Consider the following 57137-nt stretch of genomic DNA (forward strand, 5'->3'; position numbering starts at 1 on the left):
TTCCTGATCGACGAGCTCTCGGGCGGCGAAGTGCGCACCGCCTTCGTCACGAGGGACGTCGCCACCGCCCGCACCCGCCTGGCCGACCAAGGCCCCCTGACCCCGATAGGAGCCGAGGCCGCCCACTGGCTGCTGGCCAAGTCCTACCACCGCCTGGACCGCAACGCGGACGCGGTCCTCGACCCGGACGTCCAGCGGACCCGGCTGCTCGCCGCCCGGCGGATCTCGATCGCCTTCGGGTAGTCGAACGGCTCACGCTCGGTCCACAGCACCACGGTCGTAGGTGTGTTCCCGTCGTGGACCGGCTGCTCGACAAGGGTCGTGCGGGGCGAGTTGGGACCCGCCCGCGCCCGGCACCCCGTGAGCACCACCACCTGGTTCTGCTCCGCGCTGCCAGTCCTGGACTGCTTGCGGAGGATCTTTATGGGCGCCGGCACGGCCGGTGCTCGGGTGGACGGGATGTCGCGCCACAACGCCCGGCCGATGAGTTCGTTCGAGGCGGGCTTTTCGGCGGTCGATCGGTGATCGGGTTCTTCCGAGGACGGTGAACTCCGCCGCCGCCGACGGCACTGCAAGCGGACTGCAAGTCGACCGGCAAACCGGACCGCCACGCTCGGTGCAGGGAGAGAGCGCGAGGGGGAACCGGATGACGAACACCGAATGGCTGCGGGTGCCGGTCGGGATCGACGCGCCCAGGTGGGTGACCAGGAGCAGGTGCCGACAGGTGCTCGCCGTGGTGCACACGGTGACCAGCGGACAACGCCTGCTGGAGGCCGTGGAGCTCGTGGAGTCCGATCCGCGGGTGCAGGTGACGTTCAGCCAGGCGCCGGACACGTTCAGCGCCGGCGTGGACGACTTCCTGAGGTCGACCCGCGGTGTCGTGCTGCCGTGGGAGCAGGCCACCAGGGAGCGGTTCGACCTGGCGTTGGCGGCTTCGTACGGCAGCCTGCACCTGCTGCACGCGCCGTTGCTGCTCATGCCGCACGGCGCCGGGTACGGCAAGTCCGTGTCGGTCGGCGACGAGCCGATGGTCTACGGGCTCGACGCGCAACGGCTGATGCACAACGGCGTGGTGCTGCCCGCGGCCGTCGTGCTGTCGCATGAGGACCAGCGGGAGGTGCTGCGCCGCCAGTGCCCGCAGGCGCTGGACGTCGCGGTGGTGGCGGGCGACCCCTGCTACGACCGCATGGTCGCCAGCCTGCCCCGGCGTGACGCCTACCGCGAGGCGTTGGGCGTCACGCCGGGGCAACGCCTGCTCGTGGTCACGTCCACGTGGGGCCTGGACTCGCTGTTCGCGCGGTTCGAGGACTTCCTGCCGCGCCTGCTCGAAGAGCTGGCCGCGCACGGCTACCGGGTGGCGGCGATGCTGCACCCGGCCGGCTGGTTCGCGCACGGCGTCCGCCAGGTCGAGGCGTGGCTGACGGAGTGCCGCGACGCCGGGCTCGTCGTCGTGCCGCCGGAAGTGGACTGGCGGGCCGCGGTGGTGGCCGCCGACCAGGTGGTGGCCGACCACGGCTCGATCGGCGTCTACGCCGCGTCCATCGGCACGCCGGTGGTGCTCGCCGAACCGCCGGTCAGCGCGGTGCTGAGCGACGGTTCGGCGCAGGAGCTGCTCCAACGGGTCGCGCCGCGCCTCACCTTCGACCGGCCGCTGCTCGCGCAGTTCGACGACGCCGCCCGCGGCGCCCCGCGGCTCGGCGAGCTGATGCGCGAGCGGGTCACGTCGAGGCCGGGCGGTTCGGCGGCGGAGTTGCGGGGCGCCATGTACCGGTTGCTGGACTTGGCGGAGCCGGGACGGCACCGTGCGCCGACGCCGGTTCCCGCGCCCGGGGGAGGAGGTCCGGGTGGTCGCTGAACCGGGTGGTCTGCGCGCGGTCGTCTCGTCCGGCGGCGAGATCATCGCGTTGATGGGTGACGACGTGCTCGGGTTCGTGCCCGTGGCTCGCGAGGCTTGCTTGTCGGACACGGACCTGTGGTGTTCGGCCGTCGAGTCGCTGCGGGCCTGGGGCGCCGTCGGGCTCGACTTGCGGATCCTGCGCCGGCAGGGGCTGCCGGTCTGGTGCGCGCGGCACCGCGCCCAGCGCTCAGTCGAGCCGTGCGGACGGCTCGACGTCCGCCAACCTGGCTGACAGCAGCGCGACCCGGTTCGAGCCGAGTTTCGCCAGCAGCCGCAGCGCGTGACGCCAGTGCTCGGCGGCACGCGCCGCGTCGGCCCGTTCGGCGGCCGATTCGGCGAGGAGCTCGTGGGCTTCGGCCGCGCCGCGGTCGGAGCCCAGCTCGCGCATCGCCGCCAACGCCGCCTCGCCGAGGCGGTCGGCGTCGGCTCCGTTGCCGTCGTGGTGGTGGACCTTCGCCATCGCCAGGGTGACGCGTGCCCGGTTGTACGGGTCGGGTTCCGCCAGGCCGTCGAACAGGCGCAGGGCCTCGTGCAGCGCCTCCAACCCGGCTACCGGCTGCCCGGTGCGGCCCAACGTGGCGCCGAGGTGGATCAGGACCAGTCCGAGGCTGCGGTCGGCCGCCAGTTCGCGGTTGACGCGCACGAGGTCGTGCAGCTCGGCCAACGCCTTGGCGGGTTCGTCCCGGTCGAGGTGCAGCAGCGCCAGCACCTCCCGCGCGTCGGCCGCGCCACGCCGGTCGCCCGCGGTGGTGGCGCGATCCGCCGACGCGGTCAGGTGCGCCTCGGCCTCGGCGAACCGGCCGAGGGTCGTCAACGCGAGCCCTTGCCGCTTGAGCATGTCCGCTTCGGCCACGAGATCGCCGAGGCGGCGTGCCGCGGTGATCCCGCACTCGTTGATCCCCAACCGGTCGCGGTAGTGCTTGTGGTGCAGCAGCAGTGGCCACATCACGTCCGACAGCTGCCAGGCGAGGTCGGGCCACCCGTGGTCCAACGCCGCGCGCCCGGCGGCGATCAGGTTCGCCCGCTCGGCCTCCAACCAGGACAGCGCGGCCCCGCGGTCGGTGAGCTGCGGCGGGCCCGGTGGCGTGGCGCGGAACTCGTACGGCAACCGCCTGCGGTGCGGGGTGATCACCAGGTCCGCGACCCGCGCGGCGGCGAGGTACCACTCCAGCACCCGGTGCAGCGCGTCCGCTTTCTCCTCCGGGCCGGCCTGGTCCCGGGCGTGCAGCAGGAGCAGGTCGTGGAAGCGGTAGCGGTCCTGGACGGTCTCCTCGACCAGGCTGTCCTGCACCAGTTCGTCCAGCAGGTCGAGGGCCCGCTCCGGCGGCTCGTCCAGCACCGAACCCGCCACCTCCGGCCCGAAGTCCGGTCCGGGGTGCTGCGCGAGCCGGCGGTACAGCGCGGCGGCGGCCGGTCCGAGGGCCCGGTAGGAGAGGTCGAACGTGGTGCGCACCGACAGCTCCGGCGTCGGTGACAGGGCCGTGAGGCGGTTCCGCTCGTCGGTCAGCTCCGCCACCACGCGCTGCACCGACCACCTGGGTCTGGCGGCGAGCCGGGCCGCCGCCACGCGCAGCGCGATCGGCAGGCCGCCGCACATCCCGACCAGCTCACGCGCTGGCGCCTGCTCGCGGGTGACCCGGGTGCCGCCGACCGCGTGGCTCAGCAGCCGCACCGCCGACGACTCGCCGAGCGGTCCGACCTCGACCAGCCGGGCGCCCTCGGCGACGAGCCCGGCGAGCCTGCTGCGGCTGGTGACGATGACGGCACCGGCCGACGACGAGGGCAGCAGCGGGAGCACCTGGCCGACCGCGACGGCGTTGTCCAGCAGCACCAGCAGCCTGCGGTCGGCGGTGAGCGAGCGGTAGAGCGAGGCCTGCTCGTCCAGGTCGGCGGGGACCTGGCCGGGTGGCGTGCCCAGGCCGCGCAGGAACAGGCCGAGCGCGTCGGCCGGCCGAACCGGGGCGCCGCCGCTGAACCCGGCCAGGTCGACGTAGAGCTGACCGTCGCCGAACCGGTCGCGCGTCCGGTGCGCCCAGTGCAGCGCGAGCGCCGTTTTCCCGACGCCTCCCGGCCCGTGCAGCAGCGCCAGCGTGCGACCGCTCTGGGCGGCAATGGAGTCGAGTTCGGCCAATTCCGCGGCCCGGTCCGTGAAATGCGCGGGCGCGCCGAGCAACTGGCGCGGCACGGCGCGTGGTGCGGGAATGCCGTGGAAGTGGACACCGCCGTGCACCGCGCCGGCTTGGACCACCGCGCCGACCACCGAACCGGACAACTCGTTGTTCCGCTCGTCCGTCACGCGCGTCACCTCCCCACGGCAACAGGACGACCGTACGGGAGCCCTGTCGGCGCGGACGGGTCCTCGGGCCGGAACCACCCGGGTTGGGCAAGGGGGACCCTGGGGACGGGCCGCAGGCTCCGGCACTCGGCGCAATCGCGGTGGCGGATCGGCGCAAATGGGAAAACAACAATGGGGCCACCGAAAGGGTGGCCCCATTGTCTGGAGTGCGCCGCCAGGGACTCGAACCCCGAACCCGCTGATTAAGAGTCAGCTGCTCTGCCAGTTGAGCTAGCGGCGCTCGGACCTTCTTGCTCTGTCCGACGCGAAGAACATTAGCACAGCGTCCGACGGGGCTCCCAATCGCCTGGTCAGGGCAGGTGTGCCGCCCTGGTGCAGGGGGAACTTCGCCTTGGTAACGATCCAGCATCTCGGGCAACATCGTCAACCCTTCAGGCGTCCCCTTGTCAGGGGACGCCGACAGACTCCTGTTGCGGACTGTCAGGGCGTTCTGGGGATGAAGCGGAGGACGGGGATGGACCGCAAGCGGGGGGCGCGCCGAGCGCTGGGGGTCGTCGCGATCGGGTTGGTCGCGACGTTGATCACAAGTTGTTCGTCGGGCTCGGCTCCAGCCGGGGGCGCCGCCGCCGACGAGACGACGACCACGTCGTCGACACCGCCGCCCAAGCCCGTGTCGTTGACCACCGGGCCCGCGGACGCGGCGGTGGACGTGGCGCCCGGCGTGCCGGTCGTGGCCACGGCCACCGACGGCAAGATCACCTCGGTCGCGCTGACGAACCCGGAGGGCGTGGCCGTCGCCGGCCAGTTGAGCCCGGACGGTCTGCAGTGGACCAACACCGAACCGCTGGGCTACCAGAAGACCTACACGCTGGCCGTGACGGGCGAAGGCGCGGACGGCAAGCCGGTCACCAAGAGCTCCACCTTCACCACCGTCAAGCCGCGCACGCTGACCTACCTCTCGGTCAACCCGCAGGACGGCACGACGGTCGGCGTCGGCCAGCCGCTCGCGTTCTACTTCGACGAGCCGATCGCGGACAAGGCCGCCGCCGAGGCCATGATCTCGATCACCACGGAACCGCGCGTCGAGGGCGCCTTCTACTGGTTCGACGAGAAGACCGTGCACTGGCGGCCGCAGGCGTACTGGGCGCCCGGCACCAAGGTCACGATCAACGCCAAGATCTACGGCAAGCACGTGGGCAACGGCGTGTACGGCGAAGAGGACCGCCTGATCACCACCACGATCGGCGACTCCGTCATCCACGAGGCGGACGGCCAGACGCACCAGGTCGTGACGAAGGTCAACGGCCAGGTGGTGCGCACCATGCCGACCTCCATGGGCAACGCGGAGAACCCCACCCCCACGGGCGTCTACGTGCTCACGGAGAAGCACGCGCACATGGTGATGGACTCCCGCACCTACGGCCTCTCGCTGGAGGCGGGCGGCTACGTCACGCCGGTCGACTGGGCCACCCGGATGTCCAACTCCGGCATCTTCTTCCACAGCGCGCCGTGGTCGGTCGGCGACCAGGGCAACCGCAACGTCAGCCACGGCTGCCTGAACCTCTCGCCCGAGAACGCCAAGTGGGTGTTCGACAACGCGAAGCAGGGCGACGTCGTGATCGTCACCAACTCCGGCGGCCCGGAGTTGCAGCCGTGGGACGGTTTCGGCGACTGGCAGGTCCCGTGGGACCAGTGGCTCAAGGGCAACCGGTAGGGCTCAGAGGTCGGTGACGCGACCCGCCGCCACCACCATGCGGCGGGTCGTGCGCACCGCGTCCAGCATCCGGCGGTCGTGGGTGACCAGCAGCAGGGTGCCCTGGTAGGAGTCGAGGGCGGATTCCAGCTGCTCGATCGCGGGCAGGTCGAGGTGGTTGGTCGGCTCGTCCAGCACGAGCAGGTTCACCCCGCGTGCCTGGAGCAGGGCCAGCGCGGCCCGGGTGCGTTCACCGGGTGAGAGCGACGCCGCGGTCCGCAGCACGTGCGCCGCCTTCAGCCCGAACTTCGCCAGCAGCGTGCGCACGTCGGCGGGCGCCACGTCCGGCACGGCGGAGCCGAAGGCGTCCAGCAGCGGCTCGTCGCCCAGGAACAGGCCGCGTGCCTGGTCGATCTCGCCCACCACGACGCCCGAGCCGAGGGACGACGATCCCGAGGTCAGCGGGACGCGGCCGAGCAGCGCCGCCAGCAACGTCGACTTGCCGGAGCCGTTGGCCCCGGTGATGGCGATCCGGTCCGCCCAGTCCACCTGCAGGTCCACCGGCCCCAGGGTGAACGACCCCCGCGTCACCACCGCCGCCCGCAGCACCGACACCACCGAGCCGGACCGGGGCGCGGCGGCGATCTCCATCCGCAGCTCCCACTCCTTGCGCGGCTCCTCGACCACGTCCAGCCGTTCGATCAGGCGCTCGGTCTGCCGCGCCTTCGAGGCCTGCTTCTCGGTCGCCTCGGTGCGGAACTTGCGCCCCACCTTGTCGTTGTCGGGCGCCTTGCGGCGGGCGTTCTTGACGCCCTTCTCCATCCACGCCCGTTGCGCCCGAGCGCGCTCCTCCAGCGAGGTCCGCGTGGACGCGTACTCCTCGTACTCCTCGCGCGCGTGCCTGCGGGCGATCTCCCGTTCCTCCAGGTACGCCTCGTAGCCGCCGCCGTAGGTCCGCACCTGCTGCTGCGCCAGGTCCAGCTCCACGACCCGCGTCACCGTGCGGGCCAGGAACTCGCGGTCGTGCGACACCACCACGACGCCCGCGCGCAGCCCCGTCACGAACCGCTCCAGCCGGGCCAGGCCGTCCAGGTCGAGGTCGTTGGTCGGCTCGTCGAGCAGGAACACGTCGTACCTGCTCAGCAGCAACGACGCCATGCTCGCGCGGGCCGCCTGGCCACCGGACAGGGCGGTCATCGGCAGGTCGAGCGAGACGTCCAGGCCCAGGTCGGCCGCCACTTCCAGCGACCGCTCCTCCAGGTCCGCGCCGCCGAGCGCGAGCCACCGCTCCAGCGCGTCGGAGTAGCCGTCGTCACCCGAGCCCGACGACAACGCCTCGGTCGCCCGGTCCAGCTCGGCCTGCGCCGCCGCCACGCCCGTGCGGCGGGCCAGGAACTCGCGCACGGTCTCGCCCGGACGCCGGTCCGGCTCCTGCGGCAGGTGGCCGACGGTCGCGGTGGTCGGTGAGAGGCGGATCACACCCTGCTCGGCGGGCAGCAGGCCCGCGAGGGTCCGCAGCAACGTCGACTTGCCCGCGCCGTTGGCGCCGACCAGGCCGATCACGTCACCGGGTGCGACGACCAGGTCCAGGCCTTCGAACAGCACGCGGTCGCCGTGCCCGGCGGCCAGGTCCTTCGCGACGAGGGTGGCGCTCATGAGGACTCCACGACAAAAGAAGACGCCCCCCGACAGGGCGTCGAGGGGCGTTCCGCTTGGGGTGAGTGACGGGACTTGAACCCGCGACACCTGGGATCACAACCCAGTGCTCTGCCAGCTGAGCTACACCCACCAAGACCGGCTGACCCGGCGCGTGAAGCATACAGTGCCCTACCGCCGGGTCTGAAATCGACCCTATTCCGGGCCGTCGGCGGCCAGCAGTTCGGTGGCGACGGCCTGCGCCTGCTCCGACGACGGCCCTGGTTGCGGCACGAACGCCGTGCGCCGGTAGTACGCCAGCTCGCGGATCGACTCCTTGATGTCGGCGAGCGCGCGGTGGGCCAGGCCCTTGCCCGGCTGCGCGTAGTAGATGCGCGGGTACCAGCGCCGGCACAGCTCCTTGATCGACGACACGTCGACCATCCGGTAGTGCAGGTGGGCGTCGAGCTCGGGCATGTCGCGGGCGATGAACCCGCGGTCGGTGGCGATCGAGTTGCCCGCCAGGGGAGCGGTGCGGGGGTCCGGCACCCACTCCTTGATGTAGGCCAGCACCTGGGCCTCGGCGTCGGCGAGCGACACGGTCGAGCGCCGCACCTCCTCGGTGAGCCCCGACTTGGCGTGCATCTGCATGACGACGTCCGGCATCGAGTCGAGCGCCGTGTCGTCGGCGTGGATCACCACGTCGACCCCGTCGCCGAGCACGTTCAGCTCCGCGTCGGTCACCAGCGCCGCGATCTCGATCAAGGCGTCCTTGCCCAGGTCGAGGCCTGTCATCTCGCAGTCGATCCACACCAAGCGATCCATCACCCGCGCGAGCCTAGTCGCCCCGTCACGCCGGCCCCGCGTCGCTTCGGGTGGCGGTCCCTACCAATCTCATTACGCTCAGGGCAATGACGGCCCAGAGCGACATCGCCGCCGGTTACGCCACGGACGGCGCGGCCGTCGAGCTCGGCGCGGTGCTCGTCGGCGGCGTGGTGGAGCCGACCGCGCGCGTGCGGCTCCCGCTGGCCACGCTGAACCGGCACGGGCTGGTCGCGGGCGCGACCGGCACCGGCAAGACGAAGACGTTGCAGCTGATCGCGGAGCAGTTGTCGGCGGCGGGCGTGCCGGTGGTGATGGCGGACGTGAAGGGCGACCTGTCCGGGCTGTCCCGTCCGGGTGAGGGCGGCGAGCGGGTCACCGCGCGGGCCGCCGAGACGGGTGACGACTGGCGGCCGCAGGCGTGCCCGGTGCAGTTCCTGTCGCTGGGCACGGGCGGCGCGGCGGTGCCGGTGCGGGCGACCGTCACCAGCTTCGGGCCGATCCTGCTGTCGAAGGTCCTCGGGCTCAACGACACCCAGGAGTCCACGCTCGGGCTGATCTTCCACTGGGCCGACACGCGCGGGTTGCCGCTGCTGGACGTCAAGGACCTGCGGTCGGTGATCGGGCACCTCACGTCCGACGAGGGCAAGGCGGACCTGAAGGGCCTGGGCGGGGTGTCGCCGGCGACGGCGGGGGTGATCCTGCGGTCGCTGGTGAACCTGGAGGCGCAGGGCGGCGACACGTTCTTCGGCGAGCCCGAGCTGGACCCGCGCGACCTGATGCGGGTGGTCGACGGTCGCGGCGTGGTGTCGCTGCTGGAGCCGGCGGAGCTGCAGGCCAGGCCGGCGTTGTTCTCGACGTTCCTGATGTGGCTGCTGGCGGAGCTGTTCGAGGTGCTGCCCGAGGAGGGCGACCTGGACCAGCCGAAGCTGGTGTTCTTCTTCGACGAGGCGCACCTGCTGTTCGCCGACGCGTCCAAGGCGTTCCTCGAGCGGATCACCCAGACGGTGAAGCTGATCCGGTCCAAGGGTGTGGGCGTGTTCTTCTGCACCCAGCTGCCGACCGACGTGCCGAACGCGGTGCTGTCGCAGTTGGGCGCACGGGTGCAGCACGCGCTGCGGGCGTTCACGCCGGAGGATCAGGCGGCGTTGGCGAAGACGGTGAAGACGTACCCGACGACGCCGCACTACGAGCTGGACGAGGCGTTGAGGTCGTTGGGGATCGGCGAGGCCGTGGTGACGGTGCTGAGCGAGAAGGGCGCGCCGACCCCGGTCGCGTGGACGCGGCTGCGCGCGCCGCGGTCGTTGATGGACACGATCGGGTCGGACGCGATCGGGCAGGCGGCCGAGGCTTCCGAGCTGCACGGCAAGTACGCCGGGACGGTGGACCGGGAGTCGGCCTACGAGAAGCTGGCGGCGAAGGTGGCGCCCCCACCGGAGACGCCACCTCCACCGCCGGAGGACCCTGCCGAGCCCGAGGACCGCGCCGAGCCCGAGGACCGCGCCGAGCCCGGACGTCGTGCCGAGCGCGAGGAGCCGGGCGTGGTGGCGCAGGTGCTCGGCAACCCGGCGGTGAAGTCGTTCTTCCGGTCAGCCGCGAGCGCCCTCGGCCGCGAGATCACCCGTGGGCTCTTCGGGACCTCCCGCAAGCGCCGGTGAGCGCTTGACCTTCATGGACAGGAACGCGGCGCCGATGCTGAGCACGCCGGCGACGTACCAGGCCGGGGCGTAGTCGCCGAAGTGGTCGCGGGTCAGGCCGGCGGCGGTGGCGGCGATCGCCGCGCCGATCTGGTGCGAGGCGAAGACCCAGCCGAAGACCACCGGGGCGGACAGGCCGAACACCTGGCGGCACAGCGCCACGGTCGGCGGGACGGTGGCGACCCAGTCCAGGCCGTAGAAGATGATGAACACGAGCATCGACGGGTGCACCGCGTCGTGGAACAGCTGCGGCAGGACGAGGAGTGACGCGCCGCGCAGCACGTAGTACACGGCGAGCAGGATCCGCGAGTCGACTCGGTCGGTGAGCCAGCCCGACAGGACCGTGCCCGCGATGTCGAAGATCCCCACCAGGGCGAGCAGGCCCGCGGCGGTGGTGGTGGGCATGCCGTGGTCGTGCGCGGCGGGGATGAAGTGGGTGCCGACCAGGCCGTTCGTGGTCGCGCCGCAGATCGCGAAGCCCGCCGCCAGGAACCAGAACGGTCCGGTGCGCGCGGCGCTCGTCAGCGCTCCGATGGCACGCCGGGCCGCGCCGCCCGACGACGGCGTCATGGGCACGACCTCGTCGCCGCCGTAGGGCGGGACGCCGACGTCGGCGGGGTGGTCGCGCAGGAACAGCAGCACCAGCGGCACGACCGCGAGGGCCGCGACCGACACCACGATCGAGGCGCTGCGCCACCCGGACGACTCCGACAGCGCCGCCACGACCGGCAGGAACACCAGCTGACCCGTCGCGCCGCCGGCGGTCAGGATGCCGGTGACCAGGCCGCGGTGCTTGACGAACCACCGGCCGGTGATGGTCGCCACGAACGCCAGCGCCATCGACCCGGTGCCCAGGCCGACCAGCACGCCCCAGAACAGCACCAGCTGCCAGGCCGTGGTCATGAACACGGTCAGCCCGCTGCCCACCGCGACCAGCGTCAACGCCGAGGCCACGACCTTGCGCACACCGAGGCGTTCCATCAGGGCGGCGGCGAAGGGCGCGGTCAGCCCGAACAACATGAGGTTCACCGACACGGCGAAGCCGATCGTGGCGGTGGACCAGCCGAACTCGCGTTGCAGCGGTTCGATCAACGCGCCCGGGGTGGCCCGGAACGCCGCGGCGCCGACGAGCGCGACGAAGGCGACGCCGGCGACCACCCATGCCCAGTTCTGCTTGCTGCGAATCACGTCCACCAGCCTCGACGATTCGACCCGGTGGCGAAAAGTGGCTGGAAGGCCATCATGTGCAAGAATCCGGCCATGGACAGCCGCCACCTGGTCGCCGTGCTCGCGCTGGACGAGGTGGTGACCTTCGACCTGGGCACACCGACGCAGGTCCTCAACGCCGCCCGCGACGAGGACGAGCGGCGGCTCTACCGGGTGCGGGTCTGCACGCCGGGCGGGCGTCCGGTGCGCAGCGCGGCCGGGTTCACCATCACCCCCGACCACGGCCTGGAGCTGCTGGCGGAGGCGGGCACGGTGATCGTGGCCGGCGTGCACTACGGCGCGCGGGTGCTGGCGGACGGCGTCGTGGACGAGCCGGTGCGCGACGCCCTGCTCGCGGCGGCGGCCCGGGGCGCGCGGGTGATGTCGATCTGCACGGGCGCGTTCGTGCTGGCCGCGACGGGTCTGCTGGACGGGCGCAGGGCCACCACGCACTGGGCGCACGCGGACAACTTCCGCCGCCTGTTCCCGCTGGTCGACCTCGACCCGGACGTGCTGTTCGTGGACGAGGGCGACGTGCTGACCTCGGCGGGCGTCGCGGCGGGCGTCGACCTGTGCCTGCACGTCGTGCGGCACGACCACGGCAGCGAGGTGGCGAACATGGCCGCCCGCCGGTGCGTGGTGCCGTCGTGGCGGCCGGGCGGGCAGTCGCAGTTCATCGTCCGCCCGGTCCCCGACCGGGCCGACACGTCCACCGCGCCGGCCCGCGCGTGGGCCGTGGAGCACCTGAACGAGCAGCTGGACCTGCGTGCGCTGGCCGCGCACGCCCGGATGAGCGTGCGGACGTTCACCCGCCGGTTCCGCGAGGAGACCGGCGTGAGCCCCGGCAAGTGGATCACGCAGCAGCGCGTGGAGCGGGCGCGTCACCTGCTGGAGACCACGGACCTGGCCATCGACCAGGTGGCGCGGCACGCGGGCTTCGGCACGGGCGCGGCGCTGCGGCAGCAGCTGGGCGCGACGCTCGGCGTGGCGCCCAGCGTGTACCGGACCACGTTCCGCTCAGTCGGCTAGCTCCAGGAACGGCCGCAGCAGGTCCGGCACCGCCGCGTCGGCCAGCGCCAGGCCGTCGGCCTCGGCCACGTCGACCACGTGGTACGCGCCGTCGCCCGCCGCCGTGGTGGCGGTGATCGTGACCAGGCCCGCGCGGCGCTGGAAGAACGAGCGGGAGACGCGCCAGCCGATGATGCCGGTGCGTTGCAGCGCAACGGTTTCGCGGACCGCCGAGCCCGCGCGGGCCAGCAGGTGGCGGTCGGTCAGCGCGTGGCCGAGCGAGCGGTAGCGGTCGTAGCCCAGGGCCGCGGAGAACGGCACCAGCGCCAGCACGACCTGCCACGTCCAGCTCGGCGCGAACCACGCCAGGACCGCCGCCGCCACGAGCAGCGGCACGACGGCGCGCACCATCCGGCGGCGCAGCGCGGCCATCGGGTGCCTGCGCAGCGGGGTCCGCGTCGGCGACTCGGCCGCCCGGTCGCCACCGGTCGCCTGGTCCCCACCGGTCGTCCGGTCGCCTGTGGTCGGTTGCTCGTCACCGGCTGCCCGGTCGCCTGTGCTCGGCTGGTCCGTGACTCCGCCGGAGGTCTGCCGCAGCACCTCCGCGGACACGCGGTGCGCCTCGGCGACCGGCGCGGGCGGCAGCAGCAGGTTGCTCTCGCCCTTGCGGCCCAGGCCGGTCGTCACGGTCTTGGCGTGCGCGCCCCGCCCGGCGCGCAGCAGCAGCGGCTCGACCAGCTCGACGCCGCGGAGTCGTTGCTCGGCAACGGAAACCGAGCGCGTGGTGAGCAGGCCGCGGCGCACGCGGACCGTGTCGTCCGGCTCGCGGGTCAGCCGGTAGCCCCAGAACTGCACCACGTACACCAGCGCCGAGCCGAGCGTGGCCACCAGCAGCACGACCGCGCCGATCACCGCGATGGTCAGCCCGAGCGGCTGCTCCGCGACCCAGTGCGCGGCCTCGCTCATCGGCTCGAGCACCTCGATGTCCAGCTCTCGCGCGAAGTTCATCACGAACCCGAACAGCGCGCCGGCGGCCACCAGGCCGGACAACGTCAACGGCGCGTACCGCAGCCACCCGTTGTCCCATTCGGACAGCACGACGCTCGGCCGTGCCTCCTCGACGGCGGCTTCGGCGGCGGCGGTGGGCGCTTCCGCCTTGGCGGTGGTGAGCAGCAGCACGCGCAGCCGTTCCGCCTCGGCCGACGACACCGCGTCCAACGTCAGGCCGTCCTCACCGGGCTGGTCGCGCTGCCCGGTGCCGACCCGGATCGCGGACAGCCCGAACAGCCGGTGCCCGAGCTTCGCGGTCAGGTCCACCGTGCGGATCCGGTCGCGCGGCACCGCCAAGCGCTTGCGCACCAGCAGACCGGTGTGCATCTCGACCTGCTCGGTGGTGATCCGGTAGCGGGTGGTGACCCACCGCAGCAGGCCGAACAGAACGATCGCCACGATCACGGCGACGCTAGCCAGGATGCGCCACGTCTCGCCCTTGCCGAGCACCAGCAGGCCGATGAACACCGGGACCAGGCCGAGCAGCTCGTTGAGCGGTCGGACGACGAGCATCCGCACGTCCAGCCGGTGCCAGTCCACCACCGGTTCGGCGTACTCGGGCGCGGCGGGCAGTTGCGCGGTCACGTGGCATCACCCGGCGTGGCCTGGGTGGTGGTGGTCAGCTCGTCGGCCAACCGCACCGCGTCGTCGTGGTCGAGGCCCTCGATGAGCACGGGGCCGGCGGCCGAGGCGGTGGTCACGGTCACCGTGGACAGCCCGAGGAGCTGTTGCAGGGGACCTCGCTTGGTGTCCACGGTCTGGATGCGCGAGACGGGCGCGATGCGCCACTCCTGGTTCAGCCAGCCGGCCAGCGTGTAGACCGCGTCCGGGGTGGCCTCCCAGCGGTGCACCCGGTACCGCCAGCGCGGCATCACCAGCGTGTGGGCCGTGCCGAGCACGAGGGTCGCGATCGCGGCGGTCACCTGCCACGGCGAGGCGGTGAAGATCAGCACCACGAGTTGCGGCGCCAGCAGCACCGCCCAGCCGATCAGCGCGTGCAGCGTCCAGAGGGTGATCGACTTGCGGCTCACCTGGTGCCGCGGCGCGCGCAGGCGCAACACTTCGTTGCTCACGCCGTCCACTGTGCCTCAAGGCCGAGTCCGCGTGCGCGCGAACCCGGCCTCGGGACCGGTCGGTTACGGCTGCGGTGCGTAGGGCGCCTGGAACACCTTGGCCGTGGCGCTCGCGCCCTGGACGGCCGCAGCGGCGGGCACACCGACGACGACCGCGAGACCGGCGCAGATGGCGAGCGCAGCCATGATTCTGTGCAGGGAGTGCACAACCATCGTCGAACTCCGTTCGATCGTAGCGGCTTTGTCGGCAGGGGGGAGCCGGACCAGATCCGCGGGTAACGCCCGGAAGCGTCCAAGCGGAGCATGGCACAGAGGGGTCGTCACGGTCATCACCCACTTCTGCCCCTGCCCGCTAGGCAATACCCCCGGAGCGGTAGCCCCGATCGTCGGGGACATCCCACCATTACGGGTAACGAGCGGGAAACCCGGAAGTGACTCAGTCCAGCAGAGGTCGTGCCCGCGGGTCCTCGTCGAGGTCCACCCACCAGACCGCCGCGCCCGCCCGGTCGCGCACGCCGATCGTCCGGTAGATGCGCTGGAGGTGGTTCTGCACGGTCTTCGGCGACAGCGACAGCTCGGCCGCGATGTCCGTGGTGCTCTCGCCGGCGGCGACGCGCCGCAGCACCTCGATGCCGCGCTTGGTCAGCCCGGACCGCAACGCCCGCGCGATCCGCCGGTTGTCCTGCTCGGCGGTGGCCGAGCTGCGCAGCGGGTCCGGCGACGCCCGGTGCTCCCGGCGCAACCCGAACGTGCGCTCGGCCAGCTGGTCCACCAGCCGCGCGGACAGGTCGTGCTCCCGCATCCGCAGCAGGTCACGGCCTTCCTGGAGCTCCCACAGCCGGTACTGCTCCAGTTGGGACCGGGCGTGTCGCAGCGCCGAGTCGAGCTTCCCGGCCCGCTCGTGGGCCACGCTCAGCGCGCCGTGCGCCCGCACCGCGACCTCCCGCGCCAGCACGCCCATCGCCAGTTCCGCCGCACGGGTGAGCAGCCGCACCTGGTCGTCGTGCCGCTCGCGCACACCGCTGATGCGGGCCCGCGCCATCAGCAGCTCGGCCCGCAGCACGGGCCGGTCGTGCGCGGCGAGCAGCCGGTCGGCCCGCTGGCACGAGCGCAGCGCCCGCTCCACCTCGCCGAGGTCCAGTCGCACGTGGGTGAGCAGCAGGTTCAGCCTGGCCATCCGCAACGGCTGGTCGAGGTGCTTCCACCGGTCCCGGGCCTGCGCGCACAACGCCTCCGCGCGCCGCAGCTTGCGCGTGCACGGCTCGCCGTCCGGGCTGCACCGGCTCGCCGCCGAACGCACCATGCAGTGCTCGTGGTACTGCGTGCGCAGGACGTTGGCCTGCTCGAACAGGATCGAGCCGATCAGCTCGACGTCCTTGGTCAGCTCGGCGAGGCCGAGGGCACGGGCCAGGGAGTGCAGCGACCGCTCCCGCGAGTCCAGCCGCAGCTCGACCACGGCCTGCGAGAAGCTGCACCACGCCTGGAGCCCGACGTGCCGGTTGGCCACCGCGATGGCCTGCACCCGGTCGATGGTGTCCAGCGCGCCGGGCAGCAGCCCGCGCTTGCCCAGCGCCACGGACTGGGCCAGCACGCTGTGCGCCACGCCCTCGGCGTCGTCCAGCCACGAGAACGCGGCCACCGCCTTCTCGGCGGACTCCAGCGCGTCACCGGGGCGGCCCTCGTCCAACGCCATCCGCGCCTCGCGCAGGTTGGCCACCGCGGCCTCGCGCGGACCGGCCGCTCGCTGGACGGGAATCGTCATCGTCTGCCCCCGCCGCAGAGGGTACTCACCCCAGCTCCCGCTTGAGCACCTTCCCGGTCTCGTTGCGCGGCAGGGCGTCGAGGAAGACCACGTCCCTGGGCACGGAGAACCTGGCCAGGTTGCCGCGCACGTGGTCGAGCACGGCGTCCTCGTCCAGCGCGCCCGGTTCCTCGCGCACGACGTACGCGGCGAGCCGTTGGCCGAACTTCTCGTCCGGCACGCCGACCACGGCCACCTCGCGCACCCCGGCCAGGCCCGCGAGCAGGTCCTCGACCTCGCGCGGGTACACGTTCTCGCCGCCGGAGACGATCATCTCGTCGTCGCGGCCGGCGACGAACAGCAGGCCGTCGTGGTCGCGGTGGCCCACGTCCCCGGTCGACATGAGCCCGTTCCGGACCTCCTTGCCCGCGCCGTTGGTGTAGCCGTCGAACAGCATCTCGTTGGCCACGAAGATGCGGCCGGTCACGCCGACGGGCACCGGGTCGCCCGCGTCGTCCAGGATCTCCAGCCGGGTGCCGTGCGGCGGCAGGCCCGCCGTGTCCGGGTGGCGGGCCAGCTCGTCGGGCCGGGCGATGGTCACCCACGAGACCTCGGTGGAGCCGTAGAGGTTGTAGAGGACCGGGCCGAACTCCTCCAGGCACCGCCGCGCCACCGGTGGCGGCAACGCCGAGCCGCTGGACGCGATGACCCGCAGCTCCGGCAGGTGCGGGCGACCGGTCAGCTCCAGCACGCGTTGCAGCATCACGGGCACGGCGAACAACGCGTCGCTGCCGTGCCTGCGGGCGTCGGCGAGGACGAGCGCCGGGTCGAACCTGCGCCGCAGCACGAACGTCGCGCCGAGCACGAGCCCGATCTGGAACGCGGCCAGGCCCCAGGTGTGGAACAGCGGCGCCGGCACGGAGAACCGGTCACCCGCCTTGAGCGGGATGCGGGACAGCAGCGCGGCGGCGGGCGCGAGGCTGGCGGGCTCCGGCCGCTTGGCGCCCTTCGGCGCGCCCGTGGTGCCCGACGTCAGCACGATCATCCGGCCGCGCGGCGGGCGCCTGGGCAGCGGTGTGGCGGGGGAGGCCGCGATCAGCTGCTCCACGGTCTTGCTCTTGGTGGCGCCCTCCACCCACGCCATCACCCGGCGGACCTTGCGCGGCGCGTTGGCCAGCAGGTCGCGGAACTCGGTGTCGGCGACGACCACCGACACGTCCTGCTCGCGCAGCACCACGGCGATCTGGGCCGCGCTCAACCCGGTGTTCAGCAGCACGGTGTGCGCGCCGAGCTTCACGCACGCGGCCACGGTCTCCACGAAACCGCGGTGGTTGCGGCACAGCACCGCGACCTTCGTCCCCGACCGCACGCCCAGGTCGTGCAGGCCGTGCGCGAGCCGGGTGGTGCGCTCGTCGACCTCGGCGTAGGTGAGCGTGCCCGCGTCGTCGATGATCGCCGGCCGGTCGGGGTGGCGCGCGGCGCCGGTGGCGAAGCCGAACGCGACCGTGATGTCCCACTGGAGGAAGGCGTCCACGACGCCGAGCAGCCTGCCGGGGCCCATCGGCCGCACGACACCGGCGCGCACCAGCGTCACCAACGCGCGCAGCGCTCCCACGACCCGGTTCACCGCGCCGCCCGCAGGACGAGGCGGGTGACGCCCGCGGCGACGGAGGCCAGCGGCGACGTGCGCGGCGTGCCCGTCTCCGGCATGGCCCGGTACGCGAGGTGCAGCAGCGACCGCACGGTCTTCGGCGCGGTCTTGCGCGCGAGCTCGGCCAGCAGCCCGGACGGGCGGTTGACCTCCTCGGGCCGGCGGCGCAGCGCGCGCACGACCCACTGCGCCGCGCGTTCGGGCGTCGCCGCCGGGAACGCGTCGTAGGCCTCCGTCGGCCCGATCACGGGTGTTCGCACCAGTGGCATCCGCACGGAGGTGAAGGTGACACCGTCGGCGACGGTCTCGCCGGCCGCCACCCGGCTGAACGCGTCCAGCGCGCTCTTCGAGGCCAGGTAGGCGGAGAAGCGCGGCGTGCTGAGCTGCACGCCCATGCTGGAGATGTTCACGATGTGCCCGGATCGCCGTTCCCGCATGTGCGGCAGCAGGCCGAGGACCAGCCGCAGCGGTGCGAAGTAGTTCAACGCCATGGTGCGCTCGTAGTCGTGCAACCGGTCCACGGACAGGTGCACGCTGCGCCGGATCGACCGGCCCGCGTTGTTGACCAGCACGTCGACGCCGTCGTGCGCGGCGAAGACCTGCTTGAGCAGCGCGTCGACCGCTTCCCCGTCCGTCAGGTCGCACGGGTAGGTGTGCGCGGTGCCGCCTGCCGCGCGGATCCGCTCGGCGACGACCTCCAGCTCGCCGGCCCGGCGGGCAACCAGCAGCGGCACCGCTCCCTCCCGGGCCACGGCGAGCGCGGTGGCCGCGCCGATGCCCGACGACGCGCCGGTGATCAGCACCGTCCGCCCGGCCAGGCCGTGCTTCCGGGCGGCGCGCAGCGGGTCGAGGTGCTCCGCCCAGTACCGCCACAGCGTGGGCGCGTAGGTGGTGAAGTCGGACGGTTCCAGGCCGGTGACCGCGCGCGTGGCGGTCGAGTCGAACTCGGCGTGCGCCGCGAGGTGCGGCAGGACCCGGGGCGGGATGCCCAGCTCGGTGAGCACGCCGGTGGCGATCGCACTCGTCGGCGCGGCGGGCAGCGGCATCGGCAGGGTGAACCGGACCTTGGGCGCGCCGGCGGCGTCGGCCAGCGCGTTGTACACCTCGTCGAGCGACCGGGAGCGGCGGGCGGTGAGGTGGAAGGTGCTGCCGGACGGCACGTCGGCGTGGATCAACCGGTCCAGGGCCCGCACCACGTAGTCGACCGGGACCAGGTTCGCGGCGCCGAAGTGCGGCGCGAGCAGGGGCAGCCGGCGCGGCAGGCGGGCGAGCGCGGCCAGCGCGGGGAAGAAGTGGTACGGGCCGTCGGCCTTGTCGGTCTCGCCGGTGCGCGAGTCGCCGACCACGACGCCCGGCCGGTACACGCGCCACGGCGTGCCCTGCTCGCGGACGATCTTCTCGGCGGCGTGCTTGGTCGCGTGGTAGGGCGAGGGCAGGTGCTGGCCGAGGTCGAAGTCGTCCTCGGTGAACGCGCCCCGGTGATCGCCCGCGACCGCGGTGGACGACACGTGGTGCAGCAGCCCGCACCCGGTGCGCTCGGCGTACTCCACGACCCGCCGGGTGCCCTCGACGTTGACGGCGTGGTGCTCGTCGGCGGACGCGGTGAAGTCGTAGACGGCGGCCAGGTGCACGACGTGGTCGACCCGCTCGGCGTCGAGGGGCGAGGTGAGGTCGCCCAGCACCGGCGTCAGCTTGTCGTGCCGCTCCAGCCGGTCCACCGACTGGGGCCTGACCAGCGCGAACACCCGCTCGCAGGCCGGCTGCCGGAGGAGCTCGGCGACCAGGCGCCTGCCGATGAAACCCGTCGCGCCGGTGACGAAGTAGGTACTCACGGACCCGATACTGACATTACCTACCCGTGAGTAGGAAGAGCGCGGCGGGAAATCGGGGTGGTGGTGCTCAGTTTTCCGGCGTGCCGGACGCGTTCACCACCGCGTCGCGCAACGCCGCGCGCAGGCGGCCCACCTCCAGCGGCGTCAGCACGGCCGCCTCGCCCGGCGGCACGGTCACCACGACGTGGCCCTGGCTGATGAACACGGTCATGTCACGGCGGCGTGACGCGATGTCGCGGCAGGAGATCTGCCACTCCTTGCCTGTACTCACGGCCCCCAACCTCCAGGTGTGTCGGCACGGCGTGCTCGGACCAATCCGGGCGCTCGTGGGGAGGAGACGCACGCGGGTTGGCGCCATGACGGGACATTCCGCCGGGCGACCCTGCCGAGCGTCGCTAGCCTCGCACGAGGCGGTCACGGCGGTCACCTGAAGGGGTGAGAAAACGGCTGAACCGCAACGGATCGTGATAATCGGGTCGGGCCTGGTCGGCGCCGCGACGCGGTGGTGGCGCGGCGGCGACCGGTGACGGTCACATGCAGGAGCCGCTGTCGGGTCCGTGGTCGACCGCGATCAGGCGCTCCAGCAGCTCGCGCAGGGCGTGGGCCTCCGCCGGTTCGAGCCCGGCGGTGAACTCCCGCTCCACCTGGACGTGCAGCTTCTCGACCTCGCGCTGGACGACCCGGCCCTGCTCGGTGATCACCGGCACGCGCACGCGCCGGTCGTTCGGGTCCGGCTTGCGCATGATCAGCCCGGCGCGTTCCAGCCGGTCCAGTTCCGCGGTCAGCGTGGTCTTGTCCACGCCGAGCGCGTGGCCGAGCGCGAGCTGGGTGCGCTGGAACTCCTCGCTGGCCAACGCGCTCAGCACGATCTGGCCCCGGGTGGTGATGCCGTGCCGCGCCGCCGCTTCCTGCGCGACCGCGCCCAGCTTCTGCGCCGCCCGGTGCAGCAGCCAGTTCAGGCCCGCACGGCTGGTGCAGCCGAGGTCGGGGGCGAGATCCATGCCCCGATCATACGCCGGCTGTGAGATATTCCCGGGTGAGAACGTCTTGACTCGGAACTACTCTGGCAATATGTTCCGACACGAGAACTTCTGAGGGAGAACAATGGCGCACTTGTTGCACATCGACACCAGCCTGCGGTTCGAGGGATCGGTGTCACGCGAGGTCAGCGGCGCTTTCGCGGAGGCGTGGCGCTCCGCGCGCCCGGACGGCGGGTACACCTACCGCGACCTGGCCGCCGACCCGCTGCCGCACGTCGACCCGGCCGCCCTGGCCACCCGGGAGGCCGACGGCGACCGGCCGCTGGAGCGGCGGCTGGTCGCGGAGGTGAAGGCGGCGGACACGCTGCTGCTCGGCGTGCCGATGTACAACTACGGCGTGCCGTCGAGCCTGAAGGCCTGGCTGGACTGGATCATGGTGCCGGAGCTGTTCGCCGACCAGCAGACCGGCGAGGGCGTGCTCACCGGCAAGCGGGTCGTGGTCGTCACCGCACGGGGCGGTTCCTACGCGCCCGGCACGCCGCGGCACCCGTTCGACTTCCAGGAGCCGTACCTGCGCGCGGTGTTCGGCATGGTGGGCCTGGACCGGGACCTGGAGTTCGTGCACGCCGAGCTGACGTTGGCCGGCGTCGTGCCGCACATGGCCCAGTTCCGCGAACTCGCGGTGGCCTCCTTGGAGGACGCGCACCGGGTGGTGCGCGAGTTGGCCGTCGCCTGAGGGGAGAGCGGGTGACGGGCCGTGGTCGAGGGGGCGGCCCGTCACCCGATAGTGCAAGCGTCGTCGGCCTGCCACCATGTGGGCCATGTCGGAGTCGATCGCCGCGGTCGTGGTGCGTGCCGCCGAGCTGACCGCCCGCGGGATGCCGCGCCAGGCGATCGAACTGCTCCAGCCGGCCCTCGTGGTCAACCCCCTGCACGGCGAGGCGTGGTGCCGACTGGCCGCCGCCCACCTCGACGCGGGCGAGCCCGACCCGGCCCTCACCGCCGCCAAGCGCGCCCTCGTGCTCGACGGCGACCCGGCGTGGGCGCAGCGGCTGACCGCGTTGGCGTTGAGCGAACTGGGCAGGCACCCGGAGGCGGTGGTCGCGGCCCGGGAGTGCGTGCGCCGCAAACCCGGCGACTGGCGGTGCCAGGTGGTGCTGGCCGAAGTCCTGGCCGACAGCCCCGGAGGGCAGCGCGAGGCCGTGGAGGTGGCCCGGGAGGCCGCGCACCTCGCGCCCACGGAAGCCCGCCCGTTCCAGGTGCTCGGCGACTCCGCGCTGCGGGTGCGCGACTGGGGCACCGCCGAACGCGCCTACCGCACCGCCTTGCGCCTGGACCCCGCCGACGACGACGTGCGCGCGAACCTCGCCACCGTCCGGCGCAAGCGCGGCGGCGCGCCCGTGCCGCCACCGTCCGGCGAAGCCCTGCACGCCGCGCACGCCCTGGCCTGGCCCGTGCTGTCGCGGCTCGCCGCGCTGCTCGTCGCCGGCGGCCTGATCCTGCTGCTCGGTGGCATGCCGAAACCGACGCCGCTGCTCGGCTGGTTCGCCGGCCTGCTGGTCGTCGCCTGCCTGGTGGTCGGCGGGCTGCCGCCGGCGAAGGCCCGCGGCGGTGTGCGACGTGCCTTGCTGCGGCTGCCGCTGCACCGGCCCAAGGTGGCCGTCGTCACGACGATGTTCGCGCTGTCGACGGTGATCCTCGCCGGCTGGGCGGTGGCGCTCCTGCTCGGCGCCACCACGATGCAGCCGCTCGTCATCGCCTGGCTGTGCTCCCTGGTCGGCGGAGCGGTCGTGGTCCTGGCCGGCGGTCGCTAACCTGGACGTCGGGGAGGAAGCCGATGACCCGACGCGCGGTGCTCGCGATCCTGGCGTTGATCGCGGGTTTCGTCGTGTCCGGACCAGGCCCGAACCCGACCGTCGACGTGGCCGCCGTCTCGGCCACCGTGGACGCCGCCCACCTGCCCGGCACGGCCACCCGCGGCCAGAACGCGGCGCACCCCGTGCAGGTGCACCTCGGCCAGCCGCTGGACGGCGTCCAACCCGCCGTGCACGCCACGCCCGCCCCGCCGGTGCGCGTGGACGTCGTCGACCCGACCCACCGCGCCCCCGAGCGCGCCGGCCAGACCCCTCTCGGCGAACGCGCGCCGCCCTCGACCCCCCGGTAGCTGAACCCCACCCCGTTCACCTCATCCGGAGGTCTCTTCACCATGCCGCGCCCCAGCGCGCGGCGAGCGCTACTCGTCCGTGGGCTGATCGCCCTCGGCGTGCTCGCCGCGTCCGCCTTCACCCTGCTCACCGTCCAACCACGCCTCGGCCTCGACCTGCGCGGCGGCACCCAGATCGTGCTCGAAACCCCGTCCGAGGCCAGCTCCGAGGCCACCGACCGGGCGATGGAGGTGCTGCGCCGCCGGGTCGACGAACTGGGCGTCGCCGAACCCGTGCTGGCCCGCTCCGGCGATCACCGCATCGTGGTGGAGCTGCCCGGCGTGCAGGACCCGACCGAGGCCATCGAGGTGCTCGGCCGCACCGCCCAGCTGCGCGTGCAGCCGGTGACCGGGCTCGGCGACGTGCCCACGCCCGAAGGCGACGCGATCAGCCTCGGCGAGGCCGTGATGACCGGCGAGGGCATCGAGGACGCCCGCGCCACGCCCAACCCGCAAGGCGTCGGCTACCTCGTCGGCGTCGACTTCCAAGGTGACGCGCCGCAGGCGTGGCAGCGGGTGACCGCCGAGGCCGCGTGCTCACCGCCGGGCGACCCCGCGCGGCGGGTGGCGTTCGTGCTGGACGGCGAGGTCGTGTCCGCGCCGCAGGTGGACGTGTCGACGGTGTGCGGCACCGGCATGGTCGGCGGCAGCACGTCGATCACCGGGCGGTTCAACCAGGCCGAGGCCGAGGAGCTGGCGCTGGTGATCCGGTCCGGCGCGCTGCCCGTGCCGGTCGAGGTGGTGGAGCAGCGGACCGTCGGGCCGACGCTCGGCGCGGAGGCGATCGAGGCCAGCGCCCGGGCGGCCATCATCGGCGTGGCGCTGACCGGGCTGTTCCTGGTGTTCGCCTACCGGCTGGCCGGGCTCTTGGCCGTGCTGGCGCTGGCCGGGTACGCGGGCTTGGCGTACGCGGCGATGCTGGCGATCGGCGCGACGTTCACGTTGCCGGGGTTGGCCGGGTTCGTGCTGGCCATCGGCATGGCGGTGGACGCGAACGTGCTGGTGTTCGAGCGGTCGCGGGAGGAGTACGCGCGGCGCAAGCGCCTGCCGCGGTCGGTGGACGAGGGGTTCCGCGGCGCGTTCAGCGCGGTGGCGGACTCGAACGTGACCACGCTGCTGGCCGCCGGGTTGCTGTTCTGGCTGGCCACCGGACCGGTGAAGGGGTTCGGCGTCACCCTGTCCATCGGTGTGCTGGCCTCGCTGTTCAGCGCCTTGGTGCTGAGCCGGGTGCTGCTGCACCTGGCCATGCCGCTGCTGCGCTGGCGGCCGACGTGGAGCGGGCTGCACACGCTGGGCCGGGTGCGCACCTGGCTGACCTCGCGCGGGATCACGTTGTTCCGGCGCCCGCGGCGGTGGCTGCTCGCCGCCGGACTCGTCCTGCTCGCGGCGGTCGGCGGGCTGGTGCTGCGCGGGTTGGAGCTCGGGGTGGAGTTCACCGGCGGTCGGATGCTGGAGTTCACCGCTTCCCCGACGGACAGCGGCTCGGTGGACACCGGACGGGTGCGCGCGGAGCTGGCGTCCGCCGGGTTCCCCGACGCGGTCGTGGTCACCTCGGGCTCGGACGGCGTCTCGGTGCGCACGGGACCGATCGACTCGGCCGCCGCCGTGCGGCTCGGCGAGGCCGTGGACCGCGCGACCGGTGGGGCGGAGCAGGTCAGCAACGAGCTGATCGGCCCCAGCCTCGGCTCGGAGCTGCGGCGCAACGCGTTGATCGCGCTGGCCATCGCGGTGGCCGCGCAGCTGGTCTACCTGGCCGTCCGGTTCGACTGGCGGCTCGGCGTGGCCACCGTGGTCGCGCTGGTCACGGACGTGGTCGTGCTGGTCGGGGCGTTCGCGTGGCTGGGCAAGACGGCCGACGGCGTGTTCCTGGCCGCGCTGCTCACCGTGATCGGGTACTCGGTGAACGACTCGGTGGTGGTGTTCGACCGGGTGCGCGAGCTGCGGCGGACGCGGGCGCCGTTCACCGAGGTGATGAGCTCGGCGGTGCTCCAGACCCTGCCGCGGACGGTGAACACGGGCATCGGCGTCCTGTTCGTCCTGGCCGCCCTGCTGGTGCTGGGCGACGGCTCGCTGGCCGACTTCTCCACCGCGCTGCTGATCGGCGTCGTCGCCGGCACGGTCTCGACCGCGGTGACCGCCGCACCGGTGGCCATCGTGCTGGAGAAGCGATGACCGCGGTCGCCCGCGAGGCTGCCGATCGTGTGCTTGCGGGCGGCGTGGACGAGCACGAGCATGATCGGCAGACCGACGACGTCGACGGTTCCGCAGACGGCCCGTAGCCGGCCCGAGCGGGGGATGGGGTGCACAGTGGCTGGTCAGTTCGCTGCCTACCAGAACGAGATCTACCTGCAAGGACTGGCGGGCAACGTGCCGCCGTTCACCACGGACCCCGAAGAGCTGGAGGCGTCCGCGCGGGAACGGCTCGGGCCCGGGCCGTTCTGGTACGTGGCGGGGGCGGCCGGTGGCGGGGCGACGGCGCGGGCGAACCGGGAGGCGTTCGACGACTGGCGGATCGTGCCGCGGATGCTCACCAACGCCACCGAGCGGCACCTCGGGACGTCGTTGCTCGGCACCGACCTGCCCGCGCCGGTGCTGCTCGCGCCCGTCGGCGTGCAGTCGATCCTGCACCCGGACGGCGAACTGGCGACCGCCCGCGCGGCGGCGGAGTCGGGGGTGCCGTTCGTGCTGTCCACGGCGGCCTCGCACACGATCGAAGAGGTCGCCGAGGCCGCCGGTGACGCCGCGCGCTGGTTCCAGCTCTACTGGCCCAACGACCCGGACGTGGCGGCCAGCATCCTCGACCGGGCGCGCCGAGCCGGGTACCGGGTGCTGGTCGTCACCCTCGACACGTGGACGCTCGCGTGGCGCCCGCACGACCTCGACCGGTCCTACCTGCCGTTCCTGCGCGGCGTCGGCACGGCGATCCCGTTCTCCGACCCGGCGTTCCGGGCGGGCCTCGCCGCGTCACCCGAAGAGGACCTGCCGATGGCGATCCTGCGGTGGGTGCAGCTGTTCACCGGCACCGACAAGTCGTGGGACCAGCTGGCGTTCCTGCGCGAGCACTGGGACGGGCCGATCGTGCTCAAGGGCATCCAGCACGTGGACGACGCGCGCAAGGCGGTGGACGCGGGCATGGACGGCATCGTGGTGTCCAACCACGGCGGCCGGCAGGTGGACGGCGCGGTCGGGTCGCTGGAGGTGCTGCCGGAGATCGCGGACGCCGTCGGCGAGCAGGTCGAGGTGCTGTTCGACTCCGGCATCCGCAGCGGCGCGGACATCGTCAAGGCGCTGGCGCTGGGCGCGAAGGCCGTGCTCGTCGGCCGCCCGTTCGCCTACGGCCTGGCGCACGGCGGCCAGGTCGGCGTCCGGCACGTGCTGCGCAGCCTGCTCGCCGACTTCGACCTGACCCTCGGCCTGTCCGGGCACCGCAGCCCGGCCGAGCTCAACCGCGAGGCGCTGCGTCGGCGCTGAGCTGCCGCAACCGGTTCTGCAACGTGGCGAAGTCGGCCGGCTGCACGGTGACCCACGGGGTGCCGTCGCCGCCGGTCGTCTTCGCCGACAGGTAGCGGCCGGTGATCGTGTCGAAGTACGTCAACGGCGCCGCGCACCGCTGCTTGCGCCCGAACCGGTCACGCCGTGCCGCGTACAGCTGGCCGCCGCCGGTGCGCTGCTCGGCGAGCAGCTTGCGCACCTGCTGCACCTCGGCCACGTGCGCCCCGCGTCGGCGGGCAGCGACAGCACGCCGCCGCGTCCCGGCTTCGCCTCGGGCAGCGCGGACACCAGGGACTGCACCGCGTCCTCGGGCCGCACGGGCTCCAGCACGAAGTGCTTGTCCGCCCGCAGCACCACGCGCAGCGCGTCGTCGCCCGACTGCGCCACCAGCGCGGTGCGGGTCTCGTCGTCGCCCTGGTTGAAGAACGCGTAGTACTCGACGCTCGCGTCCGCGATCAGGCGCAGCGACCGGCCGAGGTCGGCGTGCACCTGCCGACCGCGGGCCAGGCCGAGCCGTTCCAGCTCGGCCCAGCCACGACGGGCGAGGTCGGCCAGCACCGTGACGTCACCCTCGGCGAGCTGGTCGTCGTCGAAGTCGACCTGGGCCAGCAGCGCGTTGTGCAGCGTCGGCAGACCTTCGGCCTGCCAGGCGTTGTAGAGCGCGACGACCGGGATGGCCACCCTGGTGCGCAGCACCGTTCCCCCTGTTCCCGCTATTCGCCGATGACCGGTGGGGCCACCATCGTGCCGTCGCCGAAGATGTCCTCGGTCTCCTGCAGGTACGACGCGGACTTGTGCTCCTTGTCCTCGTCGCCCTCGCCGCGCGCGCCACCGGCGCCCATGCCCGCACCCATGCCGCCGGCTCCGGCCCCGCCACGGCCACCGGCCGCGCCGCCGGGTCCGAACCCGCCCGCGCCACCGGGCCCGAAGCCACCGCGGCCCTCGCCGTGACCCATCACACCGGCCGCTCCGCCGGGCCCGAACCCGCCGCCCAGGCCACCGGGACCGCCCATGCCGGGCATCCGACCGGCGCCCATCCCGCCGGCGCCACCACCACGACCGCCGCCACCTCCGCCGGAACCCCCACCGGGGCCGCCGGGTCCGCCACCGGGGACGCGCGGCACACCGGGCGGCGTGCTCGGCGTCCGGTTGCGCGGGTTGTTGGGGTTGCGCGGGTCGTTCGGGTTGCGGGGGTCGTACGGCAACCGCGGGTCATAGGGCAGCCGCGGGTCGGACGGCAGGCGCGGATCGGTCGGCAGCGGCGGCGGCCGGTACCCGATGTCGGGCTTGGGCCCCGTGGGGTCGGGCTGCACCCACGACGGCCGGGTCGTGTTGTCCGTCGTGCCGGGCGGCGGGATGGTCGGCTCGGTCCACGACGGCTTGGTCGTGCCCGTGCCGTTGCGGTCGACGGAGTTGCTGACGTTGGTGTTGTTCTCGCCGTTGTTCTCGTTCGGCTCCACCTTGCCCGGTTTGGGCGGCGGGATCGGGGTCTCCTCTTCCTCGACGTTCCCGTTCATCTCGCCGGGATCCGGGAAGTACGGCATCGAGTCGCTGGCCGAGGTCGTCGAGCTGCCGTAGCGCTCCAGCACCTGGACGTTGTGCGTGTTGACCTGCTGGCTCTGCTCGACCGCGTCGTCGTAGTCGGTGTCCCACGGCAGCGCGTCGTTGTACCAGGGCTTGTCCGGCACCTGGACGGGCTCTTGCATGTCGCCCTTGGCCGCGCGGAACGCACGGCTGATCTCGGCCGTGTTGTCGCCCGCCGTCATGGCGAGCCCGCTCGTCACCTCCGACCAACTGGCCAGTGGCGTGGTCTTGGCGCGGGCCGAGTCGCCCGCGGCTCCTTCCCACACCGCGCCGGACGCCTGGACCGCCTGGTTGATCAACTCGCTGATCCGGACGTGGCCGTCGGAGATCCCCTCCCACGCGTCGCGGCTGGCGTCCGTGGTCTGGTCAGGCCCCTTGCCCTCCTGGAACCAGCGGTAGATCTGCTCGGGGGCGACGCACATGTTGAGCAGACCCATGCCGTCGCGGTCGACATCACCGGCCATGTCCTACCCCTTCAGGTTTCCGACCACGGTCTCCGCGATCTCGCTGGACACCGAGCACGGGTCGGTGTACCCGGGAAGCTTCTTGTCGTTCACCCGAACCTGCACCGCGAAGCCCTCGCCCTCGGCCACGCCGACCGCGGTCGTGCACGAGCCGTGGGCGGCATCGGTCAAGTCGGTGTCGACCGCCGGGTATCCGGCGACCTCCGTCGGCTTGAACACGGTGAGCTCTTCCCGGTTGGCGTAGACGCCGTCCAGCCCCCGCGACTTGTCCAGCAACGCGACGACGAAACTCGTGCCGAGCGCGCGGTCGTCCGGGTACCACTGGCAGTTCGTGCCGGTCGCGTCCGTGCTTTCGGCGCCGGCCTTGGTCACGCCCCGGGCGGAGAGCTGGTCGTCCTTCAGCATGGCGCAGGGGCTGCCGAACTTGGCGAGGTCCAGCTCCGGGCCGGTGATGGCCGGGACATCGCCCCCGGACGCCGACGTCGTGGTGGTGGCGGCCGCCGAGGTGGCGTCCGTGCTGCCGCCCGGCGACGGGGTGCCGTCGCCCTTGGTCGTGCAACCCGACGCGACCACCAAGGTCGTCGCGCAGAGGACTGCCAGCGTTGCTCGCCTCACGACTGGTTCCCTCCGCCGTTGAAGGCGTCAGCGGTTGCCTGATCCTGGTTCTTGTAGGTGTCCAGGGAGGCTTGGATGCTCTGGATGGTGTTGTTCAGGGCCTCGATCGCCCGCGAGCTGGCCCAGCTGTAGCCGCCGGGGTCGGGCCCGGCGGTCTGCTTGATCGTCGCCGCCGCCGACTCGCTGTAGGGGTCCTTGCCGGGCGGCCCGGTGATCACGGACCTGATGGTGCTGTCGAACAGCGATTGGAGCTGGTCGCGCGCGTCCGCCAACCCGTTGATCAGCTTCTGCGCCTGCTCCGGGTCGACGCTGAAGCTCGTCTGGCTCGCCACCAGCCCCGCGCCCGCCGGCCCGGCCGACACCGTGTCCGCCACGAACCCGATCTGCTTGGCGCCCCCGCCCGCTCCGGCGTCCAACATCGTCGTGCTCCCCTCACGCTGAACTGCCCGAAGTGATGATGGCACAGGGCCTCGGCCACGAAGGAGCGATCGGGACGGTTACTCCGGGTGGGGGATGGACGTCCGATCCGTTCAAGACGGCGGGACCTCGGCGGGCCTACCGTCGGTGTCATGATCGAAGCAGCACGTTCCTTCATCTGGCTCAACGCGCGGGTCCTCGAGCAGCGCCGGTTCCTGCACCTGTTCGACGACGGGCCGGGGGAGGCGGTCGCGGCGGCGGTGCTGGCCTACCGCAACGACGACGGCGGTTTCGGGCACGCCCTGGAGCCCGACGGGCGTGGGCCCGACAGCCAGCCCCTGGCGACCTACACCGCGTTGGCGCTGCTCGACGAGGTCGGCGTGACCGAGCACGCCGGGTCCGCGTGCGACTTCCTGACCACGATCACCAACGCGGACGGCGGCGTGCCGAACTGCGTGGACACCGGCCGCGCGGACCTGAGGGCGCCGTGGTGGCAGCCGTCCGGCGACAGCGACCTGCTGGTCACGGCCCTGCTGGCGGGTGTGCTGCACAAGATGGGCGTCGGGCACGCGTGGCTGGACCGCGCCACGGAGTTCTGCCGGCGGCGCGTCACCGGGCTGACGAAGACCCACCCGTACGAGGCGGCTGCCTGCGTCCGCTTCCTCGACCACGTGCCCGACCGGCCGTGGGCGGAACGGGAGGCGGAGCGGCTCGGGGGCCTGGTGCGCGAGCAGGGGTTGGTCGACCTGGGGGACGGCAGGGCGCACGAGGGGTACGCGGAGGGCGAGACGCACAAGCCGCACGACTACGCGCCGACCCCGGGCAGCCTGGCCCGCAGGTGGTTCGGCGACGACGAGCTCGGGACGGACCTCGACGCGCTCGCGGCCCGGCAGCAGGACGACGGCGGGTGGACGTTCCCGTGGGCCGCGTGGACGCCCGTGACGACCTACGAGTGGCGACCCGTCGTGACGATCACGGCGCTGCTGGCGTTGCGCGCCTACGACCGGATCAGCTGACCCAGCGGCACGCCCGCCAGGTCGCGCACCTCGCGTGACAGGTGCGCCTGGTCGGCGTACCCGGTGCGGTGGGCGATGTCGGCGAACGGCACGCCCTGCCACGCCAGCCCGACCGCGCGGTCGAAGCGCAGCACGCGGTGCAGCACCTTCGGGCCGTAGCCGAACGCGGCGAGGCTGCGCCGGTGCAGCTGGCGGGCGCTGAGCCCCAGCGACCGGGCCAGGTCGCCGACGTTCCCCGAGGACGACGCGATGACGTCGACCAGGGGGTCCGGCGGTGTCTCCCGCAGCCGGGCCAGGGCGGCCGACGCCAGCACGTCGCACGGGTCCTCGGCCTCGCCGAGGGCGTCGTCCAAGCGGGCCGACGACCCCCACAGCTGCGACAGCGGGACGCGCTGGTCGCGCAGCTCCACCCCGGGCACGCCGAACGCCGCCGGACCCACGCCGGGGCCGAACCGGACGCCGAACAACGTGCCCGGACCGGTCCGCGTCACGTGCCCGACCGTGTCGGGGCCGGCCACGAACACCTCGCCCGTGCCCGCCGAGTAGATGATGTCGGTGCACCCGTCCGGGACGACCAGGCCGGCGGCGGTCGTCGTGGTGGTCCGGCGCCACACGCAGGCCAGACCGGGGAACGGGCGTTCCGCGTACACGTCGCCGATGGTAGTGGCGGGCCGCGCCGGAGGAGGGACGCGCGGCCCGCCACGGGCCGCTCACGTGCCGAAGCGGATCCAGTTCACGCTCACGTACGGCGAGGGCTGCCCGCTGGTGAACGTGATGTACACGTCGTGCGTCCCGGTGATCCCGGCGATGTTCGCCGGGATGGTGCGGTAGCTCTGCCAGCCGCCGGTGTTGGCGATGGCGAAGCTGCCGACGGGTGTCGCGGTCGGGCTGTCCAGCCGCACCTCGACCAGGCCGCTGGCGCCGCCCGACACGCCGGACGCGGCCCGTGCGACGAACTGCGTGGCCGTCCGGGAGCCGAACCGGACGCCGGAGAACCGCAGCGAGTCGCCGTTGCGCAGCTGCGTCACCGACTGCCCGCCGTCCGCCGACTCGACGGCGCCGCCGGAGCGCGTCGTGGCCTGTTCGGCCTGGATGTCGCTGTACGCGTCCCACCCGCTGCCGCCGGGCGGGTTGGTGGTGGTGGTCGTGGTCGGCGGGGTGGTGCCGCTGCCGGAGGTCCACACCGCCACGTAGTCCACCAGCAGCGAGTGGCCGGACGCGGTCGCCGAGGTGGGTGTGCCGAAGCCCGCGATGGCGTTGGGGAACGCGCCGCCGATGGCCAGGTTCAGCAGGATGAAGTACCCCGCGTGGCTGGTCATGTTGTTCCACGTGGTCGCGTCCAGCTGGCTCTGGGTGACGCTGTGGAACTGCTGGCCGTCGACGTACCAGCGGAACGCCTTGGGCGAGGAGCTCTCGTCCCACTCGAACCGGTAGGTGTGGAACGCCGACTGGCACGACGAGCCGGGGCAGGCGCGGCTGTTGCCGATGCCGGTGGTCTCGTTGCACGGCCCGCCGGGGTTCACGCCGCAGTGCAGCACGCCCCACACGGAGTTGATGCCGTTGACGTTCTCCATGATGTCGAACTCGCCGATGGCGGGCCAGTTCCAGTAGTTGCCGCGGTAGGGCGAGCCCAGCGCCCAGAACGCGGGCCAGTAGCCGAGGGCGGCCTGGCCGGTGACGTTGGGCATCTGGATGCGGCCCTCGATGGCCAGCTTGCCGCCCGACGGCGGCCGGAAGTTCGACCGCTGGGTCTCGATGCGGGACGACGTCCAGCCGCCCGAGCCGTCGCGCAGCGCGGTGATGCGCAGGTTGCCCGAGCCGTCGAGCTTGATGTTGTTCGTGCTGGTCGTGTAGTTCTGGATCTCGCCGGTGCCCCAGTTGCCGGGGCCGCCGGGGTAGCCGTAACCGGTGTCGAAGATCCAGTTCGAGGACGACGGCAGCGTGTTCGCGCTGCCGTTGAAGTCGTCGCTCCACTGGAGCGTCCAGCCCGCGGGCGTGGACGGCACGGACGCGTTGGCCGACATGGTCGCGACGATCGCGAGCGGCACGGCGGTGATCAGGGCGGCGGCGGTCGCGAGGACCCGTCGTCGTCGGCTCCGGCTGAACTCCATGAGCGGTGACCTCCTTGTCACTGTTCCGATCGTTCGGCACGAGACAGCACACTGTCTACGCCCATGAGAGCGCTCTCACGATGATCGTTCAAGAGTCCGATCGGCCCAATGCCGCTACTTCGCGTCGGCGTAGGAGTCGACGGGCACGGCTTTGAGCGGGAAGCGGACGGGTGTCGCGCCGAACACCAGCCGTGACGCCTCCTCGCCCGACGCGGTCACCTCCGCGCACACCACCTCGGCCTGCTCCGCCCGGCAGTGCACCAGCACCTCGTCGTGCTGGAAGAACACCAGGTGCGCGCCCGGCGCCGACTGCCGCAGCCGCCGCCGCAGCACGCCGAGCAGCGCCGCCGTCCAGTCCGCCGCGCTGGCCTGCACCACGAAGTTGCGGGTGAACCGGCCCCAGTCGCGCGCCGCCCGCCGCGACTGCCGCACCGCGTCCTCGCCGTCGTCGGCGTTGCCGGTCGTCTCGTGCCACGCGGCCGACGGCGGCGGGCTCGTGCGGCCCAGCCGGGACCGGACCATCCGACCCTGCTCGCCCGCCAGCGCGGCGGCCTCCACGTACCCGACCGCGTCGGGGAAGCGGCGGCGCAGCACCGCCATCGCCGGAGCCGCGTTGCCGCCCGTGCCGCCGTACATCGCGGACAGCATGGCGAGCTTCGCCTTGCCCCGGTCGCCGTCGAACGCCTCCGCGGCCAACGCCGTGTAGAGGTCGTCGTCCGAGGACACCTCGGTGAACTCGTGGTCGTTCGACAGCGCCGCCAGCACGCGCGGCTCCAGCTGCGCCGCGTCGGCCGCCACCAGCTTCCACCCCGGGTCGGCGCGCACCGCCGTGCGCAGGGTGCGCGGGATCTGCAACGCCGCCCCGCCCCGCGTCGCCCACCGCCCGGACACCACGCCGCCGACCACGTAGTCCGGCCGGAACCGCCCGTCCGCCACCCAGGCGTCCAGCCACGTCCAGCCGTGCGCCACCCACAGCCGGGCCAGTTCCTTGTACTCCAGCAACGGCTCCACGGCCGGGTGGTCGACGCCCTTGAGCACCCACGCGCGGGCCGACGGCACGTCGATGCCCTCCCGGGCGAACGCGCGCACGATGCCCGGCGGGTGGTCGGGGTTGACCTGCTTGCCGCCGAACGCCGCCGTGATCCGGTCGGCCAGCTCGGCGAGCCTGGCCGGGCGCACGCCGGCGGCCGGCCGCGGGCCGAGGGTGTCCACCAGCAGCTTCTCGTGCACGTCCACCCGCCACGGCAGGCCGAAGTGCGTCATCTCGGCGGCGGCCAGCGCGCTGGCCGACTCGGCCGCGAACAGCAGCCTCAACCGGTCGGCGTGCGCGAGCGTGGCGGCCAGCCGCTGCTGCTCGACGTGCACCGCGACCACCGCGTCGAGCGGGTCGACATCGCCGGGCAGCCGCTGCTGCTCGGGCTCGAACAGGGTCGGCTGGGTGTCGCGCTTGCGCGGCCCCTGGTCGTGCGGCACGGGCAGCCCGCGCAGCCGGGCGATCGCCGCGCCCAACCCGCGCGGCTCGCCGTGCCGCCCCTGGTAGGCCAGCAGCAGGTACTCGACGTGCACCAGGTCCTGGCACCGCTCGACGCGCACCCCGCGGGCCAGCAGGTCGGGGTAGACCTCCGCCGTCTCCGCCCACAGCCACCGGGGTCGGTGCCGCTCCTCCAGCCCGGCCACCGCCGCCGCCAGGTCCGCCGTCGCCACCACCGGCCCCTCGGGCGCCCCGGCGTCGGAGAGCACGCGGAACCGGCCCGCGTTCTCTCCGTCCGACACCAGGGCGATGAGCACGCCGCTGATTCTGCAAGGCGCCCCCGACAACCCCGGACGTCGGACCCCTGCCGGCGGTCACCTGATCGTGGCGGGAGGCGGGGAGCAGGATGTGCCGGTGGACCGCACCCTGTCGCCCGTCGAGCTGCTGGACCCCCGGTACGAGGTGGTGCCGTTCCACGGGCGCGTGGACGAGCTGGCCGAGCTGGCGCGGTGGCGGGAGGGCGACGAGGCCCGCTCCGTGCTGCTCCTGCACGGTCCGGCGGGCGTCGGCAAGACCCGGTTGGCGCGGCACTTCGCGGCGGACTCCGGCGTCTCGGTGGTCGACGACGCCGACCTCGCCACCCACCTCGACCTGCGGGAACCCCGCGTGCTGCTGATCTCCCGGACCGCGGGCTGGTGGTGGTCCGCCCACCGGCAACGGGCCGCCGACCTCGGCTACCGCGCCGCGGACCTCGCGGTCACCGCCCGCCCGGACGAGCACGAGACGTCCTTCGCGACCGCGTGCGCCCACTTCGCCTACGCCCTGGGCCTGCCGATCCCGACCACGACCCCGCCGGACGCGCCGACGTTGCACGACCTGCACCTGGCCGCCCTCGTCGCGGTGCACGGCTCACCCGTCGAGCCGGCGCCGACCCGCGGCCGGCTCGCGGAGGACGCGCTGGCCGTCACGCTGCTGGACGAGCGGATCACGCCCGACCGCACACCGGAGGCCCTGGAGCTGCTGCTGCGCGCCGCCGAACGCCTGCCGCACGCCCGCCGCCGCGCCGAGGAGCTGTTCACCGCGCACCCGGAGCTCGCGGACACGGCCACCGGCGCCACCCTGCGGATCCTCGCCGAGTGGCCCGCGCCGGCCAGGGCCGTGGCCCGCCGCGTCTTCGACGACCCCCGCTTCCACGGCGACCCGCTGCCCGCGATCCTCACCCGGACCCTCGCGCGCGAAGCCGGGACCAGGCTGGAGCAGGCCGAGCTGCACGGCCTGCTGGCCGCCCGCGCGGCCCTCGCTTCGCTGCGCGAGGAGGCCGTCGAAGCGGCCTGCCAGGAGGTGGCCCTGTACCGCGAGGCGGCCGCCGAGGACCCGGCCGAGCACCGCCCCGCGCTGGCCGACGCGTTGGCCGACCTGAGCCTGCGGCACATCGCCGCGGGCCGGTTGGAGGACGCCCTGACCGCGGCCGAGGAAGCCGCCGCGCTGTGCCGGGTCGTCGCCGCCGAGGACCGCGACTGCGCGCCGCAGCTGGCGCGGGCGCTCGACCAGCTGGGCAGGCGCCGCGCCGCGCTCGGCCGCCGGGCCGAGGCGTTGGCCGCCTTGGACGAGGCCGCCGACCTCTACCGCGACCTGGCCGAGGCCCACCCGAAGCTGTTCCGGGTGGACCTGGCGAAGGTCACCGACCAGCGGATCGGGCTAGCCCGTGGTGACCAGTGAGCGGAGGAAGAACGCCACGTTCGCCGGGCGCTCCGCCAGCCGCCGCATGAAGTAGCCGTACCACTGGTCGCCGTACGGCACGTAGACGCGCATGCGGTTGCCCGCGGCGGCGATGCGGCGCTGCTCGTCGGGCCGGATGCCGTACAGCATCTGGTACTCGTAGGTGTCCGGCGACCGGTCCTTGGCCAGCTCGCCCGCGATCGCGATCAGCCGCGGGTCGTGCGAGGCGACCATCGGGTAGCCCTCGCCCGCCATCAACGCCTTCAGGCACCGCACGTAGGACCGGTCGACGTCGGTCTTGTCCTGGAACGCCACCGAAGCGGGCTCCCGGTACGCGCCCTTGCACAGCCGCACGCGCGACCCGGCGTGCGCCAGGTCCAGGCAGTCCTGCTCGGTCCGCTTCAGGTACGCCTGGAGCACCGCGCCGACCCACGGGAAGTCCACCCGCAGCTCGCGCAGGATGCCGAGGGTCGAGTCGGTCGTGGTGTGGTCCTCCATGTCGAGGGTCACCGTGGTGCCGACCGCGCCCGCCGCCGAGCAGATGCGCCGGGCGTTCTCCAACGCGACCTTCTCGCCGTCGACGGGCAGGAACTGGCCCACCGCGGACAGCTTCACCGACACCTCGGCCCGCTCGGTGTGCCCGGCGAGCTCCAGTTTGCGCAGCAGGTCCAGGTACGCCTCGACGGTGGCCGTGGCCTGCGCCGCGTCACGCGTGTCCTCGCCGAGGTGGTCCAGCGTGACGTAGCGGCCGTCGGCGACCACCTCGCCGGTGGTGGCGACGGCCGCGGCCACGTCGTCGCCGGAGATGAAGCGCTTGACGACCGGCCGGGTCAGCGGCGTGCGTTCGACCAGCTCGCGGACGGCGCCGGAGCGCGAGGCGGCGAGCAGCGCGGAGCGGAGCATGATCACCCCTGGTGCGGGTAGCGGTAGGAGGTAGGAGCCGCGAACGTCTCCTTGATGGACCGCGGGCTCACCCAGCGCAGCAGGTTGTGCACCGAGCCCGCCTTATCGTTCGTGCCCGACGCGCGGCCGCCGCCGAACGGCTGCTGGCCGACGACCGCGCCGGTCGGCTTGTCGTTGACGTAGAAGTTGCCCGCGGCGAACCGCAGCTCCCGCTGCGCGTGCGCGATGGCGGCCCGGTCGCGCGCGATGATCGCGCCGGTCAGGGCGTACGGCGCGGCGCTCTCCATCTGCTTGAGCACGGTGTCGTAGTCGGAGTCCTCGAACACGTGGACCGCCAGGACCGGCCCGAAGTACTCGGTGGTGAACACCTCGTGCTCGGGGTTGGTGCCCAGCAGCACGGTCGGTCGCACGAAGAAGCCCTCGGAGTCGTCCGCCGTGCCGCCCGCGACGACTTCCAGCTGGTCGTCCGCGTGCGCGGCCTCCAGCACCCCGGACAGCTTGTCGAACGACCGCCGGTCGATGACCGCGCCCATGAAGTTCGACAGGTCCGTGACGTCGCCCATGGTCAACGACTCGACGTCGGCCAGGAAGTCGTCCTTCACCCGGTTCCACACCGAGCGCGGGACGTAGGCGCGGGACGCGGCCGAGCACTTCTGGCCCTGGTACTCGAACGCGCCGCGGACGAGCGCGGTGCGCAGCACGTCGACGTCGGCGGACGGGTGCGCGAGCACGAAGTCCTTGCCGCCGGTCTCGCCGACGACGCGCGGGTAGGAGCGGTAGTTCGCGATGTTCGCGCCCACCTGGCCCCACAGGTGCTGGAACGTGCGGGTGGACCCGGTGAAGTGGATGCCCGCGAGGTCCGGGTCGGCCAGCGCCACCTCGGACACGGCCAGGCCGTCACCGGGCAGCAGGTTGATCACGCCCGGCGGCATCCCGGCCTCTTCGAGCAGCCGCATGGTGAGGTGCGCGGCGAAGCTCTGCGTCGGCGACGGCTTCCACAGCACCACGTTGCCCATCAGGGCGGGCGCGGTGGGCAGGTTGCCCGCGATGGCGGTGAAGTTGAACGGCGTGATCGCGTAGACGAAGCCCTCCAGGGGGCGGTGGTCCGTGCGGTTCCACACGCCGGTGGACGACTGCGGCTGCTCGGCGAGGAGCTGCCGGCCGAAGGAGACGTTGAAGCGCCAGAAGTCGATCAGCTCGCACGCGGCGTCGATCTCGGCCTGGATCGCGGTCTTCGACTGGCCGAGCATGGTGGCCGCGTTGAGCGTGGCCCGCCACTTCGTCGCGAGCAGGTCGGCGGCACGCAGCAGGATCGCGGCGCGGTCGTCGTAGGACATGGCGCGCCACTGCGGCGCGGCTTCCTTCGCGGCGGCGATGGCGTCGCGGGTGTCCTGCCGGGTGGCGCCGTGCAGGGTGCCCAGGACGGCGCGGTGGTTGTGGGGCTGCACGACGTCGAAGCGCTCGCCGCCGCCGACCCGCTGCTCGCCGCCGATGGTGAGGGTCAGCTCGGCGGGCTCCTTGACCAGCTCGGCCAGCTTCGCCTGCAGCTGCGCGCGCTCCGGGGTGCCGGGGGCGTAGCCGAGGACGGGCTCGTTCACCGGTGCGGGGACCGAGGTCACGGCATCCACAAGCAGCTCCTTCGCCACGAGGTTGGGTTGTCCCAACGGTAGGACTTCCAACCATGCGACCCGTTGTCCGCACGTCTAGGCTTGGCCATCCCTCGTTGTGGAACTGGACAAAGAGATGAGCTTGCGGCAGGTCCTGATCGCGCTCGGCGATCCGCTGGTCGAGGTGCAGGTCGCGCCGCACGGGCTGGAGGCCGACGTCCTCGACGTGGTCATCCTCGACCCGGACGACACGCCCGACGTGCGGCCCGGGGACCTCGCGCTGGTCATCGGCGCCCGGGGTCGGGCGGCGTCGTCGCTGGTCCGGGCCGCCGGCGCCGGGGGAGCGGCGGCGGTCGCGGTCAAGGTGGACACGCCGTCGACGGTGCTGCGGCAGGCGGCGGCGGACGCGGGCGTGGCGCTGCTGGCCGTGCGGCCCGAGGTCCGCTGGGAACACCTCGAAGCGCTGGCCCGGGGCGTCGTGCGCAACGCCCGCGTGACGGCCGACGCGGGCGCGGGCGAAGTGCTCGGCGACCTGTTCGGCCTGGCCCAGACCATCGCCTCGCTGACCGGCGGCATCGTCAGCATCGAGGACACCGCCAGCCGCGTGCTGGCCTACTCCCGCTCCACCGACGAGGTCGACGAGCTGCGCCGGCTGTCCATCCTCGGCCGCCAGGGGCCGGAGCCGTACCTGAAGATGCTCCGCGAGTGGGGCGTCTACCAGCGCCTGCGCTCCGGCGAGGAGGTCGTCCGCATCGACGAGCGCCCCGAGCTGGGCATCCGCCGCCGCATCGCCGTCGGCATCCACGCGGGCGCGCAGCCGCTGGGCACGATCTGGGTGCAGGAGGGCGGCGCGCCGCTGACCGAGCAGGCCGAACGCGCCCTGCTCGGCGCGGCCCGCGTCACCGCCCTGCACCTGGTCCAGCAGCGCGAGCCGGCCGCCGCGTTCCGCGAGAACCTGCTCGCGTCGCTGCTCGACGGCCGGATGGACGCCGAGGCGATCGCCGAGCAGATCGGCGCGGACCCGGACAAGCCCGCCGCCGTCGTCGTCTTCGCGCTGCGCGGGCAGGAGCACGCCGACCGCACCCAGCACGAGCTGCGCCGGGCCGAGATGACCAGCCTGATCTCCGTGCACGCCGCCGCGTACCGGCGCAGCGCGCTCGTCAGCTGGCAGAGCGGTCGCACGTACGCCCTGCTCACCGACCTGCCGCCGAAGGCGCCGCTGCTGACGTTGACCAAGGAGATCGTGGCCGCCGCGCGCAGGCACATGGGCCTGCGGGTGCAGGGGGCGGTCGGCTCCACGGTGCCGACGGTGGACGAGGTGATGCTCTCCCGCGACGAGGCCGACCGGGTGCTCGACGCGATGTCGCGCGACCTCGACGCCGACGTGGCGACGCTCGAAGACGTCCGGTCCCGGGTGTTGATCAGTGAAACGCTCGCGCTCTTGGCCGACCACCCGCGCATCCGCGATCCGCGACTCGCGGCGCTCGATGGGGAACTGGCCCGTTCACTTTTGGTCTACTTGGACGAATTCGGTGATGTGAAACGCGCAGCCGCGCACCTGCACGTTCACCCCAACACTCTCCGATACCGCCTCCGACGTGCGGCGGAGCTCGGCGGATTCGACCTGGACGACCCGTTGCTCCGGTTGTTCGCCCAGCTGCAACTCAGGCTGGGCTGAACCAGGGCTCCGCAGCGCCGTACCCTCCGGGAGTGAGCACCCAAGCCCGCGGCAGCGACTTCGCTGAATTGTCCAGGCTGGTCAAGCAGCAGGGTCTGCTGGACCGGCGCACCGGTTTCTACATCGCTTTCCTGGTCGGAGTGATCGCCGCGTTCGCCCTCACCGTGGTGGCGATGGCGCTGATCGGCGACTCGTGGTGGCAGCTCGTGCCCGCCGCCGTGCTCGCCGTCGTCTACACCCAGATCGCGTTCCTCGGCCACGACGCCGGCCACCGGCAGGTGTTCGCCGACAACAAGCGGAACCAGGCGATGGGCTTCGTGCTGGGCAACCTGCTCGTCGGGGTCGGCTACGGCTGGTGGATGAGCAAGCACAGCAAGCATCACGCCAACCCCAACCACGAAGACGAGGACCCGGACGTCGACATCGCCGTCCTCGCGTTCAGCGCCGAGCAGGCGGCCCGCAAGCAGGGCTTCTTCCGCTGGGTCGTCAAGCGCCAGGCGTACCTGTTCTTCCCGCTGCTGCTGCTCGAAGGCTTCAGCCTGCACGTCATCAGCGCCGCCGCCGCGGCCCGCCGCGAGGTCAAGAGCTGGAAGCTGGAACTGGCGATGCTGGCCGTGCACGCCGTGGTCTACGTGGGTGGCGTGTTCCTGCTGATGTCCCCGGGGAAGGCGATCGCGTTCATCGCGGTGCACCAGGGCCTGTTCGGCGTCTACATGGGCATCTCCTTCGCGCCCAACCACAAGGGCATGCCGGTGCTCCAGGCCGGCCACCAGCTCGACTTCCTGCGCAAGCAGGTGCTGACCTCCCGCAACGTCACCGGCGGCTGGTTCACCGACTTCCTGCTGGGCGGCCTGAACTACCAGATCGAGCACCACCTGTTCCCGAGCATGCCGCGACCGCACCTGCGCAAGGCGCAGGCGCTGGTCCGCGACTTCTGCCACCGGCAGTCGGTGTCCTACGCCGAGTGCGGCCTGTTCACGTCGTACGGGTACGTGCTGAAGTACCTGCACGAGGCGGGAGCTGAACTGCGCGGTACAGGAACGCTCGCTCCAGCAGGGTCCAGGTAGTGGTCGTCACCAGGTAGATGCCGGCCGCCAGGGGCAGCACGGCGGCGATCAGCACGGTCCCGAACGGCAGGAGCCGCAGCAGTGCCGCGAACGGCGGCTGCGGCCCGCCGGTCTTCCGGGCGACCGCCGCCTGCCACCGTGACGTCGCGAAGGCGATGCCGGCGAGCAGGGCGAACAGCGCCAGGAACACCGGCGTGTGCGCCCAGGCGCCGAACCAGTGCGTGCCCAGGGGCACGCCGAGCAGCGTGCCGTCCAGCAGCGGGTTCGGTGTGGTGACCAGCCGGTACATCACCATGAAGAACGGCGCCTGCACCAGCGCGGGCAGGCAGCCGGCGAGCATCGACGTGCCGTTGGACCGGTAGAGCTCCAGGGTCTTCTCCTGGAGCTTCACCCGGTCCTTGCCGTACTTGGCGGTCAGCTCGCGGACTTCGGGCGCCAGCGCGGCGCGGGCTTTCTCGCCGCGCACGGCGGCACGGCTGAGCGGGTGCACGAGCAGCCGCACGACGGCGGTGAAGGCGACGATGGCCAGGGCGGGCGTGGCGAACGCGGCCAGGGCTGAGCCCAGGGCGTGGAACAAGGGAGAACTCCGTTCTCAGAGCAAGGGGAACCGCGGGACCTCAGGAGCTGAGGCCCAGTCCCGGTGCTCGAGGACGGGGACGGCCCGCCGCGTCGGGGTCGCGCAGCCGCAGGAACGCGGCGCGCAGTGACTTCTCGCGGATCGACAGCGACCGCACCCACGCGGGCGCGGCCCGCACCACCGGCGTGGCGGTGAGCAGCAGCACGACCAGGGCCACGGCCGTCACGGCGGCCAGCACCTCGGTGGGCGTGCCGATCAGGGTGAGGGCGTAGAGAGCGGGCAGGTACAGCGCCGTCAGCAGTCGCAGCCTGTCCATGCCGTCACCTCCCCCTGATCTCAGTCCACCTTACCCACGAGCGCGGGCCGCGCGGGGTGGTCGTAGCGCACCGTCACATCGGCCTGGGGCTCGTAGGAGGCGTAGGCGGGCAGCGTCCACCGCCACTCGTCGGCCGACTGCCGGGCCAGCGCCCCCGCCGACAGCCACAGGTGCACGGTCAGCTCGGCGGGCAGCCACTTGTCCAACAGCATCGTGCCGTCCAGCAGCAGCACGCCGCCCGCGCCGAGCGTCACGTACCCGGCCCGGTGCGCCCGGTCCGTGGCCGCGTTCCACAACGCCGGCAGCACCCGCCCCGACCCGCCGGGGTCGAGCGGCTCCAGCACCTCGCGGACCAGGCCGCCCACGTCCAGCCACGAGTCGCGGAACGAGTCGGGGTCCTCGTGCCCGAACTCCAGCCGCACGGACGCGGGCCGCAGGAAGTCCCACGCCGACACCCGCAGCACCGGGCGTCCCAGCGCGCGCAGCGGCTCCACCAGGGCGTCCGCCAGCTCGCCCGGCCTGGTCGGCGGGGCGCCGTCGAGCAGCACGCGCGCCCACGACGTGCGCGGCACCGCGTCGATCCGCCCGACCAGCTCGTCCACGAGGGTCTGCGGTGAGAGCGGGACGACCTTCACGGCAGCGGGTGGTCCTCCCAGCCGGCGGGCAGCACCGGGACCGGCCAGCCCGGGTCCGGCTCCCACGACCCCCACGCCGGGTCCCACCAGGTCGTGCCGGCGGTCAGCATCGCCCCGACCTCCTCGGCGGTGCGCCGGATCCCCTCGGCCTCGGCGGCGTCGTACTTGCCGTCGGCGACCATCTCCTCGAACTCGTCGCGGTCCAGCTCCCGCCAGTCGCCGTCGACCGGCGCCCAGAAGTCCAGCGCGTGGTCGAGCGTGTCGAAGCCGAGCGCGGTGCGGCGGAACGGGGCCTGGAGGTTGAGGTAGAAGCCCGCGAACCGGCGTTGCCCGCCCTGCCAGTACAGGTCGACCGAGTAGGCGTCGCCGGGCCGGTGCAGCTGGAGCTTGCCGATGCCGGTCCAGCGCGTGCGGCCGAGCTCCTGCCAGTGGTGGGTCCGGGGGTGCGGGTAGAAGCCGAACTCGGTGTCCGGCGCGGTGAACACGACGAGCAGGTCGGGGCCGTCCGCCACCACCCGGGTCGGCGTCACCGCCCACGGCTTGCCGTGCAGCACCTCGCGGCGCAACGCCACGTCCCCCGGCTGGAAGTACCCCATGTCGATCAGGCTAATGCCCGTCTCAGCCTGGTCGCCGCCACCTCGCGGCGGGGGTCCGTGCGCGGCAGCAGGCGGACCAGGCGGTCCAGCACGGCCGCGTCCTCCGCCACCAGGCCGAACGCCCACAGCGCCTCGACGTCGCCCCGCTCCAGCACGCCGCCGCGCACCGCCACCGCCAGGTCCTCGCGCTCCTCGCGCACCACCGGCGCCTCGGACCGGGGGAGCAGCTCGCCCCGGTAGGCCGCCGCGGCGGTCCCGACGTCACCGGCGCGGATCGCGTCGCGCACCGCCAGGAAGTCGCCGCGCACGTCCGCCGACAGCCGGTACGGCCTGGTCAGCAGCACCCCGCCCAGCTGGGCGCGCAGCCGGTGCAGCTCGGCCCGCACGGTCGTCGGGTTGCCGCGCTCGCCGTACAGGTGCAGCGCCAACCGCTCGGCCGTCAGCCCGCGCGGGTGCAGCGCGAGCGCCGTCAACAACTCCGCGTGCCGCAGCGACAGCGGCAACGCCCGACCGTCCAGCGACCCCTTCGGGTCACCCAGGAACCGCAGCGACAGCACGGGTCTTCGGGCGCCCGGTCGTGGCACCCGGAGCAGGTACCCCTCGTCCAACGGCTCCAGGAGCGCTTCCCGCCCATCGGCCAGCCGCACGGTCTCGCCGGTCACGTCCACGTGCGCCGTCAGCAGGCCGTGCGGCTCGGCGGCCAGCACCCGCCCGCTCGGGCTGAGCAGCGCGCCGGGCTCGCCGCGCAGCCCGATCAGGTGCCGCATGTTCACCGACCGCAGCCGCTCGTCCCGGGTCGCCAGCCGCACCTGCAACTGGCTCTCCGCCAACCGCGCGGCGGCGGACACGAGCGCCACCAGCGCCGGGTGCGTGCTGCTCAACGGCCCGCTCACGTCCACCACGCCGATCGTGCGGCCGGTGTCCGGGTCGCGCACGGGGCTCGCCGCGCACGTCCACCCGTGGTAGGTCCGCACCAGGTGCTCGGCGGAGTGCACGGTCACCGGCGCGCCCACCGCGAGCGCGGTGCCCATCGCGTTCGTGCCGATCGCGTCCTCGGCCCAGCTCGCGCCCTCGCTCAGCCGCACCCGTTCGGCCAGGCCGCGCACCGAGTTCGCGCCCTCGCACCACAGGATGGTGCCGTCCGCGTCGGTGATGATCATGACGTGCTGCGCCTCGTCGGCGATGCCCAGCAGCGTCTCCCGCAGCACCGGCAACGCCGCCGCGATCGGGTGCGCGCCGCGCCGGTCGACCACCTCGGCCGGGTCGAGCACCACGGGCGGCTCGTGCCGGTCCGGGTCGACCCGCGCGGCCAGCGACCGCCGCCACGACGCCACGATCAGCTCACGGGCGCCGCGCGCCTGCTCCCCGCTCAACACCGCTTCGCGCGCGTGCGCGAGCCGACGCGGGTCCGGTTGCATGGGCGCCTCCCCCGACCAGGATGACCCGCCCGCGTCGGTCGCGGCAAGCCGATCGCTGCTCCGTTCGGGTGCAACGCGACTGCAACGTCGCGCGCCCGACGCTGCTGCCGCACGACCAACGCGAGGAGGCGGGACATGGCGAGGTACGCGGCGCCGGGCGCGCAGGGCAGCGTGGTGTCGTACCGGGACCGGTACGACCACTTCATCGGCGGCGAGTACGCGCCGCCGGCCGGGGGCGGCTACTTCGCGGACCGCAGCCCCGTCACCGGCGAGGTGTTCACCGAGGTCGCCCGGGGCGCCGCCGAGGACCTGGACCGGGCGCTGGACGCCGCCCACGGCGCCTCCCGCCGGTGGGGCCGCACGTCACCCGCCGAACGCGCGACCGTGCTCAACGAGATCGCGGACCGGGTGGAGGACCACCTCGACGCCCTCGCCGTGGCCGAGGCGTGGGAGAGCGGCACGCCGGTCGGCAAGGCGCTGGCCGTCGACCTGCCCTCGGCGGTGGACCACTTCCGCTACTTCGCCGGCGTGGTCAGAGCCCAGGCGGGCGGCATCACGAACCTCGGCGGGAACCTGGTGGCGCACCACTTCCCGGAGCCGATCGGCGTCGTCGGCCAGGTCGTCCCGTGGCGCCGGCCGCTGCTCGCCGCGGCGGGAGCGCTCGCGCCGGCGCTGGCCGCGGGCAACGCCGTGGTGCTCAAGCCCGCCGAGCAGACCCCGGCGTCGATCCACGTGCTGGTCGGCCTGATCGCCGACCTGCTGCCACCCGGCGTGGTCAACGTCGTGAACGGGCTCACCAGCGGGCCGTCGGAGCCCGACCGGCACCCGCACGTCTTCTTCGCCGACGTGGCCGCGCGGCGCGACGCGTTCTACGACCGGGCGTTGCGGGGCTTCACGACCTTCGCCCTCGGGCAGGCGCTGGTGCAGAGCCCGGCGCACGACCGGGTCCTCGCCGACGTCACCGAGCGCGTCGCGGCGGTCCGGCCGGGCCACCCGCTGGACACCGCGACCACCATCGGCGCGTTGAGCAGCCACGAGCACGTGGCCGAGTTCCTGGCGCACGTCCGCGCCGCCGAGCGGGAAGGCGCCCGGATCGTCCTCGGCGGCGAGCGCGCGGACCTCGGCGGCGAGCTGTCCGGCGGGTACTACGTCCTGCCGACCGTCATCGAGGGCCGCACGTGCCCCGACCGCGACGTGCGCGGCCCGGTCGTGTCGCTGGCGAGGTTCGACGACGTCGACGACGCGGTGAAGGCGGCGAACGAGGGCACGCGCGGCGTCGGCGCGGGCGTCTGGTCCCGGGACGCCGGCGTGGCCGACCGGGTCGCCCGGCGGGTCAACGCGCGCCGCGTGTGGCTGAACTCGTGCCGGCCCGACCCCGGCGACCGCGCCGCGATCGGGCACTACCAGCAGACCAAGACCCTCCTGGCGGAGCAACCCTGGTGAGGGAGGCGGCGCCGGGCCGCCTCCCCCGGGCAGGGCGCTACTTCCAGGGCACCTGCGGCGACGGGTAGTAGTTCACGCCCATCACGTCCCACTGGTCGGCCTGCGCCGCCAGCCGGACCTTGAACCGGTCCCAGTCGTGCGTCGACCACGGCGACCAGCCCAGCTCCGCGATGGCGGGCAGGCGCGGGAACGCCAGGTGCTCCAGGTCGGCGGTGTTCGTGATGGTCTCGCTCCACAGCGGCGCCTCGACGCCGCGCACCGCGTCGGCCGGCAGGCCCTCGACGTACGCGCCGGGGTTCCAGTCGTACGCGTCCTGCACGTCGGTGTACCCGGCCCAGCTCAACCCGAGCTTGGTGTTCGCGTCGTACTTCATGTCCAGGTACGCCTTGGTCGCGGGCGACAGCACGATCTCGCTGCCCCGCGCGGCGGCCTCCACCATGTCCGGCGCGACCGTCTTCGTGCCCCAGAACTGCGGCACCGCCGACGCGGGCGGCCCGGCCTTCACGAACTCGTGCCACCCGGTCGCGGTCTTGCCGTGCTTGGCGACCAGCGGCAGCACTTGGTCCATGAACCGGTCGAAGTCCGGGTCGGTGGTGGCGTGCGCCTCGTCGCCGCCGATGTGCAGGTACTCGCCCGGCGTCAACGCGGCCACCTCGCGCAGCACGTCGTCCACGAAGCGGTAGGTGATGTCCTTGTCGATGCACAGGGAGCTGAAGCCGACCTCGATGCCGGTGTAGAGCGGCGGCGCGACGCCGTCGCAGTTCAGCTCCGGGTACGACGACAGCGCGGCGTTGGTGTGGCCCGGCAGGTCGATCTCCGGGATCACCGTGATGTGCCGTGCGGCGGCGTAGGCCACGAGGTCCCGGTACTGCTCCTGCGTGTAGAAGCCGCCGGGACCGCCGCCGACCTCCGTGCTGCCGCCGTGCGCGGTCAGGTTGGGCCAGCTCTTGATCTCCAGCCGCCAGCCCTGGTCGTCGGTCAGGTGCAGGTGCAGCCGGTTGACCTTGTAGAGCGCGATCTGGTCGACGTACCGCTTGACCTCGTCGACGGAGAAGAAGTGCCGGGCCACGTCGAGCATCGCGCCCCGGTGGGCGTAGCGCGGGTAGTCCAGCACCCGGCCGCCGGGCGCCGTCCACGGTCCGCGCTGCCTGGTCTTGGCCTCCACCTTCGCGGGCAGGAGCTGCCGGAACGTCTGCACGCCCGCGAACAGCCCGGCCGCGGTGCGCGCCCGGATCAGCACGCCACGCCGCGTCACGTCGAGCTGGTAGCCCTCCGCGCCGACGACGGCGTCCGCGCCGACGAGCAGCAGCGAGATGTGCCGGCCGGACGCGCCGGGCACCACGGGCAGGCGGTAGCCCGTCGACGGGCGCAGCACGCCGGCGAGGTACTCGCCGACCTGCTCGGCGGCGTCGGAGCCGGGGTGGGTGTAGATCCTGGTGTCCGCGCTGAGCGTGAACGTCACGCCCGGTCGCGGTGTGACAGTGACGGGAGCGGGCACGATGTGCTGCAACGGCGTCTCCGGAGCTGCGTGGGCGGGAACCGCCGCGCCGACCGCGCCGACGAACAGCAGCGCGACGAGCACTCGACCGAACCCGCGCCGTCCGGCGCCTTCTGTGAGAAGCACTGACGTCCTCCTGGCCGGCGTGGATCACCGAGCGGCGGCTCAGGCCACCGTTTCAGCCGCACCAGGAAGTGTCAAGGTCCAGACCAATCACCGCAGCTTCGGCTTGCCCAGACCACGCCACACGGCGGGGAACCGGTCCTCCAGTCGCTGCGCCGCCGCCGTCTCCAAGCCGTGCAGCAGGCCGAAGGTGAAGCCGTTCTCCCCGTCGAGCTGCGCCTTCGCGCCCAGCTCCCGCAGCACCGGCCGGGCCACCACGCCGTCCTGGTGCTCGCCGAGCAGCTCCTGCACCGCCTTGACCTCCTTGCGGTACTTCGCGGCCCGCTTGCCGAACCGCGGCTCGGACACCTCCACCGCGTACCGCAGCCGTTTGGCCGCCTTGCGCGCTTCGTGCAGCTGGATGTCGTCGTGCGCGCTCTCGGCCCGCTTCGCCAACCTGCGGTAGGTCTTGTCGACCAGGTCCGGCAGCACCTTCGTGGCCTTGGCCCGCGCCGTCGGCGTGAACGGCGGCGCGGCGACCAGCGCGTCGACCGCGTCCAGCAGGGCGAAGTACCGCCCGCTGTCCAGCGCCGCCACCGCCGCCTCGTGCGCGGCGGCCTCCAACGGCGCGAAGTGCCGGGTGAGCTGGGCGCGCACCGGGCCGAGCACCAGGTCCTCGTCGAGCGCGGCGACGTGGTCGGCGAACCGGGTCCGCAGCACCTCGAGGTCACGGGCCTCGCCGAGCACGCCCGCCAGCCACTTCAGCTCGTCGGTCAGCTCACGCGTGTCGTCGCGTTCCACGATCGTGCCGAACGCCTGGAGCGCGCTGCGCATCCGACGCGTCGCCACCCGCATCTGGTGCACGGCGTCGTCCTCGCCCCGGCGCACCCGCGGGTCCTGGAGCTTCAACGCGTCGGCCTGCTCCCGCAGGTACGCGAGCACCACGTCGCCGGCGGAGTCCCCGGAGGTCGCCGGCGGCGGCGTGGTGGTGGCGATCCGGTCGGCCAGCAGGCGGCCCAGCTTCGCCGACGACCAGGACCGGGTGATGCCCGCGTCCGCCAACCGCGCCTCGACCCGGTCCAGCAGCGCGACGTCACCGCGTTCACCCAGCTCGACCTCGATCTCGCGCCACGAGTCGACCGACGAGTCGTCCGCCAGGGACTGCCCGGAGACCAGGTCCTCGACCACCTCGACGAGCAGGCGGCCCTTGTCGTCCACGAGCTGCCGGCGCTGCCGCGTGGTCTGGATGCGCGCCACCGGCGCCAGCTCGCGGCCGCGCGCGTGCACCTGGACCAGCGAGCCGAGCTGCTTGGGCGGGTGCTTGGCCGCGCGGCCGGGCGGCAACCGCACCTCCTCGCGCGTGTCCACGCCGGCCGGCAGCTTCAGGTGCCAGCCCGCGTCGTCACCGCCCGTGCGGCGGCGCAACGTCAGCCCGGCCCGGGCGAGCCGCAGGTCGGAGGTGTCGTAGTAGACCGCCTCCAGGCGTTGTTCCTCCGGCCCGGCCACGGCCGCCACGCCGGGCAGGCCGGACAGGTCCGGCAGCGCCGTGCCGCCGGGGGCCTCGTACTTGCGTTCCGTCTCGTGCACCGACGTCGACATGCATCAGGCATACACCGTTTGAGCCCGGTTCAAGCTGATCACGGTGCGTGATCGACCGTTAACCATGCCGGGGGTTTGTGTCGGCCCGTACGCGTGGTTTTCCGGTTTCGTCCCTGGACACGGCGTTCCCGTGCGGTTGGCTGGTCGGCGTGCCCACTGAGAAGGAACGGCTCGACGAGGTCGAGCCGACCGTCGCTGATCTCGTCGCCACCACCCAGGCGCTGACGGCCGAGCTCAACCGGGTGAGCGAACGCCTGCACGTGCTCGAACGCAGGCTGTCCGGCGCCGGTTCGGGCCCGGACGAGGACCTCGACTCGACCGAGGGCATCGCCGACACGGTGAACGCGCTGCGCGCCGCGTGGGACGCCGAGCAGGAGCTGCTGGCCGACTCCGTCCGCGCCGACCTGAACGCCGAGGTCGCCGAGTACGAGTCGCTGGCGCAGCAGCGGGACGCCGGGCTGGCCAAGCTCTCGACCGGTCGCATGCCGCGCTTCGAGCGCGACGCGCTGCAGCACGAGGTGCAGAACCTGGAGTGGCGGGTCAACGCGCAGGAAGCGGGCGCGCGGGCCGCCTCCCACCGGCTGTCCGCCGACCGGCTCGCCGCCGAGGAGCCGTGGCGCGCGGAGGCCGTCGTGGCGGGGGACAAGGCCCGCCAGGAAGTCCTGGACATCGCCCGCCGCCGCCTGACCCGCGCCCTGGCCGCCGACACGCGCCTGCCGCTGTGGTTCCGCGTCGGCCTGGGCGAGATCACCACCCCGGACCCGTCCCGCTGGGTCGAGGCCGCCGTGGCCCTGGTCGCCTACCGCCTCGAGTACGGCGTGGTGGACCCGATCTCACCGCTGGGGGAGATCCCCTCCGCCACCTCCGGCTTCGCCGCCTGGGTCCGCCGGGCCGAGGCGCACACCGACATCGTGGACCAGCTGGAATCCCTGCGCCCCTGAACCCTCCGCGAGTTGTCCACAACCAGCCTTCGCCGCCGCGGTTGTGTCGGTCCCCTGTGGCAGGATCAAAACCGGGGATCCCCCGGGCGGGACCCCTGCGAAGCGTCAACCCCGGCAGGACCCGGCGACACCGGAACCGCTGTGCGGCATCACCGCGCGGTCAGCAGGTCTTGAGCATCGCGCCCAACGCGTCGCGCTCCGCCTCGTCCACGGTCAGCCCGTACAGCGTCTTCACCGACACCACCGCCCGCGCGTAGGTGCACCAGTAGGTCTGCACCGGCGGCTTCCACTTGGCCGCGTCCTGGTCGCCCTTGGACCGGTTGCTGCTCGCCGTCACCGCGATCAGCTGCAACCCGCCCATGTCGTTGGCGAACTTCTCCCGCTGCTCGTCGGTCCACTTGTCCGCGCCCGAACGCCACGCCTCGGCCAACGCCACCGTGTGGTCGATGTCGAGGTCGCCCGCGTCGGTCACGACCTTGCCGTCGTAGACGCTGGTCCACGTCCCGCCCGTGATCTTGCAGCCGGCGCCGGTCTGCACGTCCGCGCCCTGGCGCTGCAGCACCACGTCGCGCGTGTCGCACCCGTCGCCCTGGCTGCTCCAGTGCGGGAACCGGTCGCGGCTGTAGCCCGTCATCTTCCCCTCGGGCGCCACGGTCAACGCCGCGAGCTGCGCCGCCGGGTCGTCGCCGGGCGCGGCGGGGCCCGTCGGCACCGGCGCGGTGGTCGGGGTGTTCGGGGTGAGGATGTCGGTGCCGCAACCGGTGGCGACCAGGAGGAGCGCCAGGACACCGCTGATGACCGCTGTCGACCGCTTGCCGCTCATGCACCCAATGATCAGCGATGATCGCGCCGATCGGAACACCGGGGCCGAAATCGTCCGGAATAATCCCGAACCGCGCGCCGTCCTCGACAGTCGTTCGACGAGTTCGACCGACCTCGCCAGGGCAGCGTCGCGCGAACCGCTCGGTACCGTGCGGCCCGCCCGCCGGGCGGAAGTGCTGGCGCGCAACGACTCCGGTGTGCTCGACCTGGAGATCCGCGACGACGTCCGGAGCACGAGTTCCAGGCCGTCACACCGATCCCGGCCCCGGGCGTCAGCACGCTCCGGCCGCCCACGGCTTCCTGTTCGTCGTGCGCCAGGCTTCGCTCAGGGGCGACTGGTGAGGTACCCGCCCATGTGCGTGAAGTACTCCGTCGCGCCCAGTTCGACGCCGTCCTCCGTCCGCACCCGCTTGACCAGCAGGGCGTGGTTGCGGCCCCGCCGCGCTTCCGCGCCCGCGACGACCGCGACACCGTCGCCCTCGCGGTAGAAGATCCGACCGGGCGTGCCGCCGTAGCGCTGCCGGGACACCTCGGCCTCCACGATCTCCAGCCGCTTGCCCTTGTGGAACGCGAACGCGCTCGGGTACGGCGCGCACTGGGCCCGCACCAGCCGGTCCAGCTCCTCCGCACCCCACGTCCAGTCGATGCGCAGGTCCTCCTCCGCGCGCTTGTGGAAGAAGCTGGCCTTCGACCGGTCCTGCTTGGTGAAGTCGGTGCGGCCCTTGGCGATCTCCGCCAGGCCGTCCACGGTGATCGGCCCGAACAGCTCCAGCGTCTTGTGGAACAGGTCCGCCGTCGTGTCGCGCGGGCCGACCGGGACGGCGCGCTGGAGCACGATGTCGCCGGCGTCCAGCGTGTCGTCCATCATGTGCGCGGTGACGCCGACCTCCTTCTCGTCGTTGATCAGGGCCCAGATCAACGGGGAGAAGCCCGCGTAGGCGGGCAGCAGCGAGTCGTGCACGTTCAGCGTGCCGTGCTTGGGCAGGGTGAAGATGTGCGGCGGGATCCACGTGCGCCAGTTCGTGGCGACGATGACGTCCGGCTCGACTTCCTTGAGGCGCTGGAACAACTCGTCGTCCGGCCGGTTGCGGATGATCGTCTCGACGCCGTGCTCGGCGGCCAGGTCCGCGACCGAGTCGCTCCAGATGCGCTCGTAGGCGTGCTCGCTCTTGGGGTGCGTGACGACCAGAGCCACCTCGTGCTCGGAGTCCAGCAGCGCCTGGAGCGTGCGATGACCCCAGGTCTGGTAGCCGAACATGACGACCCGCATGGAGCTCCTCCTTGGATAGCCTGGCCTAAGTTATCCAACCCTAACCTAAGTGCTCGTGGGCTAGCCTTTGCGGGTGATCCTTGATCTCAAGCTGGTTGGCGGGCAGGTCGTGACCATGGACCCGACCCGGCCGGTGGCATCGGTGATCGGTGTGTGGGGCGGCAGGATCGTCGGCTTGGACGACGACGTCGCCGACCTGCCCGCGCGCCGCGTCGTCGACCTCGACGGCGCGGTCGTCCTGCCGGGATTCGTGGACGCCCACAACCACCTCGCGTGGGCCGGACGTGCGGCGAGGACCCCGGACGTCTCCTCCTGCCGGACCGTCGCCCAAGTCCTGGACGTCCTGCGCGACGCACCCCGGGCTTCCGGCTGGGTCGAGGCGTCGGGCTACGACCACCGCGCCCTGGACCGCCCGCTGACCTCACGTGACCTGGACGAGGTCGGGCCGCGGATCTACGTGCAGGACCTCTCCGGCCACGCGTGCGTCGTCAGCGGCGACGTGCTCACCTCCCTGCCCGCCTCCGCCCTGCGTGACGCGCAACGTGACGCGACCGGCGCCCCCACCGGTTTCCTCGCCGAGTCGGCCCAGACCGCGGTCCGCGCCCTCCGGCTCCCGTACTCGTTGGACGACATCGCCGCCGACGTCGAGTCGGGTGCCCGCCAATGCCTCGAAGAAGGCGTGGTCCTGGCCGCGGAAGCCGGCGTCGGCGGCGGCCTGATCGGCAGCAGCCCGCTGGAGGTCGAGGCCTACCAGCGCGCCACCCTCCCCATCCGCGTCCAACTGATGATCTCCGCCGACCGCCTGGAACCGGTGGCCGCCCACGCCGCCGACGGCATCCGCCGCGCGGTGCCGCTGGGCCTGCGAACCGGCCTCGGCGACGACCGCCTCTCCATCGGCCCGCTGAAACTGTGGACCGACGGCGGCATGATGGCCCGCACCGCCGCGCTGACCTGGCCGTACGAGGGCATGGACACCGCCGGCCAGTTGCAGGACGACCCGGACCTCATGCGCGCCGCGATCATCGACGGCCACCTCGCCGGCTGGCAGCTGGCGATCCACGCCATCGGCGACCGTGCCGTCGACTTCGCCCTGGACGCCCTCTCCGAAGCCCAGCGCACGCAGTCCCGCCCGGACGCCAGGCACCGGATCGAGCACTGCGGCCTGGTCCGCCCGGAACAACTCGACCGCATCGCCGAACTGAACGTCATCCCGGTGATCCAACCGACTTTCCTGTGGGCCTACGGCGACGACTACGCCAAGATCATGGGCCCGCGGCGCTCACCCTGGATGTACCGGGGAAAGTCCTTCCTCGACCGGGGAATCGTCGTGGCCGGCAGCTCGGACCGCCCGGTGGCCGACGGAAAACCGTTGCGCGCCATCCAGTTCATGGTCGAGCGAAGGTCGAAAGAAGGAACCCCGATCGGCCCGGACGAGTCAATCACCGTCCACCAAGCCCTGGCCGCCTACACCACCGGCGCCGCCTACGCGTGCCGCAGGGAAAACGCCCTCGGCACCATCACCCCGGGCAAGCTGGCCGACTTCGCGATCCTCGAAACCAACCCCCTCACCACCGACATCGCCAAGATCGGCACCATCCCCATCGCCGCCACCGTCATCGGCGGCCACTTCACCTACAACCCCGCCACCTTCCCCGCCTAACCCCACCCGCAATCACCACCCCCGCACGGACCCGCCCCCATCGGACCCGCACATCCCCACCGAGGCCCGATTTGACATGGGTTCGGGTGCTTTAGGCTGGACGGAGCCGGCAGGCCCGGCGGGACGCTTCACCCCGCCGGGCCTGCCGGCTTTGGCCTGCCTGGAGTGCCCGTAAGGGCCCCATGTCAAATCGAGCCGGACCCGACACCGCGCCGCCGCACCCCCACCGCTCGCACCCTCGCCGCTCGCACCCCCCCCGCCGCACCCTCGCCGCAGCCCCGCCCGCACCCCAAGCCGACTACGCGCTCATCCGCCAATGCACCACATACCCCGCCGCCTCCGCCGCGATCAACGCGTCCAACTTCGCCAGGTTCGTCCGCCGTGACATCCGGAACGCCCGCCCCCGCCGAGCGTCCAGCACCAGCGGCACGACTTCCGGGGTCGCGCCCGGCAACGTGTCCGGCATCGTCTGCTGGAGGATCCGCAACCCGATGTTGGCCGCCTCCTGCGTCATCGGGGTTTCCTTGACGTACACGAGCACCGCCGCCCGCGACCCGTCCGGCATCCGCAACCCCAGGTGCGGTCGGACCCGCAACGCCAGGTCGCCCGTCCGCCACTTGGCCGCCGACGTGGGCACGCCGGTCGCACGGGTCGACCGCAACCACGGCAGGAACCCTTCCCGCAGCTCCTCGTACGCCCGGGGCTGTCCGGCCCGGGGCTGCCGGTGGGCCGCCTCGACCGCCTTGTCCAGCTCCGCGGCCGGGTCGGGCGAGTTGGCCGCCCGCCGCATGGCGTCCCGCATCGGGTTGTAGAACCCGGCCACCCACTGCTCGGACGACAGGTAGATGCGCCGCTGCTCGGACACGATGCTGATCCGGCCACGCTGACCGCTCATGGCGTACTCGGTGAAGGACAGGGCGGTGACGCTGATCGGCTCCACGACAAGCTCCCCTCGCGCGTGCTCGAACTCATGTTCGATTCTACCGAGGGGGTCCGACAATCCGGGCCCCGCGAACGGGGTATCCGCAGGTAGCACGCGATCGGCCTAGTCTCGGCGGCGGGGCGACACCCCCACCCGCGCACCACCCACCACGCCGTCGCCCACGCCACACCGCCGCCTAAGCTGCCGGCCCGGGGGAAGGAGCGAGTCGTGGGTGAAAGACCGGACATCGACCTGACGAGGCCGAGCGCGGCCCGGGTGTACGACTACTACCTCGGCGGCGCGCACAACTTCGCCGTCGACCGCGAGATGGCCGAGCAGGCGATCACGATGTGGCCGGAACTGCCGCTGATCATGCAGGCCAACCGGGCGTTCCTGCGCCGGGCCGTCCAGTTCTGCGTGCGCCGGGGCGTGACCCAGTTCCTCGACCTCGGCTCCGGCATCCCGACCGTGGGCAACGTCCACGAGGTGGCTCGCGAAGCCGCCCCCGACGCCCGCGTCGTCTACGTCGACAACGACCCGATCGCGGTGACCTACAGCCGCACGATCCTCGGTGACGACCGGCAGACCGCCGTCGTCCAGGAAGACCTGCGTCACCCGGACGAGGTGCTGGCCGTGCCGGAGGTCGCCGGCCTGCTCGACTTCGACCGGCCGGTCGCGGTGATGATGGTCGCGGTGCTGCACTTCGTCCAGGACGACCCGGCGAAGATCATCGCCGCCTACCGCGACGCCGTGGTGCCAGGCAGCTACCTGGTCGTCTCGCACGCCACCCACGACGGCCAGGACACCCAGGCCGACGAGCACACCGACCTCTACCGGCGGCGGACCGCGACCCCGATGACGATGCGCTCCAAGTCCGAGGTCGAGGCGCTGTTCGACGGCTACGAGCTGGTCGAGCCGGGCGTCGTCCACCTGCCGCTGTGGCGTCCCGCCTCCCCGGAGGACGTCGACGAGCACCCGGAACGGTTCGCCGGCCTCGCCGCCGCCGGCCGCAAGCTCTGACCCCCCCGCACTCATCCCTCTCCCGCCCACCTTGCACCCCCTCCACCAGGCATCCACCCTCCTCCTCACCTCAAAACCGACGAATTCGCACGTTCGAGTGATCGAGCCCCACCGGCCCTCACCGCTGTTGTAGTTTTGTGACCTGGCAGGTGCGGCTGCCACCGAGGCTCCTCCTGACCCGGATGGAGTGGGTGCCTCCAGAGCGCGTTCGAGCGAACGCGTCCCGCGTGTCCGCTTCTTCCCGGGGTTCGACGTCAGCGCGTCCCGCACATCCGTGTGCTCGCGCGCCGTCGAGCCCGGTGGCGTCGGCCGGGTGGCGTCCGCGGAGGTTCCTCGTGTCGACTAGCTCTCTGGCCAAGCGCTACTGGTGCACCGGCGAGACCCCGAACATGGTGCGCAGGCAGCGCGGCGGAGTCGAGCCCGATTCCCTCGTGCCCAGCGCCTGCCTGCCCGGTCAACGCCGGTTCGAGGCGTCGCTCCTGGCGGCGGCCAACCGCGCGATGGCGGGCATGCGCCGCCGCGGCCACGCCTTGCGGCCGACGTCCCTGGTGAGCCGCGTGCGACCGGACGCGAAGGTGCTCGGCCTGCGGGTCCACGACGCCGCGCTGGACCAGCTCCTGACCGAAGCGCTGCCGGTCGTCGCCGGTGATCGGGTCCGGGGCGTGCCCGGCCTGCGCGTCCACCCGCGGCGCAACCACCTCGACCTGCGTTCGCCGGACGGCCAGGTGCGCCTGCTCGGCGTGACGAGGGAGCGCTGGCGTCAAGCCGTCGCCGCGGGCCTGCCGGTCGACCTGGCCCTGACCGACGAGCTCGACCCACGCGAAGCCGCACCCGCCCCCGACCTGCCGGCCGACCTGATGAGCGGCGTCCTGCGCCGCCTGCCGCTGTGGCGCGGCGCCGCCTGGCTGGACGGCATCGTCGTCGGCGACGTCCTGGAGCTGTACTGGCGAGGTGGCCCGCCGAGCGACTCGGTGGCCGCGATCCTGGCCGGTTCCGCGTGCGGCATCCCCGCTTCGTCCGCCGTCCCCTACCGCTTCCGCAACGCCGTCCACGGCGTGGCCCTGTCCACCGCCGACCCGGACACCCCGGCGAAACCGGCCGAGCCCGCGGGTCCCGCCGATCCGGCCGGTTCGGCCGGACCCGTCGAACCGGAGTGGGCGTGGGTCGAGTGGACCGCCGCCACCGCCCCCGGTCCGGCCACGGCGGAACGCGCCGTCCAACCCGTCGTCCGCCCACGCCCCGACCTGCCCGACTTGTGGGAGCAGCACGAGATGCGCGCCGCCTTGGCGTCGCGCGACATCAGCACCGTCTACCGGCTCCTGACCCACCACGGCGTCCCACGTGCCCGGATCGCCACCCTGACCGGCCACCCTGATCAGGCTGTCGCCCG

Annotated in this window: 50 protein-coding genes, 2 tRNA genes and 1 pseudogene (2 of these 53 running past the window's edge); 20 read left to right on the forward strand and 33 right to left on the reverse strand. The window is 73.0% G+C overall.

The annotated features are described in order from the left end of the window. The 3 genes from IOD16_RS03210 to IOD16_RS03220 all read left to right on the forward strand — a co-directional run. On the forward strand, window positions 1-243 hold the 3' portion of the coding sequence (locus IOD16_RS03210) for a hypothetical protein (RefSeq protein ID WP_236594721.1). The gene continues 429 nt to the left of window position 1, outside the view; only the last 243 of its 672 coding nucleotides appear in the window; its start codon lies off the left edge, out of view; the stop codon is at window positions 241-243. Window positions 244-646: 403 nt separating this feature from the next. Then, entirely contained in the window at window positions 647-1855 is a 1209-nt protein-coding gene (locus tag IOD16_RS03215) for a hypothetical protein (RefSeq protein ID WP_201438821.1), read from the forward strand. Further along, window positions 1845-2129: a hypothetical protein gene (locus IOD16_RS03220; RefSeq protein WP_201438822.1), complete on the forward strand. Its 285-nt coding sequence runs from the start codon at window positions 1845-1847 to the stop codon at window positions 2127-2129. The genes IOD16_RS03215 and IOD16_RS03220 overlap by 11 nt, the downstream gene beginning before the upstream one ends. On the opposite strand, the gene IOD16_RS03225 is transcribed toward IOD16_RS03220, so the two are convergent. Then, entirely contained in the window at window positions 2085-4193 is a 2109-nt protein-coding gene (locus tag IOD16_RS03225; RefSeq protein ID WP_201438823.1) for a tetratricopeptide repeat protein, read from the reverse strand. The genes IOD16_RS03220 and IOD16_RS03225 overlap by 45 nt on opposite strands. 207 nt (window positions 4194-4400) lie before the next feature. Further along, window positions 4401-4473 (reverse strand) — tRNA-Lys (locus IOD16_RS03230). A gap of 234 nt (window positions 4474-4707) precedes the next feature. Here IOD16_RS03230 and IOD16_RS03235 point away from each other — a divergent pair. After that, on the forward strand, window positions 4708-5907 hold the full coding sequence (locus IOD16_RS03235) for a L,D-transpeptidase (protein WP_201438824.1): 1200 nt from the start codon (window positions 4708-4710) through the stop codon (window positions 5905-5907). A 3-nt stretch (window positions 5908-5910) separates the two neighbouring features. Here IOD16_RS03235 and IOD16_RS03240 read toward each other — a convergent pair whose 3' ends face one another. From IOD16_RS03240 to orn, 3 genes are all read right to left on the reverse strand, one after another. Further along, the gene (locus IOD16_RS03240) at window positions 5911-7542 is read right to left on the reverse strand and encodes an ABC-F family ATP-binding cassette domain-containing protein (RefSeq protein ID WP_201438825.1); all 1632 of its coding nucleotides are present in this window, start codon (window positions 7540-7542) and stop codon (window positions 5911-5913) included. Between the two features lie 57 nt (window positions 7543-7599). Continuing rightward, window positions 7600-7675: transfer RNA gene (locus IOD16_RS03245), tRNA-His, on the reverse strand. Window positions 7676-7737: 62 nt separating this feature from the next. Continuing rightward, entirely contained in the window at window positions 7738-8349 is a 612-nt protein-coding gene (gene orn / locus IOD16_RS03250; RefSeq protein ID WP_201438826.1) for an oligoribonuclease, read from the reverse strand. A gap of 83 nt (window positions 8350-8432) precedes the next feature. Here orn and IOD16_RS03255 point away from each other — a divergent pair, with 83 nt between their 5' ends. Beyond that, complete coding sequence (locus tag IOD16_RS03255; protein WP_201438827.1) at window positions 8433-10001, forward strand: helicase HerA-like domain-containing protein; 1569 nt, start codon at window positions 8433-8435, stop codon at window positions 9999-10001. Here the strand turns inward: IOD16_RS03255 and IOD16_RS03260 are convergent. Continuing rightward, on the reverse strand, window positions 9933-11228 hold the full coding sequence (locus tag IOD16_RS03260; protein WP_201438828.1) for an MFS transporter: 1296 nt from the start codon (window positions 11226-11228) through the stop codon (window positions 9933-9935). The genes IOD16_RS03255 and IOD16_RS03260 overlap by 69 nt on opposite strands. Window positions 11229-11300: 72 nt before the next feature. Here IOD16_RS03260 and IOD16_RS03265 point away from each other — a divergent pair, with 72 nt between their 5' ends. Then, on the forward strand, window positions 11301-12275 hold the full coding sequence (locus IOD16_RS03265; RefSeq protein ID WP_236594722.1) for a GlxA family transcriptional regulator: 975 nt from the start codon (window positions 11301-11303) through the stop codon (window positions 12273-12275). Here IOD16_RS03265 and IOD16_RS03270 read toward each other — a convergent pair. The 8 genes from IOD16_RS03270 to IOD16_RS03300 all read right to left on the reverse strand — a co-directional run bounded on the left by IOD16_RS03270 (window position 12264) and on the right by IOD16_RS03300 (window position 20602). Further along, window positions 12264-13889, reverse strand: coding sequence for a PH domain-containing protein (locus tag IOD16_RS03270; RefSeq protein ID WP_442978089.1), 1626 nt, complete (start codon window positions 13887-13889; stop codon window positions 12264-12266). The genes IOD16_RS03265 and IOD16_RS03270 overlap by 12 nt on opposite strands. After that, entirely contained in the window at window positions 13886-14377 is a 492-nt protein-coding gene (locus tag IOD16_RS03275) for a PH domain-containing protein (protein ID WP_236594723.1), read from the reverse strand. The genes IOD16_RS03270 and IOD16_RS03275 overlap by 4 nt, the downstream gene beginning before the upstream one ends. Before the next feature lie 63 nt (window positions 14378-14440). Continuing rightward, a complete protein-coding gene (locus IOD16_RS40840; protein ID WP_268957674.1) occupies window positions 14441-14563 on the reverse strand; it encodes a hypothetical protein in 123 nt (40 codons plus the stop codon). Between the two features lie 250 nt (window positions 14564-14813). Then, window positions 14814-16139 (reverse strand): helix-turn-helix domain-containing protein, encoded by a 1326-nt coding sequence (locus IOD16_RS03280; RefSeq protein WP_201438830.1) that lies wholly within the window; start codon window positions 16137-16139, stop codon window positions 14814-14816. A gap of 25 nt (window positions 16140-16164) precedes the next feature. After that, window positions 16165-17733, reverse strand: coding sequence for an AMP-binding protein (locus tag IOD16_RS03285; protein WP_236594724.1), 1569 nt, complete (start codon window positions 17731-17733; stop codon window positions 16165-16167). A gap of 8 nt (window positions 17734-17741) precedes the next feature. Next, on the reverse strand, window positions 17742-19601 hold the full coding sequence (locus IOD16_RS03290; RefSeq protein ID WP_201438831.1) for an SDR family oxidoreductase: 1860 nt from the start codon (window positions 19599-19601) through the stop codon (window positions 17742-17744). Between the two features lie 67 nt (window positions 19602-19668). Beyond that, the gene (locus IOD16_RS03295; RefSeq protein ID WP_123743748.1) at window positions 19669-19872 is read right to left on the reverse strand and encodes a hypothetical protein; all 204 of its coding nucleotides are present in this window, start codon (window positions 19870-19872) and stop codon (window positions 19669-19671) included. Window positions 19873-20131: 259 nt separating this feature from the next. Then, window positions 20132-20602, reverse strand: a complete 471-nt coding sequence (locus tag IOD16_RS03300; RefSeq protein ID WP_201438832.1) for a MarR family winged helix-turn-helix transcriptional regulator — start codon at window positions 20600-20602, stop codon at window positions 20132-20134. A 103-nt stretch (window positions 20603-20705) separates the two neighbouring features. Between IOD16_RS03300 and IOD16_RS03305 the strand changes: the two genes are divergently transcribed. The 5 genes from IOD16_RS03305 to IOD16_RS03325 all read left to right on the forward strand — a co-directional run bounded on the left by IOD16_RS03305 (window position 20706) and on the right by IOD16_RS03325 (window position 26255). Beyond that, the gene (locus tag IOD16_RS03305; protein WP_201438833.1) at window positions 20706-21317 is read left to right on the forward strand and encodes an FMN-dependent NADH-azoreductase; all 612 of its coding nucleotides are present in this window, start codon (window positions 20706-20708) and stop codon (window positions 21315-21317) included. 85 nt (window positions 21318-21402) lie between these two features. Beyond that, a complete protein-coding gene (locus IOD16_RS03310) occupies window positions 21403-22395 on the forward strand; it encodes a tetratricopeptide repeat protein (RefSeq protein ID WP_201438834.1) in 993 nt (330 codons plus the stop codon). Window positions 22396-22418: 23 nt separating this feature from the next. Further along, window positions 22419-22745 (forward strand): hypothetical protein, encoded by a 327-nt coding sequence (locus IOD16_RS03315; protein ID WP_201438835.1) that lies wholly within the window; start codon window positions 22419-22421, stop codon window positions 22743-22745. Between the two features lie 42 nt (window positions 22746-22787). Continuing rightward, window positions 22788-24956 carry a protein translocase subunit SecD gene (secD, locus tag IOD16_RS03320; protein WP_201438836.1) on the forward strand — a complete coding sequence of 723 codons (2169 nt, stop codon included), beginning with the start codon at window positions 22788-22790 and terminating at the stop codon, window positions 24954-24956. A gap of 135 nt (window positions 24957-25091) precedes the next feature. Then, window positions 25092-26255 (forward strand): lactate 2-monooxygenase, encoded by a 1164-nt coding sequence (locus tag IOD16_RS03325; protein WP_201438837.1) that lies wholly within the window; start codon window positions 25092-25094, stop codon window positions 26253-26255. Here the strand turns inward: IOD16_RS03325 and IOD16_RS39905 are convergent. From IOD16_RS39905 to IOD16_RS03345, 4 genes and pseudogenes are all read right to left on the reverse strand, one after another. After that, a pseudogene (locus tag IOD16_RS39905) lies at window positions 26227-26972 on the reverse strand (ESX secretion-associated protein EspG). The gene IOD16_RS03325 and the pseudogene IOD16_RS39905 sit on opposite strands and share 29 nt — an antisense overlap. 17 nt (window positions 26973-26989) lie before the next feature. Beyond that, on the reverse strand, window positions 26990-28324 hold the full coding sequence (locus IOD16_RS03335; protein WP_201438838.1) for a PPE domain-containing protein: 1335 nt from the start codon (window positions 28322-28324) through the stop codon (window positions 26990-26992). A gap of 3 nt (window positions 28325-28327) precedes the next feature. Continuing rightward, complete coding sequence (locus tag IOD16_RS03340) at window positions 28328-28939, reverse strand: DUF3558 domain-containing protein (protein ID WP_201438839.1); 612 nt, start codon at window positions 28937-28939, stop codon at window positions 28328-28330. Beyond that, a complete protein-coding gene (locus IOD16_RS03345; RefSeq protein ID WP_201438840.1) occupies window positions 28936-29358 on the reverse strand; it encodes a COMM domain-containing protein in 423 nt (140 codons plus the stop codon). The genes IOD16_RS03340 and IOD16_RS03345 overlap by 4 nt, the downstream gene beginning before the upstream one ends. A gap of 150 nt (window positions 29359-29508) precedes the next feature. Here IOD16_RS03345 and IOD16_RS03350 point away from each other — a divergent pair, with 150 nt between their 5' ends. Next, on the forward strand, window positions 29509-30372 hold the full coding sequence (locus IOD16_RS03350) for a hypothetical protein (protein ID WP_201438841.1): 864 nt from the start codon (window positions 29509-29511) through the stop codon (window positions 30370-30372). On the opposite strand, the gene IOD16_RS03355 is transcribed toward IOD16_RS03350, so the two are convergent. From IOD16_RS03355 to IOD16_RS03365, 3 genes are all read right to left on the reverse strand, one after another. Further along, window positions 30354-31022 (reverse strand): AraC family transcriptional regulator, encoded by a 669-nt coding sequence (locus IOD16_RS03355; protein ID WP_236594725.1) that lies wholly within the window; start codon window positions 31020-31022, stop codon window positions 30354-30356. The two genes, IOD16_RS03350 and IOD16_RS03355, sit on opposite strands and share 19 nt — an antisense overlap. A gap of 60 nt (window positions 31023-31082) precedes the next feature. Then, on the reverse strand, window positions 31083-32483 hold the full coding sequence (locus IOD16_RS03360) for a carbohydrate-binding protein (RefSeq protein WP_123743735.1): 1401 nt from the start codon (window positions 32481-32483) through the stop codon (window positions 31083-31085). 114 nt (window positions 32484-32597) lie between these two features. Beyond that, window positions 32598-34271, reverse strand: coding sequence for a bifunctional 3'-5' exonuclease/DNA polymerase (locus tag IOD16_RS03365; protein ID WP_201438842.1), 1674 nt, complete (start codon window positions 34269-34271; stop codon window positions 32598-32600). 97 nt (window positions 34272-34368) lie between these two features. Between IOD16_RS03365 and IOD16_RS03370 the strand changes: the two genes are divergently transcribed. After that, complete coding sequence (locus IOD16_RS03370) at window positions 34369-35673, forward strand: ATP-binding protein (RefSeq protein WP_201438843.1); 1305 nt, start codon at window positions 34369-34371, stop codon at window positions 35671-35673. Here the strand turns inward: IOD16_RS03370 and IOD16_RS03375 are convergent. Further along, entirely contained in the window at window positions 35653-36576 is a 924-nt protein-coding gene (locus IOD16_RS03375) for a proline dehydrogenase family protein (RefSeq protein ID WP_201438844.1), read from the reverse strand. The genes IOD16_RS03370 and IOD16_RS03375 overlap by 21 nt on opposite strands. Before the next feature lie 2 nt (window positions 36577-36578). Further along, window positions 36579-38204 (reverse strand): L-glutamate gamma-semialdehyde dehydrogenase, encoded by a 1626-nt coding sequence (pruA, locus tag IOD16_RS03380; RefSeq protein ID WP_201438845.1) that lies wholly within the window; start codon window positions 38202-38204, stop codon window positions 36579-36581. 115 nt (window positions 38205-38319) lie between these two features. On the opposite strand from pruA, the gene IOD16_RS03385 reads away from it, so the two are divergent. Both IOD16_RS03385 and IOD16_RS03390 read left to right on the forward strand, forming a co-directional pair. Next, on the forward strand, window positions 38320-39861 hold the full coding sequence (locus IOD16_RS03385; RefSeq protein ID WP_201438846.1) for a PucR family transcriptional regulator: 1542 nt from the start codon (window positions 38320-38322) through the stop codon (window positions 39859-39861). Between the two features lie 32 nt (window positions 39862-39893). Next, complete coding sequence (locus tag IOD16_RS03390; RefSeq protein ID WP_236594726.1) at window positions 39894-40928, forward strand: fatty acid desaturase family protein; 1035 nt, start codon at window positions 39894-39896, stop codon at window positions 40926-40928. Here IOD16_RS03390 and IOD16_RS03395 read toward each other — a convergent pair. The 5 genes from IOD16_RS03395 to IOD16_RS03415 are packed head-to-tail and all read right to left on the reverse strand — an operon-like array spanning window position 40837 to window position 44470. Next, window positions 40837-41505: a YidC/Oxa1 family membrane protein insertase gene (locus IOD16_RS03395; protein ID WP_201438847.1), complete on the reverse strand. Its 669-nt coding sequence runs from the start codon at window positions 41503-41505 to the stop codon at window positions 40837-40839. The genes IOD16_RS03390 and IOD16_RS03395 overlap by 92 nt on opposite strands. 40 nt (window positions 41506-41545) lie before the next feature. After that, window positions 41546-41821: a DUF6412 domain-containing protein gene (locus tag IOD16_RS03400; RefSeq protein ID WP_201438848.1), complete on the reverse strand. Its 276-nt coding sequence runs from the start codon at window positions 41819-41821 to the stop codon at window positions 41546-41548. Window positions 41822-41841: 20 nt separating this feature from the next. Then, a complete protein-coding gene (locus IOD16_RS03405) occupies window positions 41842-42456 on the reverse strand; it encodes a uridine kinase (RefSeq protein ID WP_201438849.1) in 615 nt (204 codons plus the stop codon). Further along, the gene (locus IOD16_RS03410) at window positions 42453-43052 is read right to left on the reverse strand and encodes a DUF402 domain-containing protein (RefSeq protein ID WP_123743725.1); all 600 of its coding nucleotides are present in this window, start codon (window positions 43050-43052) and stop codon (window positions 42453-42455) included. Before IOD16_RS03410 ends, IOD16_RS03405 begins: the two co-directional genes overlap by 4 nt. A 5-nt stretch (window positions 43053-43057) precedes the next feature. Continuing rightward, window positions 43058-44470 carry a GAF domain-containing protein gene (locus tag IOD16_RS03415; protein WP_201438850.1) on the reverse strand — a complete coding sequence of 471 codons (1413 nt, stop codon included), beginning with the start codon at window positions 44468-44470 and terminating at the stop codon, window positions 43058-43060. Between the two features lie 135 nt (window positions 44471-44605). Here IOD16_RS03415 and IOD16_RS03420 point away from each other — a divergent pair, with 135 nt between their 5' ends. Next, the gene (locus tag IOD16_RS03420; protein ID WP_201438851.1) at window positions 44606-45913 is read left to right on the forward strand and encodes an aldehyde dehydrogenase family protein; all 1308 of its coding nucleotides are present in this window, start codon (window positions 44606-44608) and stop codon (window positions 45911-45913) included. A gap of 37 nt (window positions 45914-45950) precedes the next feature. Here IOD16_RS03420 and IOD16_RS03425 read toward each other — a convergent pair whose 3' ends face one another. Together IOD16_RS03425 and IOD16_RS03430 are read right to left on the reverse strand one after the other, a co-directional pair. Then, complete coding sequence (locus IOD16_RS03425; RefSeq protein WP_201438852.1) at window positions 45951-47537, reverse strand: beta-N-acetylhexosaminidase; 1587 nt, start codon at window positions 47535-47537, stop codon at window positions 45951-45953. 87 nt (window positions 47538-47624) lie between these two features. Continuing rightward, window positions 47625-49112 (reverse strand): CYTH and CHAD domain-containing protein, encoded by a 1488-nt coding sequence (locus IOD16_RS03430; RefSeq protein ID WP_201438853.1) that lies wholly within the window; start codon window positions 49110-49112, stop codon window positions 47625-47627. Window positions 49113-49261: 149 nt separating this feature from the next. Between IOD16_RS03430 and IOD16_RS03435 the strand changes: the two genes are divergently transcribed. Next, entirely contained in the window at window positions 49262-50053 is a 792-nt protein-coding gene (locus IOD16_RS03435) for a hypothetical protein (RefSeq protein ID WP_201438854.1), read from the forward strand. 160 nt (window positions 50054-50213) lie between these two features. Here the strand turns inward: IOD16_RS03435 and IOD16_RS03440 are convergent, their stop codons facing one another. Continuing rightward, window positions 50214-50876, reverse strand: a complete 663-nt coding sequence (locus IOD16_RS03440; RefSeq protein ID WP_201438855.1) for an HNH endonuclease family protein — start codon at window positions 50874-50876, stop codon at window positions 50214-50216. A 324-nt stretch (window positions 50877-51200) separates the two neighbouring features. Then, on the reverse strand, window positions 51201-52145 hold the full coding sequence (locus IOD16_RS03445) for a methionyl-tRNA formyltransferase (RefSeq protein ID WP_201438856.1): 945 nt from the start codon (window positions 52143-52145) through the stop codon (window positions 51201-51203). Window positions 52146-52218: 73 nt separating this feature from the next. On the opposite strand from IOD16_RS03445, the gene IOD16_RS03450 reads away from it, so the two are divergent. Next, window positions 52219-53805, forward strand: coding sequence for an amidohydrolase (locus IOD16_RS03450; RefSeq protein ID WP_201438857.1), 1587 nt, complete (start codon window positions 52219-52221; stop codon window positions 53803-53805). Between the two features lie 298 nt (window positions 53806-54103). On the opposite strand, the gene IOD16_RS03455 is transcribed toward IOD16_RS03450, so the two are convergent. Beyond that, window positions 54104-54745 carry a hypothetical protein gene (locus tag IOD16_RS03455; RefSeq protein WP_201438858.1) on the reverse strand — a complete coding sequence of 214 codons (642 nt, stop codon included), beginning with the start codon at window positions 54743-54745 and terminating at the stop codon, window positions 54104-54106. Window positions 54746-54955: 210 nt separating this feature from the next. Here IOD16_RS03455 and IOD16_RS03460 point away from each other — a divergent pair, with 210 nt between their 5' ends. Both IOD16_RS03460 and IOD16_RS03465 read left to right on the forward strand, forming a co-directional pair. Further along, window positions 54956-55747: an SAM-dependent methyltransferase gene (locus IOD16_RS03460; protein WP_236594727.1), complete on the forward strand. Its 792-nt coding sequence runs from the start codon at window positions 54956-54958 to the stop codon at window positions 55745-55747. A 335-nt stretch (window positions 55748-56082) separates the two neighbouring features. Beyond that, window positions 56083-57137, forward strand: partial view of a hypothetical protein gene (locus IOD16_RS03465; RefSeq protein ID WP_201438859.1) — the 5' portion only. The gene runs 253 nt beyond the window's last position; the window shows 1055 of its 1308 coding nt (coding positions 1-1055); its start codon is at window positions 56083-56085; the stop codon falls past the right edge of the window.

Source organism: Saccharothrix sp. 6-C (assembly GCF_016695385.1).
GTDB classification, from domain to species: Bacteria; Actinomycetota; Actinomycetes; order Mycobacteriales; family Pseudonocardiaceae; genus Actinosynnema; species Actinosynnema texasense.

Excerpts from the sequence above, each read along its gene's own strand:
- IOD16_RS03215 (WP_201438821.1), top strand. The coding sequence starts at position 647 with ATGACGAACACCGAATGGCTGCGGGTGCCGGTCGGGATCGACGCGCCC.
- IOD16_RS03235 (WP_201438824.1), top strand. The coding sequence starts at position 4,708 with ATGGACCGCAAGCGGGGGGCGCGCCGAGCGCTGGGGGTCGTCGCGATC.
- IOD16_RS03240 (WP_201438825.1), bottom strand. The coding sequence starts at position 7,542 with ATGAGCGCCACCCTCGTCGCGAAGGACCTGGCCGCCGGGCACGGCGAC.
- IOD16_RS03255 (WP_201438827.1), top strand. The coding sequence starts at position 8,433 with ATGACGGCCCAGAGCGACATCGCCGCCGGTTACGCCACGGACGGCGCG.
- IOD16_RS03265 (WP_236594722.1), top strand. The coding sequence starts at position 11,301 with ATGGACAGCCGCCACCTGGTCGCCGTGCTCGCGCTGGACGAGGTGGTG.
- IOD16_RS40840 (WP_268957674.1), bottom strand. The coding sequence starts at position 14,563 with ATGGCTGCGCTCGCCATCTGCGCCGGTCTCGCGGTCGTCGTCGGTGTG.
- IOD16_RS03280 (WP_201438830.1), bottom strand. The coding sequence starts at position 16,139 with ATGACGATTCCCGTCCAGCGAGCGGCCGGTCCGCGCGAGGCCGCGGTG.
- IOD16_RS03300 (WP_201438832.1), bottom strand. The coding sequence starts at position 20,602 with ATGGATCTCGCCCCCGACCTCGGCTGCACCAGCCGTGCGGGCCTGAAC.
- IOD16_RS03305 (WP_201438833.1), top strand. The coding sequence starts at position 20,706 with ATGGCGCACTTGTTGCACATCGACACCAGCCTGCGGTTCGAGGGATCG.
- IOD16_RS03310 (WP_201438834.1), top strand. The coding sequence starts at position 21,403 with ATGTCGGAGTCGATCGCCGCGGTCGTGGTGCGTGCCGCCGAGCTGACC.
- IOD16_RS03315 (WP_201438835.1), top strand. The coding sequence starts at position 22,419 with ATGACCCGACGCGCGGTGCTCGCGATCCTGGCGTTGATCGCGGGTTTC.
- secD (WP_201438836.1), top strand. The coding sequence starts at position 22,788 with ATGCCGCGCCCCAGCGCGCGGCGAGCGCTACTCGTCCGTGGGCTGATC.
- IOD16_RS03335 (WP_201438838.1), bottom strand. The coding sequence starts at position 28,324 with ATGGCCGGTGATGTCGACCGCGACGGCATGGGTCTGCTCAACATGTGC.
- IOD16_RS03345 (WP_201438840.1), bottom strand. The coding sequence starts at position 29,358 with ATGTTGGACGCCGGAGCGGGCGGGGGCGCCAAGCAGATCGGGTTCGTG.
- IOD16_RS03350 (WP_201438841.1), top strand. The coding sequence starts at position 29,509 with ATGATCGAAGCAGCACGTTCCTTCATCTGGCTCAACGCGCGGGTCCTC.
- IOD16_RS03360 (WP_123743735.1), bottom strand. The coding sequence starts at position 32,483 with ATGGAGTTCAGCCGGAGCCGACGACGACGGGTCCTCGCGACCGCCGCC.
- IOD16_RS03375 (WP_201438844.1), bottom strand. The coding sequence starts at position 36,576 with ATGCTCCGCTCCGCGCTGCTCGCCGCCTCGCGCTCCGGCGCCGTCCGC.
- IOD16_RS03385 (WP_201438846.1), top strand. The coding sequence starts at position 38,320 with ATGAGCTTGCGGCAGGTCCTGATCGCGCTCGGCGATCCGCTGGTCGAG.
- IOD16_RS03400 (WP_201438848.1), bottom strand. The coding sequence starts at position 41,821 with ATGGACAGGCTGCGACTGCTGACGGCGCTGTACCTGCCCGCTCTCTAC.
- IOD16_RS03410 (WP_123743725.1), bottom strand. The coding sequence starts at position 43,052 with ATGGGGTACTTCCAGCCGGGGGACGTGGCGTTGCGCCGCGAGGTGCTG.
- IOD16_RS03415 (WP_201438850.1), bottom strand. The coding sequence starts at position 44,470 with ATGCAACCGGACCCGCGTCGGCTCGCGCACGCGCGCGAAGCGGTGTTG.
- IOD16_RS03420 (WP_201438851.1), top strand. The coding sequence starts at position 44,606 with ATGGCGAGGTACGCGGCGCCGGGCGCGCAGGGCAGCGTGGTGTCGTAC.
- IOD16_RS03430 (WP_201438853.1), bottom strand. The coding sequence starts at position 49,112 with ATGTCGACGTCGGTGCACGAGACGGAACGCAAGTACGAGGCCCCCGGC.
- IOD16_RS03440 (WP_201438855.1), bottom strand. The coding sequence starts at position 50,876 with ATGAGCGGCAAGCGGTCGACAGCGGTCATCAGCGGTGTCCTGGCGCTC.
- IOD16_RS03445 (WP_201438856.1), bottom strand. The coding sequence starts at position 52,145 with ATGCGGGTCGTCATGTTCGGCTACCAGACCTGGGGTCATCGCACGCTC.